This window comes from Streptomyces niphimycinicus (assembly GCF_018883605.1).
In the GTDB taxonomy this organism is placed as follows: Bacteria; Actinomycetota; Actinomycetes; order Streptomycetales; family Streptomycetaceae; genus Streptomyces; species Streptomyces niphimycinicus.
The window spans coordinates 1-53,860 of record NZ_JAHLEM010000057.1 but is presented as its reverse complement, the minus strand read 5'-3'; the positions used below and the strand labels follow the sequence as shown (position 1 = coordinate 53,860).

Sequence of the window (53,860 nt, the reverse complement as noted above, 5' to 3'; positions counted from 1 at the left end):
GATCCACTTGATACACGGGTTGCCCCGGATCAGTAGTCGTGGCGGATACGGCATCGGTTCCCGCCCGTTGGGAGCCGCTGAGAGTCTCTGGATTCGAAGGGCAGACTGGGTACGTGGCGTCGGTGACGCATGGAGTCGACAGGAGAGATCGTGCACCGCAAACTTCGCCTGCCTCTGGGGCGGCTGGCAGCCCTCGTCTGCACATCTGTCATCGCCGTCACGGGCTGTGGCGGCGATGACGGCGAATCCGGGGCCAAGAAGCCGACCTCGAAGCCGACCGCCAACGCCGGGCTCATACCTGTCGCCCAAGCCTGCGGCGGCCTGTTCGACGAGGCCATCGCGAAGGAGGCTCGGGAGCCGAACGGGCCCGGCGAGGTCTATCCGGTCGAGACCGGGAGCACCGGCCACGTGGCGAAGGCGCTGCGGGAGGAGTCGGCCAGGAGGAGCACGCCCCAGGACCTCTGTACCTTGACGGACAAGGCCGGGGGGAAGGAGCTGCTCGCCCTCACCGTGGCGTGGACTCCCCACTCACCCCCGTCGGGCCGGTCGGTGCACTACACGACCACCGTCGGTCCGGAGGACGCCGGCACACTCCTCGTCGCGTGTGACACCGGCAGCGGAGGCGGGAGGGAATCGGGAGGCAGCCGTTCCCTGGAGTTCGCCCTGCGCGACCACTTCACCATCAGCGACCACTCCCACGCCGAACTGCTCATCGCCTCGGCGAAGAAGACAACGTCGCAGCTCGACTGCCGGGAAACACCCGAATACCCGGACCCGAAGGTTGTGGCACCGCCGCCGAAGCCCGGGCTGCGGTAGCGCGGTCCTGCCACCCTGCGGCAGATGATGGCGGTTTAATCGAGTCATGATCTACCACGTCGTACCGCATGCCGAGTGGAACGCTGCTCCCGACCGCCCCTATAGCCCCGCATCCCTCACAGAGGACGGTTTCATCCACTGCTCGCCCGACGAGGCGACCACGCTGGCCGTCGTCAACGCCTTCTACCGCGATGCGCCGAGGCCGCTGCTGGCGCTGCTCCTCGACGAGGACCGGCTCACCGCGAAATGCGAATGGGAGGCCGCGAACCCCGCCCCGCCGCCCGGCGTCGCCGAGAACTGCCTGTTTCCCCATGTCTTCGGGCCGCTCAACCGCGAGGCGGTGGCGCGGATCCAGGAGATCGCATGGGACTCGGAGGGCCGGGCGGTGGGGCTGACGGATGTGAGCCGACGCTGACGACGCGGGCCGTCAGAGTGGAGCGAGGCGGGCCTTGAGCAGGCAGAACTCATTGCCTTCGGGGTCGGCGAGGACGTGCCACTGCTCCTCCCCGGTCTGGCCGATGTCGGCCCGCCGTGCACCGAGCTTCAGGAGGCGTTCGAGCTCGGCGTCCTGATCGCGGTCGGTGGCGTTGACGTCGATGTGCAGCCGGGATTTCCCGGGCTCCGGCTCGTCCCTGCGGCTGAGGATGATCGTCGGCTGCGGACCGCCGAACCCTTCGCGGGGCCCGATCTCGAGGGTTCCGTCGTCCTCGCGATCGAGCACCACGAAGTCCAGGACCTCGCACCAGAATCGCGCCAGCACCTCGGGGTCGCGGCAACCGAGCACGAGTTCACTGATACGACATGCCATTGACGAAACCTACTCTCAGCGTGGGTACTGCCGGGGTGGCCGCGCGCAGATCTCAGCGGCTCCCCGCAGTGAGGGCTCTCGGGACCGTACCGGGCGGAGCGAGCAGTGGCGAATGGATTTCAGGCCCTCGCCTGCCTGTCTCCCTCGGGACGCTCGCCGGGGCCGGAGCCGGGGCCGGGGCTGACACTGGGACGAGGACGAGGACTGGGGCGGACGGCGCCGAGATCCGGATACCAACGGCTACGGGTCTGACTCACCACAGATCCCATCCGGGACCTCCGGTTCACAGTGGCGCGACCGTGCCGGATTCCCACCGGCTTCCGTCTTACCGTCGTCGATATCGCACCGACCGTACCGCGTGTCGCGTTCATGGCCAAGACCGGCCACCTGGCAAGACGCCGCGCCGGGGCGTCCTGAGGACGGCGCGGGAGCCTGGGCCTGCCCCGGGCAGGCCCTAAGGTCGCGGCATGCGCATCGTCTCCCTGCTGCCCGCCGCGACCGACATCGTCGCCGAACTCGGACTCGCCGAGCACCTGGTCGGCCGGACACACGAATGCGACTGGCCACCGCGGACCGTGGCGTCCGTTCCCGTGGTCACCGGAGCCGACCTCGACCAGAACACCCTCACCAGCCGGGAGATCTCCGACGCGATCGGCGGATCGACACACTCCGGGTCGTCCCTCTACACCCTCGACACCGAAGCGCTCGCGGCCCTGGGCCCCGACGTGGTGCTCACCCAGGATCTGTGCGAGGTGTGCGCCGTCTCGTACGAGAAGGTCAGCCGGGCCGTCCGGCTGCTCGACGCCGACACCCGCGTCCTCAGCCTGGAGCCACGCACGCTCGACGATGTGCTGGACTGCCTGGTCACCGTCGGTGAGCTGCTCGGCGTGCGCGAGCGCGCCGAGCAGCGCCGGGCCGAGTTGCACGACCGCCTCGAGCGGATCCGCCGGTCGGTCGCGGGCCGCGCCCGGCCCCGGGTCGTGGCGATCGAATGGCTCGACCCGCTGTGGCCCGCCGGACACTGGGTCCCCGACCAGATCGCCACCGCCGGCGGCGCACCGCTGCTCGCCCTGTCCGGCGCGCACACCAAGCCGATGACCTGGGAAGCGGTGCGCGCCGCCCGCCCGGAGGTGGTGCTGGTCCTGCCGTGTGGCTTCCCGCCGGAACGGACCCTGCGCGAGACGGAACTCCTCACCCGCCTCCCGGGCTGGACGGAGCTGCCCGCCGTACGGGCCGGGCGGGTCTGGGTGCTGGACGGGCCCGCCCACTTCAACCGCCCGGGCCCCCGTGTGGTGCGCGGAGCGGAAGTACTCGCCCACGTCCTGCACGGTGTACGGGCCGGGACGGCGGTGACGGCGGACGAGGCACGCCCGTTCGGTCCTGATCCGCCGCGCCCTGACCGGCCGAGCCGCCCGGGCGGGGCCGACGCCGAAGTCTCCGCGCGAGCGCACCTGGAAGCATCTGTCTCCGCTTCTGCGGCTGCTGATCCTGACCCAACTCGCCTTCAACGTCGGCTTCTTCGCGGTCCTGCCCTTCCTCGCCGAGCACCTGGGCACCGCGATCGGCATGGCGGGGTGGATGGTCGGATTCGTCCTCGGTCTGCGGACCTTCAGCCAGCAGGGGCTGTTCGTGGTCGGCGGCTGGCTGGTGGACCGCTACGGCGTGCGCCCGGTGGTCCTGACCGGCTGTGTCGCGCGGATCGCGGGCTTCGTCTGGCTCGGCTACGCGGAGCGGACCTGGGCGGTGATCGGCGCGGTGCTGCTGATCGGCTTCGCCGCCGCGCTGTTCTCCCCCGCGGTGGAATCCGAAGTGGCCCGGCAGGCGGTGGCCTGGGAGGGGGAAGGCCACGGTTCGCGCACCCGGGTCCTGGCCCTGTTCACCGTCTCCGGCCAGGCCGGGACCTTCGTCGGTCCCCTCCTCGGCGGTTTGCTGTTGGGCGTGGATTTCCGCGCCGCGTGCCTCGCCGGAGCCGGGGTCTTCGTCCTCGTCCTCGCCGGACATGCCTGGCTGATGCCGCAGCACATCCCGGGCCGGGTCCGTAACCGGGAGCGGGGCGGCGTCCGCGCGATGGTGCGCAATCGGCGATTTCTCGCCCTGTGCTGCGCGTACGGCACCTATCTGCTCGCCTACAACCAGCTCTATCTGGCCCTGTCGGCCGAGGTGGAGCGGGCGGCGGGCTCCCAGGTGCCGCTGTCGTGGCTGTTCGCCCTGTCTTCCCTGCTGGTCGTCTTCGCCCAGCTCCCGGTCACCAACTGGGCGGGCAACCGGCTCGATCTGCGCCGCTCGATGACCATCGGGCTGCTGCTCATCGCCGCCGGTTTCGCGGTCGTGGCCGCCGCACGCCCGGCCGCCTGGACGGGCACGGTCGGTTTGCTGCCCGCCGCGGGCTACGTCGTACTGCTCACCCTCGCCAGATGCTGGTCGTCCCGGCCGCCCGCGCCTGGGTGCCCGACCTCGCCGAGGACGGTCGGCTCGGCCTCTACACCGGCGCGCTGTCCTCCGTCTCCGGCCTGATCGTCCTCATCGGCAGCTCGGCCACCGGCTCCCTGCTCGACCTGGGCCTTCCGCCCGCCGCCCGCTGGCTCGTCCTCGCCGCCGTCCCGGCCCTCGCGGTGACACTGCTGCCCCACCGCCCGGATCAGCCCAGGGTGAGCGCTCCCCGACCAGGTGGCCGACGTGCCGGCCGCCCAGCTCCCAGCCCGCCTCGGCGGCCAGCCGCTCCACCTCGTGTTCGTCGTCCGCCATGGGCCCGGCGGTAGGCTGCCGGATCGTTTTCCGGCAACCGGATGAGGCGGTCCTCAGTCGGCGCGGCCGGTCGCCGCCACCGTCACGCCCAGGCCGATCATCGCGAGGCCGCCCGCCCCGCCGACCATCGAGAGACGGCGGTCCGAGCGGGCGAACCAGGAGCGGGCCGCCGAGGCGCCCAGGCCCCACAGGGTGTCCGTGACCAGGCCGATGGTGACCGGGACCAGGCCCAGCACCATCATCTGGACGGGAACATGACCCGTCGAGTGGTCGACGAACTGCGGTAGCACCGCCGCGAAGAAGACGATGCCCTTCGGGTTGGTGACCCCCACCAAAATGCCGTCCAGGATCGAACGCAGATCACCACGCCGCTCATCGGCCGGAGCGTCCATGTTCGCCACGCGCATCTCCCTGCGGTGCCGGAACGCCTGCACACCCAGGTAGACGAGATACGCCGCTCCTGCCAGCTTCACGCCCATGAACAGCGCCACCGAGCTCTCCACCAGCGCGCCGAGGCCCCATGCCACGGCGACCACCAGGGCGTAGCAGCCGATCACATTGCCGAGGACCGTCGCGAGCGCCGTGCGGCGGCCGTGGGCGAGGGCCCTGCCGACCACGAACAGCACACTCGGCCCCGGGATCACGATCACCAAGAGCGACATCGCCGCGAACGTGAGAACACGCTCCGTGGACACCACGTGTCCGCCACCTCCTGAATCGCTCCGTCCAGGGGACATACAAGCAGATGGCGGAACGCCCGCTCCAGCCTCAGGCACCAGCGGACAGTGGCCGCACCGCTACTTGGTCACGGAGTAGGAGTGCGCTCCGGTTCCGGCGAGTGCTCCCCCGTCCGCGATCAGGTATTCGTCGCGGATGGGCCGCCCGGTGAGCCAGGACTCCAGGAGCAACTGGCCGCTGCGCAGGGCATGGTCGACGTCGTTCCGGTCCAGGATCCGGGCCCGGGCCGTGTTGATCGGTCGGTGTGGTGCAACCTGACGTCGAAGGGGGCGAGGCGGCGGATGGCGGCGGACAGCGACGGCTGGGAGACATGGCAGGCGGCCACCGCGCGGACGAAGTGGCGCTCGCGGGCGAGGGCGACCAGGTATTCCAACTGGCGCAGTTGCATGCGTGACCTCCACAACGCGTCCCGCTCTGAGGGCGCGGCGTACAGCATCGTGCCGGCTGCGGCTGTCCGCGAGGTGGCGGACGGGTGGGGAGTTCGGTGTCGCTCACCAGCACGCGGCCGGGGCCCGCGAAAAGGGCCCCGGCCGGTGAATCGGACGACCTTCGAGGCGGGTCCCGCCCAGTGACGATGACCCGAACGAAATCCGCTTACGACTGAGCGCCGGACGCGGGCGCGTTGAGGTTCTCGTGGACCGCGCGGGCGATGCCCTCGATGTTGGCGATGCCGTCGTCCATCGTGGCGTTGTCCTGCGAGAGCACCGTGATCGTGTAGTCGTGGTCGCCGCCGGTGAAGGCGCCGAGGCTGTGCACCCGCCAGCCGTTGGTGGCCCGCTCCAGCCACCCGTTCTTCACATGCACCTGGGCGTCGCTCGGCGCACCGGCCGGGGTGCCCCAGCGCTGCGAGGGGATGACCTCGCCCGTCAGCTTGAGGATGTAGGCGCGGGAGTCGTCGCTGAGCACCGGGTTGCTGTGGGTCACCAGTTGGAGGAGCTTTTCCTCGTCGTTCGCGGTGATCTGGGTGAGCCCCCAGTGGCCCTCGCTGTCGAGGGTGGTGTTGGTCATCCCCGCGGCGTGCAGGAACCCGTTGATCTTGTCCGCCCCGAGCTGCTTCCACAGCGCGGTGGTGGCGTCGTTGTCGGACTTTGTGATCATGGCGGTGGCATGATCCTTCTCCTCCTGCGTCAGGGCGCGATCGTCCTTCTGCGCGTCCCACAGCAGGGTGCTGAGCACGGTCACCTTGACCGTGCTCGCTGAGTCGAAGTGCCGGTCCGCGTCCAGAGTGCAGGTGGTGTTCGTGGTGCGGTCGTGGAGGCTGATCGCCGTGGTGGCGGCGGATCCCTCCAGTGCCGAGTTGATGTCCTCGGAGAGCTTGTCGGCGAGTTCCGGCCGGTCCGAGGTGCAGATCGCCGCCTGCGGGGTGGCCGCGTGTGCCGACCCCACCGAGGCGATCGTCGGCACGAGCACCCCTGCGGCCAGCGCCGCCTTTGTCGCCAGGGTGCTACGGGGAGGCTGGGTTATTCGTCGGTGTCGACCCATGGTGGGCTTGTCCATTCGTTCGTGGGGCAGTTGGACACGCGGTGCCTTCGCTCGGTCGCGAAGCCATCCGGGTGCTCCGACCCTGGATGACGAGCCGGAGGCAGATGAGGTTCACGAACGCGTCCGAGTCTCACAAGATCGCTCCACAATAGGCACCGCGCCCGGGCGGGCCGGGCGCGGTGCGGCGGACGAGCCGGGACCCGGTCAGCGCTTAATGGCCGTGAGGAAGTCTCCGAGGGCTCGCGCCACGGCGCCGGGGGCTTCCGCGGGGAGCAGGTGGCCGGCGTCAGGGACGGTCGTCAGGGTCGCGTGCGGAATGTGGGGCAAGAGGTGTTCGCGCAGGATGTGCGGCGGCTCCACCATGTCGTTCTCCGCGGCGAGCACCGTCACCGGCACCTCGATACGCCGTGCGGCATCGGTGATGTCCCGCGCGATTCCGTGCAGGGGCCACTCCTGCCGGGCCTCGGCGCCGGAGGCGAGGCTGTCGCGCTCCGCGGTGGCCCGCACCGCCTCGGGCAGCGGTGTGGCGGTCAGGACATGGTCGAGGGCGTGCGCCACCGTCTCGGCCGAGTCGTAGGCGTGTGACAGGCCCTGCCGGTACTCCTCGGTCACCATGGCGGGTGGCTGGGGCGGCGCGGGCGCGACGAGCACCAGACCGGCCAGACCGGCCGGTCGGCGGGCCGCGACGAGCTGGCTCGCCTTGCCACCCATCGAGTGGCCGACGAGGACGAACGGCCCCGATACCCGCTCCTCGATCACACGGACGAGATCGTCGGCGAGCTGGTCGAGGTGATAGGGCCCGGGCAGCGCCCGCGAGGTGCCCCAGCCGCGCTGGTCGAAGCGGACCGTCGCCTGCCCGGGCGGCAGGTGGCCGAGCACACCGTTCCAGGTGTCGGCGGAGCCGCCCCAGTAGTGGGCGAACACCAGCGTCGGGCCCGTATCGCCCCCGACTCGCACATCGAGCGACCCGCCCGCCACGGGAACACTCATTGTCATTTCCATCATCTTCGCGCCTTCCCTCTCGGCCACGGAAGACGACACCGTCATCCTGCCGCAGCTCTGAACCAGTAACCTGAACTGCCGATCAGGCCCGGAATCGACCGTAGGCGAGGGAGTGTCCACTCCTTGACGGAAAGGAACACGTTCATTGTGGAAAACGGACACAGTGCGGTGCGGCAACTGCGCTACCTGCCTGCCGTGGGATCGGCGTACGGGGTGGAGGTCCTGGATTTCGCCGCGCTGCGTTCGATGGACACCCAGCGCCGTCGTACCCAGCCGCAGCGCCCCGACTTCCATGTGTTCGCACTGATCGGCTCCGGAACCGGCGCCCATGAAGCGGACTTCCACAACTACCGGCTGGGGGAAGGCGGCGCCGTGTGGATCCGGCCGGGCATGGTGCACCGCTGGAGCGATATCGACGCCTGCGACGGCCCGCTGATCCTCTTCCGGCCCGGTTTCCTTTCCGGCTTCACGGCGGCAGAGGCCACCACACCGGCGAGCTGGCATCTGGACCAGCAGCGGCTGTCCCTCGCCCTGCTCGCGGCCGAACATCTCGGCCGTGAGCACAGCACGGCAGTGCACACACCACGCCTGGCCTCCCCCGCCCTGCTCTCCCACCTGCTGGCGGCACTGATCCTGCGCGCACTCCCGGGCACACCGCCCTCGGCCGAGGCGGCAAGACCCGGCAGCCGGCCTACCGAAGTGTTCCGCGTCTATCGGGCCACCGTCGAAGGGCGCTTCACCGAATGGCACCAAGTGGCCGACTACGCGAGGGCGTTGGGCTACGACGTACGCACCCTCACCCGGGCAACGCGTGCCGCCACTGGCACGGGCGCCAAGGCATTCCTCGACCAGCGCATCCTGCTGGAGGCGAAGCGGCTGCTCGCCCACACCGATCTGCCGGTCAGCGGCTGCGGCCGACGCCTCGGCTTCCGGGACGTCGGCAACTTCACCACGTTCTTCCGGCGGCAGACCGGCATGCCCCCCGCCGCGTGGCGCGCCGCGTACAGCATGGGCGGCACACGCGGCGCCTGACTCGCCCTCAGTGGCCGGGCGGGGTCTGGAGAGTCACTGTTGCGGGGGCAGATGCCGCAATCCGTCCTCCAGCAGGGCGAAGGCGTGTTCCAGCAGGGCGAAGGCGTGTTCCACGTCGGCCACGGCACCCCTACGCGAAGGCCCTGAGGGTGTCCTCGCCGTCGGTCCACCAGACGCCGAGCCGCTGGCGGACCAGGAGCCAGCCGTCCGGGCCCCGGCGGAATTCCCAGTCGTAGGGGCCGCCCATGGAGTAGGGGGAGGAGGTGTTCCCGGATTCGGTGACGGCGACGAACCACATGTAGCCGATCCCCGTCGCCCGGTCGCCCGCCACGTCGACGTGCATATTGAGGATGTGATGCTGCATGCTCGCGTAGGGTGATTCCACCTCCTCCACCTTGGCCCGGACCGCCTCTTTTCCGTGGATCTTCTCCCACGGCCCGAACTCCAGCACCGCGTCCTCGACCCAGCATTCGATCCAGGTCTGCCAGTCCTTGCGGTCCAGCGCCCGCCATCCGCGGATCATGAGGGCGTGCAGGGCTTCCTTGTCCTCCAGTGCCTGGAGTCTGCGGGCCAGGCTGTCGTAGTCGGCGGTCGCTGTCATGACGGGCCTCTTTCGTCCATGGGTGCTGATCGGTCCTGCCCGACCGAGTCTGGGCCGGTCGAGCACCGCCGACCAGGCCGAACGCCGCCTAGGAGCACCGCACCCAGGCGGCACGCCGACGGGCTCATGGAGGGGCAGTTGGGCCACGACCAGGGGGTGACCGACCCCGGGCGGTCAGGTCTCCAGCAAGTCAGGTCTCCAGCAGGTCGTGGGTGAAGATCTCCTCGATCGTCCAGCGGCGTGCGGTCAGGCCCTGTTCGTGGTGGTAGCGCAGCAGTGTGTCGAGGGCCGCGCGGTTGGCGGCCACGCCGTAGGGCCACCAGTCCTCGGTCATCAGCTCCGCGTTCTCCTCGTACAGCGCGTTCAGCCAGGGCACCATGAACGGGGCCTCGTACAGTCGCCGTCCCTGCCGGTACCGCCGGGCTCCTGCCTCCTTCGCCGCCAGAAAGCCCTCGTAGACGGCGCGGGCCAGCCAGGGATGCCGCGTGAGCAGCTCGCGCCTGACGACGACGGTGTGCATCATCGGGAAGATCCCGGTGCGCCGGTAGTAGTCCCGCTCGCGGGTTTCGAAGTCCGGAAACAGCCGTGTGACGTGCGGCGATCCATCGAGTACGGACTGCGGCACATTGGCGGTGAACAGGGCGTCGAGCTCCCCCGAGTCGAGCATCGGGCCCAGCGCCCTGCCCTCCGGTGCCGCGCTGATGTCGATGCCGTCCGGCCACACCTGCGGGACGAAGTCGAACGGTGGCGCGGGCTGGTCGAGACCGCCGATGACCCAGCGGTTCTCCTCGGGCCGGAAGCCGTATTCGTCCATCAGGATGCCCTTGGCCCACACCCCCGAGTCCTGGCCGTAGACGCCGAACTCGCCGATCGTCTTTCCCACCAGATCGGCGGGGCCGCTGATGCCACTGTCCCGGTTGACGAAGACACATGAATGCCTGAACACCCGGTTGGGGAACACCGGGAGCGCGATGACATCGGCCACACGCTCCAGCGCGCGCAGATAGAAGGTCATGCCGAACTCCGCGATATCCACCTCGCCGTCGAGGAGGAGCCGGAACACCTCCGGCAGCGTCGCCCCCGTCGCCATCTCCACGTTCGAGACCCCGGGAATCTCGGCGGTCCCGTCGAACAGCGCCTGGGTCGTGTCGTACCGGAACGTACCGATACGCAAGTCCAGCTCCGGCATGCGTGCCTCCCTCGATCGCGGCCGGCCTCGCCGCACCGGCCCTGTACAGCGCCGGTTCCCGTGCCGGTGCGAGCGGGTCGCCCCACACCGAGACCATGCGCCCGAACCACCGTAAGTCCGCAGGACGGGGCGGCGCGGCCACCGCGCACCATCGGGGCGGCCGGAGTTGCCGAAGACCCCTCATTCCCCCTGACGGCCGCTGCCGCCACCGTGGTCAGGGGGAATGAGGGGGATGTTTAGGGGACGGCCCGCTCGCCGCCGGAACAAGAATCACAACAACAGCAGCGAGCTTCCTCAAGCTCGTTGGAGCTTTCTCTCCCGGGCCTTCTTTCCCTTGGGCCGCGCAACCGGAGCGCGGCTGTCCCGCGCAAGGGGCGATCCCGCGCGGGCCGGTCGCTCCTCCCGCGCGCCCTGCTTCGAACCGAGAGGTGTGGCGGCATGCTACGGACTGACCTGATCCGGCCGGTGCCCGAACTGCTCCGGGCCAACGCGGATCGCTTCGGTGACAAGCCGGCCTGTTCCGACGGACACCGCACGGTCAGCCATGCCGAACTCGAACGCCGTACCCGGCGGCTGGCCGGTCATCTCGCTGGACTGCGGCTGCACCCCGGCGACCGCGCCATGATCTGCCTGGGCAACCGCGTCGAGACGGTGGAGAGCTATTTCGGCGTTCTGCGGGCGAACGGCGTGGCGGTGCCGGTCAACCCGCGTTCGACCGATGCGGAACTCTCCTATCTGCTCGCCGACAGCGGCGCCCGGCTGGTGCTCACCGATGTCGCCCACGCGGACCAGTTCGACCGGCTGCGGGAACGGTTCCCGGAGCTGAGGGTGGTGGTCAGCGGGGACGGACCGCTGCCGAAGGGCTTCATCGCGTTCGAGCCGCTGCCGGACACGGAGCCAGACCTGGCGGCCCGCGACGACCTGGGCCTGGACGAAGTCGCCTGGATGCTCTACACCTCGGGCACCACGGGCCTGCCGAAAGGCGTGCTGTCCACACAGCGGAACTGCCTGTGGTCCCTGGCCGCCTGCTACGTACCCGTGACGGGGCTGACCGCCGAGGACCGTGTGCTGTGGCCGCTGCCGCTGTTCCACAGCCTTTCGCACATCGTGTGTCTGCTGGCGGCCACCGCCGTCGGGGCCCGCACCCGGATCGTGGACGGGGTGTCGACCTCCGATGTGCTGGACGCGCTGCGCGAGGAGCGGTCGACCTTCATCGCCGGAGTGCCGACGCTCTACCACCATCTGATCGAGGCGGCCCGTGAGCGCGACCTCGCCACGCCCGAGCTGCGGATCGCGCTCGTGGGCGGGGCGGTGGCCACGGCCGACCTGGTCAGGTCGTTCGAGGCCACCTTCGGAGTGCCACTCGTCGACGCCTACGGATCCACCGAGACCTGCGGCGCGATCGCGGTGAACTGGCCCACCGGCCCACGGGTCGAGGGGTCGTGCGGGCTGCCGGTGCCGGGGCTGACGGTGCGGCTGGTGGACCCCGACAGCGGTGTCGACGTTCCGGCCGGGCGGGAAGGCGAGTTCTGGGTGTCCGGGCCGAACATCATGGCCGGATACCACAACCAGCCGGAGGCGACGGCCGCGGCGCTGCGCGACGGCTGGTACCGCACCGGGGACCTCGGCCGCCGTGACGAGGCCGGATTCTGCACGGTGACCGGCCGGATCAAGGAACTGGTCATCCGGGCCGGGGAGAACATCCACCCCGGTGAGGTCGAGGCCGTGCTGCGCACCGTGCCCGGTGTGGCGGACGCGGCCGTGGTGGGCAAGCCGCACGCGGTGCTCGGCGAGGTTCCGGTGGCCTTCGTGGTGCCCGGCCCGGACGGCTTCGACCCGGCGGCGCTGCTGGCCACGTGTCGTGAGCGGCTGTCGTACTTCAAGGTCCCGGAGGAGATCTACGAGATCGCGCGGGTGCCGCGCACCGCCTCGGGGAAGATCACCCGGCACGTACTGCTGGAGCTGCCCGCACGGCTGCGGGCCGCCGGGGACGGCCAGTACGACTCGCTGCTGCGGCTGGACTGGGTGCCGCAGTCCGCGCTGCCGGACGCCCCGGCCGGGACCGGCACCTGGGCGCTGGCGGACGCGGACGCGCTCGGGGTCGGGGTCGGGCTCGCGGAGGGGCTGCGGGCGGCGGGGGTGGACCTGTCCGATCCGGTGTCCGATCCGGTGGCCGGTTACGTGGCCGATGTCGCTGGAGATGACGGTGCGGCTCCGGACGTGGTCGTGGTTGCGCCTCAGGTGGTGGGCCGCCCCGAAGAAGCGGGGGTCCCCGACGAGGCCGAGGCCACGGTTGACGAGGGCGTCGACCGGCTGGCGGCCCGGCTGGGCACCTGGCTGGCCGACGACCGGCTGGCCGGGACGACGTTCGTGGTGGCCACCATGGGCGCGGTGGCCACCGGCTCCGAGGAGAACGCACCGGAGCCGCTGTCGGCCACGCTGTGGGGTGTGGTGCGCTCGCTCCAGGCCGCCTACCCCGGCCGACTGACGCTGGTGGACGTGGACGTGGACGTGGACGTGAACGGCGGCGGGGGCGGGGCCGGGGCCGGGGTCGGGGTCAGGGAGGACGGTCGGGTGGCCGCGCTGTTGCGGGCCGTCCGGGACGGGCACGACCAGGCGGCGATCCGTGGCGGAGTGCTGCTGGTCCCGCGCCTGACGCGGATCTCGGTCCCGGCGGAGCCGGGGCCCGCCCCGGCCCTGGACCCGGACGGACTGGTCGTGATCACCGGTGGCGACACCGCCCGCGGCACCGCGCTGGCCCGCCATCTGGTGACCGCGTACGGCGCCCGTAACCTGCTGCTGCTCAGCGCGAATGGCCTGCCGGAAGAGGCGGCGGCCGCGTTGCGGACCGAGTTGGCGCGGGACGGGGCCCAGGTCTCGATGGCGGTATGCGACCCGGCCGACCGGGCGGCGCTGGACTCGGTGCTGGACGCACAGGACCGGCCGGTGACCGCTGCCGTACACATCGAGGAGCCGGGTCCGGAACGGTCGCTCGCCACCTCGCTGCGCGGCATGACACACCTGGAGGAACGGACGCGGACGGCCGAGCCGACGCTGTTCGTCGTCGTCACCTCCGCCGCGGGGGTGCTGGGCTCGCCGGGTCGCCCGGACCGGGCGGCCGCCGACCAGTTCGGCGAAGCCCTGGTGCGGCGGCGCCGGGCGCTCGGTCTGAGCGGGCTGGCTCTGGCTTGGGGCCCGCTGCCGGGCGAGCAGGGCACGGCACCGGTGGCCGGTGCCGTTCCCCTGCCCGAGGCGCTGGCCCTGTTCGACGCGGCGCTGACGGCTGGTCAGGGCCCGCTGGTGCTGCTCAGGCCGAGTACGACGGGGCCGGCGGGTGGCGAGCCGGTGCCCGCGGTACTGCGTCACCTGGTGGACGCGCCGTCCGTCGTACCGGCGTCGGACGAACCCGCCGCCGCGGAGTTCCGGCGGCGGCTGGCCGCCGAGAGCGAGTCCGGCCGCCGGCGCATGGCGCTGGCGCTGGTGCGCGAGCACGCCGCGGCGGCGCTGGGGCTGGCCTCGGCCGACCCGGTCGAGGCGGACCAGGCGTTCAGCGCGTTCGGCTTCACCTCACTGACCGCGGTCGCGCTGAGGAACCGGCTGAACGCGGCCACCGGGGCACGGCTCGCCGCCACGGTGGTCTTCGACCATCCGACCCCCGCCGGGCTGGCACGCCATCTGGTGCGGGAGATCACCGGGAAACGAAGCGTGCGGGCGCCGGCGCGGGCGCGCGGGGTGTCCGACGAGCCGGTGGCGATCGTGGCGATGGGCTGCCACCTGCCGGGCGAGGTCGCGACGCCCGAGGACCTGTGGCGGCTGGTGGCCGACGGGCGGGACGCGATCGCCGGGTTCCCGGAGGACCGGGGCTGGGACCTGGCCGGGCTCTTCGACTCCGACCCGGACGCCGTGGGCAAGTCCTACGTACGCGAGGGCGGTTTCCTCACCGGCGCGGGCGGCTTCGACGCCGCCTTCTTCGGCATCTCGCCCCGTGAGGCGCTGGCCATGGACCCGCAGCAGCGGCTGCTGCTGGAGACCGCGTGGGAGACCTTCGAGAACGCCGGAATCGACCCGGGTTCGCTGCACGGCACCGACGTCGGTGTGTTCAGCGGAGTGATGTACCACGATTACGGGGCCGACGCCGGGACGGCGGCGGAGGGGCTGGAGGGGCATCTCGGCGTGGGCAGCGCGGGGAGCGTCGTCTCCGGGCGCGTGGCTTACGCGATGGGCCTGACCGGGCCCGCGGTGACAGTGGACACCGCCTGCTCGTCCTCCCTGGTGGCGCTGCACCTGGCGGTTCAGGCGGTGCGTACGGGCGAATGCTCGCTGGCGCTCGCCGGGGGTGTCGCGGTGATGAGCAGGCCGACGTCGTTCATCGAGTTCTCCCGCCAGCGCGGCCTCGCCCCCGATGGCCGCTGCAAGTCGTTCGCGGAAGGCGCCGATGGCACCAACTGGTCCGAGGGTGTCGGGTTGGTGTTGCTGGAGCGGCTGTCCGATGCCCGCCGCAATGGGCATGAGGTGCTCGCCGTGGTCCGTGGCACGGCGGTGAACCAGGACGGGGCGAGCAACGGCCTGACCGCGCCCAACGGCCCGTCCCAGGAACGGGTGATCCAGCAGGCGCTGGCGAACGCGGGGCTGACGGTGGCCGATGTGGACGCGGTGGAGGCACACGGCACGGGAACGAGTCTCGGCGACCCCATCGAGGCCCAGGCGCTCCTGGCCACCTACGGGCAGGAGCGCCCGGAGGGTCAGCCGCTGTGGCTGGGGTCGTTGAAGTCGAACATCGGGCATGCGCAGGCGGCGGCGGGCGTGGCCGGTGTCATCAAGATGGTGCTGGCCATGCGGCACAACACACTGCCGAAAACGCTGCACGCGGAGCGGCCCACTACGCAGGTGGACTGGGCGTCGGGTGCGGTGTCGCTGCTGTCCGAGGCCCGGCCCTGGCCGGAGACGGGACGCCCTCGCCGCGCTGGAATCTCCTCCTTCGGCGTCAGCGGGACGAACGCACACGTGGTCCTGGAGCAGGGGCCGCCTGAGGTGGCTGTGCCCGAGGCGGAGGCGGGCGCTCCTGGGCTGGTGGCCACAGGCGGCGTAGTGCCATGGGTGCTGTCCGCCAAGAGCCCTGCGGCGCTGCGGGCTCAGGCAGAGCGTCTGGTCAGCCACCTGGAATCCGGGGAGACTCCGCGTGCGGTGGACGTGGGCTGGTCACTGGCCACCACCCGGGCGACACTGGAACACCGCGCGGTCATCCTCGCCACGGATACCGAAGACGGCATCGCCACCGCCCGCGCTCTGGCGGAGGGACGGCCCGACCCGCTCCTGGTCACCGGACAGACCAGGACGGATGGCAAGACCGTATTCGTCTTCCCCGGCCAAGGAGCCCAGTGGGTGGGCATGGGAGCACAACTCCTCAACACCTCGCCCGTCTTCGCCACCCGGCTGCGCGAGTGCGCCGACGCGCTGGCCCCGTATACCGACTGGTCCCTGGTGGACGTCATCACCGGCGCACCCGATGCCCCTTCGCTCGACCGTGTCGACGTCGTACAGCCCGCCACCTTCGCCGTCGTCGTCTCCCTCGCCGCACTCTGGCAATCCATGGGTATCCACCCCGACGCCGTCATCGGCCACTCCCAAGGCGAAATCGCCGCAGCCTGCGTCGCCGGACACCTCACCCTCGACGCCGCAGCGAAAGTCGTGGCTCTCCGCAGCCAGATCATCGCCGACCACCTCGCCGGACACGGCGGCATGATGTCCCTCGCCACCCCCGCCGACACCATCGACCTCTCCAACTGGCACGGCAAACTCTGGATCGCCGCACACAACAGCCCCAGCGCCACTGTCGTCGCCGGTGACGCCGAGGCCCTGCACGAACTCCACGCCCGCTACACCGACCAGGGCATCCGAGCCCGCATCATCCCCGTCGACTACGCCTCCCACACCGGCCACGTCGACACCATCAAAGACCAACTACACCACGCACTCGACAACGTCACCTTCGAACCCGGAACCATCCCCTGGCTCTCCACCGTCACCGGACAGTGGATCGAACCCAACACCATTGACGGCAACTACTGGTACCGGAACCTCCGCCAAACGGTGCAGTTCCACACCGCCATCACCACCCTCGCCGACCAGAGCTACCGCACCTTCATCGAAGTCAGCCCCCACCCCGTCCTCACCACCGCCATCCAAGAAACCCTCGAAGCCAACGACACCTCCAACACCACCATCACCGGAACCCTCCGCCGCGACGACGACACCCCCACCCGCCTCCTCACCAACCTCGCCCACCTCACCACCCACGGAACACCAGTCAACTGGCCCACCCTCTTCACCGGCACACACCCCACCCGCATCCCCCTCCCCACCTACCCCTTCCAGCAGGAGACGTTCTGGCTGGACCGCAGCGGCCCCGGCGATGTCCGTGCCGTCGGCCTGGAGGACACCGGCCATCCGCTGGTCGGCGCCGTGGTGAGTGTGCCCGACACCGATGGTGTGCTGCTCACCGGGCGGCTCTCCCTGCGCACCCACCCCTGGCTGGCCGACCATGCCGTCTCCGGCACCATCTTGCTTCCCGGTACGGCGATGGTGGAGCTGGCGGTGCGGGCCGGAGACGAGGCGGAGGCCCGTGTCCTGGAGGAGTTGGTCATCAGTCGGCCGATGGCGGTGCCGGACGAGGGGACCTTGCACGTCCAGGTGCTGGTCGGTGGCGAGGAAGGCGACGAAGGCGGGCGCCGCAAGGTCGGGGTCTACTCCCGCCCCGAGGGCATACGGCAGTGGACCGAGCACGCCACCGGCACGCTGCTGACCGGGGGAACCGCCACCGCGGCGGCCACGACAGCGCATCCGTGGCCGCCCGAGGGGGCCGAACCCGTCGCCCTCGAGGGGTTCTACGAGCAACTGGCCGAGGCGGGGTACGAGTACGGCCCGGCGTTCCGGGGCCTGAGCGCGGTGTGGAAGCGGGACGACGAGGTGTTCGCCGAGGTGGCCGTGCCGGAGGACCAGACCGCGGTCGCCGGACGGTTCGGCATCCATCCGGCGTTGCTGGACGCCACTCTGCACGCCGGGAACTTCTGCTTCGAGTCCGGCGGCGACCGGCCCACGATGCTGCCGTTCGCCTGGACCGACGTGCGGCTCCATGCCGTGGGCGCCACCGCCGTACGGGTGCGGGCGACGGCGTCCGGCGCGGACGGGCTGTGTGTGCAGATCACCGATCCGCACGGACTGCCGGTCGCCACCATCGGCTCGCTCCAGCTCCGGGAGACCACGCCCGAGCAGTTGCGGGCCCTCTCCGCCGCCCCAGGCGGCAATGGCCTGTGGGCGGTCGAATGGGCCGAATGCGGGCTCGACGGCACGACGGAAGCACAGTGGGCAACGCTCGGGAAGCCGGTCGGAGAGAGCCGACTGCCGGATTCCCCGCCGCACTATGCCGATGTTTCCCAGGTCGTGGCGGCGGCCGGGGAACGGCCCGCGGCACTCGTCGCCGACGTGTCCGCATGGGCTCCCGAGAACACCGGGCCGCCCATCGACCGCGCCCACGCGCTCTGTGCCCGAGTCCTCGATCTGCTGCGGCAATGGGTGGACCGGCCCGAGCTGGCGGGCACCCGGCTGGTGATCCTGACCCGCGGCGCCATGGCGGTCCACGACACCGCCGAGGTCACGGATCCGGCCGCCGCCGCGGTCTGGGGCCTGGTCCGCTCGGCCCAGTCCGAACACCCCGGCCGGATCCAGCTCATCGACATCGACGAGCACTCCCACCACACCCTGCCGACAGCCCTCACCGCCACCGATCAACCCCAACTCGCCCTCCGCGACGCCACCGCCTACACCCCCCACCTGGCCCCCGCGGCCACCCCAACGCCCGAACCCCTCACCCTCGCCCCCGAGGGAACCGTCCTCATCACCGGCGGCACCGGCACCCTCGGCGCCCTCACCGCCCGCCACCTCATCACCCATCACAAGGCACGCAACCTCCTTCTGGTCAGCCGCCAGGGTACGGACGCCCCCGGCGCGGACCGGCTGAGCGCGGAGCTGACCCGGCTCGGTGCCCGTATCCGCATCGCCGCCTGCGATGCCGCCGACCGCGACCAGCTCGCCACCGTCCTCGCCGACATCCCCGCAGACCAGCCGCTGACCGCCGTCATCCACACCGCCGGCGCCCTCGACGACGCCCTGCTCACCGATCTCACCCCGGAACGCCTGGGCACCGTCTTCCGTCCCAAGGTCGACGCCATCACCCATCTCCACGACCTCACCCGCGACCATGACCTCGCGGCCTTCGTCATCTACTCCTCCGCCACCGGCGCGCTCGGCACCCCCGGCCAGGCCAACTACGCCGCCGCCAACACCTACGCCGACGCGCTCGCCCAGCAGCGCCACGCCGCCGGGCTCCCCGCCACCTCACTCGCCTGGGGCCTGTGGGAAACCACCAGCGCCCTCACCGCCGGGATGTCCACCACCCATCAGCAGCGCACTCGCCACAGCGGTGTCATTCCCCTGACCGACGCCGACGGCATGCGCCTCCTCGACACCGCGCTCACCACCCACCAGCCCCACCTGATCCCCCTCAAGCTCGATCGCACCGCCCTCCGGAACAGCGCCGCCTCCCACACCCTCCCGCCCCTGCTGCGCACCCTGGCGCAAAGCCACCACCGCCCCACCGCCCACACCACCCCCCGGACCGCCACCGCCCCGCCCCTCTCCGAGCAACTCGCCGCCCTCGATCCGGCCCAGCGGCTCCAGCACCTCACCGCATTCGTCCGCGCCGAAGCGGCGGCCGTGCTCGGACACGCCACTTCGGACGCGGTGGGGCCGGACGATCCGCTCTTCGAGATCGGGTTCGACTCTCTGACCGCGGTGGAACTGCGCAACCGGCTCAACGCGGCCACGGGCCTCCAGCTCCCGGCGGCGTTGCTGTTCGACCACCCCACCCCGGCGATGGCCGCCGAGCACCTCCAGGAACAGCTCGCGCCGAAAGACGCCTCCTGAGGACGCCTCCTGAGGACGCCTCCTGAGACAGACAACGACGTCCCCGGCCGCCGTGGCGGCCGGGGACGCTGCCGTAGGGGGCTCCCTCGCTCTCCTCAGCCAGGCCGCAGCCGTACGCCGTACGCCGTACGCCGTGCAACATGGCTGGTCCCTTCCCTCGCTTTCGTTGAGGGAAGGGACCAGTTTCACTGACGGGTTCTACGGCCCGGCGGCCGTTGCTCGTTACGTGTCCGAGGTGACGCTCTCCCCGGCCCGGGCCGCGCGGCGGCGCTCGTCGCCCGCCTTGATCAGGGCGTACCTGACGGCCAGCGCCGCCGCGTTGACCGCGTGCAGCGCCTCCTGGGCGGCGGTGTCCGGCTGTTGCTGTCCGGTGGCGGCGGCCGAGGTGGACTGTGCCGCCTCCAGGCAGGCGACGCACGCCTCCACGAGGGCGTCCGGCCGCCCGCCGGCCCGGCCCAGCTCCGTCAGCAGCCGGGTGATCTTCCGGTGCACTTCGCCGACCGGGTCCGCCGCCATCGGGTCCGTCACCATCGGATCAGCCACCCTCGAATCAGCCGTCCTCGGGTCCGCCGCCATCGGGTCAGCGCCCCCGCGCACCGTCGTCCGCGGGCCCGTGGCCCGTCGGGAGGTCCCCGGCCGGGGCCAGGGTGAGGAAGCGCTGCTCCCACAGGGCGAACACCTCGGTGGCCAGTGCCTCCGAGAGTCCGCCGACGGTCTTGGCCAGATCCCCGAGGGTGGTGGTGCCGTCGACCGCGCCGAGCAGTTCGTACAGCTCGGGCGAGACCTTCGCGGACGGGCCGCCGTCGTAGTCGAGGTGGATCTCGTGGGTCCTGGCTCCCGCCGAGGCGTCCGGACCGGCCGTCCTGCGCTCGACCAGCCGGGTCACCGGCCGGAACCGCGGCACCAGAACGCCCAGGTCGGGCGCGGGTTTGCCGCGTACCAGGCAGTCCTCCACCACCAGGACGTCCAGGTCGGTGGTCAGGAAGCTGGTGACCACGTCGTCGAGGCTCTGCACGATGGGTTCGGCGTTGTTGTTGAAGGAGGTGTTGAGGAGCACGGGGGTGCCGGTCAGTTCGCCGAACCGCCGCACCAGGCGGTGGAACCGCTCGCCCGATTCGGCGGAGACGACCTGCACCCGGGCGGTGCCGTCCACGTGGGTGACCGCGCCGAGTTCCGTGCGCCGCTCCGGCAGCACCGGCACCACGAAGGACATGAATTCGTGGTTGCCGTCGGCGCCGGAGAGGTCGAAGTAGTCGCGGGCGGCTTCGGCGGTGACCACCGGGGCGAACGGCCGGAAGCCCTCGCGCTTCTTCACCATCGCGTTGATGCGGGTTCGGTTCTCCTCGGGGCGGGCGTCCGCGACGATGCTGCGGTGGCCCAGGGCGCGTGGGCCGAACTCGGAGCGCCCGTACGCCCAGCCGAGCACCTGTCCCTCGGCGAGGAGTCCGGCCGCGGTCTCCACGGCGTCCTCCGGGAACTCCACATCGATCAGCGGCGCCCAGTCTGCCAGCCGGGCCCTGATCTGCTCCCGGCCGCCCATTGCCGGGCCGAGGCTCGCGCTGAGCAGCCGTTTCCTCGGCCGCTCGAGCGTGCCGAGGCTGGCCGCGGCGGCGTAGGCGGCGCCCTCGCCCGCGCCCGCGTCGTGCGAGGCGGGGTGCACGAACACCTCGTCGAAGAGCCCGGACTTGAGGATCAGCCCGTTGAGGCTGGAGTTGTGGGCGACGCCGCCGCCGAAGCACAGGCGGGACTGGCCGCTGGTCTTCGCCCAGTATTCGAGGATGTGCAGCACGATCTTCTCGACCGTCTCCTGGAGCGCGGCGGCGAAGTCGCGGTGGGCTTGGGTGAACGGTTCGCCCTTGCGGCGCGGCCGGAAGCCTTCGGCGTAGAAGAGCGGGCTGACCAGGTTCGGCACCATGATGTTGCCGTGCAGCTCGTACTCGCCGTTGTCCTGGAGGGTGTAGAGCTTGGCGAAGGTGTCGCGGTAGGTCTCGGGGTTGCCCCAGGGGGCCAGGCCCATCACCTTGTACTCGTCGCCGAAGCCGTAGCCGAGCAGATAGGTGGCGTTCAGATAGAGCCCGCCGAGCGACTTGGGCACCGGGTAGTCGGCCAGCTTCTCCAGGTGTGTGCCCTCGGCGCGGTAGACGGTGCCGGAGTGCAGTTCGCCGCGGCCGTCCAGCACCAGGACCAGCGCGGAATCCATGCCGGAGTGCAGATACGAGGAGTACGCGTGCGCCTCGTGGTGCGGCACGTACACCAGCTTCTCGTCCGGCAGGTCCCAGCCCAGGCCCTCCTTCAGCCGCTGCCGGATCAGCTCCCGGGAGTAGCGCAGGGGGGCCCGCGGATATTCGGTGTAGAGGTGGTTGAGGACGGTGTCGATGTGGTTCTCGGGGAAGTAGTAGCCCACCGCGTCGACGTCCTCGGGCCGCGCACCGGCCAGGGCCAGGCACTCACGGACCGCGTTGAGGGGAAATTTGGTTGTCTTCTTGATCCGGTTGAGCCGCTCCTCCTCCACGGCGGCCACGAGTTCGCCGTCGCGGATCAAGGAAGCCGCCGAGTCGTGAAAGAACACCTCGCCGAGCTGCGGCACCACATCGGTGTCCGCGGCGGAGAAGTTGCCGTTGAGCCCGAGCACAAGCACAGTGATCACCCAAACCAGTCGGAGGCGAACGCGAGGATGCGGGGCGGAAGACGCCCGCCGGTCACCGGGAGCGCGGCAGCGCCGGGTCGGCCAGCTCGGGCGCCGTCAGCCGCGGCGTCGTCGGGGCCGGCTGGAACGCGGGGGTGAGGTGGAGGCGTTCGACCCCCTCCTCGTCGGGGACCGCGAGGGCGGCGGTGCAGGCGCAGGTGGTGTCGGCGAACCCGGCGAAGCGGTAGGCGACCTCCATCATCCGGTTGCGATCGGTGCGCCGGAAGTCGGCGGCCAGGTGCACCCCGGCCTGTGCCGCCTGGTCGGCCAGCCAGTTCAGCAGGGTGGACCCGGCGCCGAAGGACACCACCCGGCAGGAGGTGGCGAGCAGTTTCAGATGCCACACCGCGGGGTGCCGTTCCAGCAGCACGATGCCGACGGCGCCGTGCGGGCCGAACCGGTCGGCCATCGTGATGACCAGCACCTCGTGCGCGGGGTCGGTGAGCAGTCCGCGCAGTACGGAGTCGGGGTAGTGGACGCCGGTGGCGTTCATCTGGCTGGTGCGCAGGGTCAGTTCCTCGACCCGGGACAGCTCCCGGTCCGTGGCGCGGGAGATGCCCATCCGTATGTCGAGCGTGCGCAGGAAGTCCTCGTCGGGGCCGCTGAACTCGGCCCGCTCGGCGTCACGGCGGAATCCGGACTGGTACATGTTCCGGCGCTGCCGGGAGTCCACGGTGACCACGGCGGGGCTGAACTCGGGCAGCCCGGTGAGCCCGGCCAGGTCCTCGGCCGGGTAGCAGCGCACCTCGGGGAGCCGGTAGGCGACCTCGGCCCGTTCGGCGGGCTGGTCGTCGACGAACGCCATGGCGCGGTCGGCGAAGTTCAGCCGGTCCGCGATGGCGCGTACGGATGCGGACTTGGGGCCCCAGCCGATATGCGGCAGTACGAAGTACTCGGCGAGGCCGAGGGCCTCCAGGCGCTCCCAGGCGTGGTCGTGGTCGTTCTTGCTGGCGATGGACTGGAGAATGCCGCGTTCGTCGAGGGTGGTGATGACATCGCGCACCCACTCGAAGGGCAGCACCTCGCCGTCTTCGAGCAGGGTGCCGCACCACAGTGTGTTGTCCAGGTCCCAGACGAGACATTTGACGGCCGTCGGCGGCTCGCTCACGGGCTTCCCCTCCGTCATGCTTGCACCTTCTTCCGCATGTGCTGGGCGAGGACGAGCTGGCAGATCTCGCTGGTGCCCTCGATGACTTCCATCAGCTTCGCGTCGCGGTACGCCCGGGCCACCACATGGCCGTCGGATGCGGCGGCCGACGCCAGGAGCTGTACGGCGCGTGCCGCGCCCTCGGCCGCCTCGCGGGACGCGACGTACTTCGCGTGCACCGCGTGGACCGCCATCTCGGGCGAGCCGGTGTCCCAGGAGGCGCTGGCGTGTTCGCAGGCCCGGGTGGCGTGCCGTTCCGCGACGTACAGCTCGGCCAGGTGCCGGGCCACCAACTGGTGCTCGGCGAGTTTGCGGCCGGACTGTTCCCGGGTGGCGGTGTGCGTGGCGGCGGCGTCCAGGCAGGCGCGCAGGATGCCGACGCACCCCCAGGCCACGGACATGCGCCCGTAGGTGAGGGCCGCGGTGGTCGCCAGGGGCAGCGGCAGTCCGGTGCCACCGAGTACATGGCCGGTGGGCACCCGGACGGCGTCCAGGGTGATGTCCGCGTGTCCGGCGGCGCGGCAGCCCAGCGGGTCCGGCACCCGCGTGACGCTGACTCCGGGGGCCTGGGCGGGCACGACCACGGCCGCGGCGCCGCCACGGTATTTCCCGAACACCACGAGCAGATCGGCGTAGTGGGCGGCGGTGATCCACACCTTGCGCCCGGTGACGACCACGTGTGTGCCGTCGTCGGCGATCTCGGTCTCCATCGCGGCCAGGTCGCTGCCCGCCCCGGGCTCGCTGAATCCGACCGCCGCCAGCTCACCGGAGGTCAGCCGGGGCAGAAAGGTGGACCACTGTTCCGCGCCGCCCAGCCGCCGTACGGTCCACGCCGCCATGCCCTGGGATGTCATCACGCTGCGCAGCGAGCTGCACCGGGCGCCGACCGCCGCGGTGAGCTCCCCGCCCGCACGGCTGTCCAGTCCGGCGCCGCCGTGCTCGGCGCCGACCTGCGCGCACAGCACACCGGAGGCGCCGAGTTCGACCAGGAGGTCGCGGGGCAGCTCCCCGGCCAGGTCCCAGGCGTCCGCCCGGTCCCCGATCAACCCGCTGACCAGCTCCGTATGGCTGGTGGCGGCGTCGGTCACGGCTGTGCCCCGCGCAGCCGCAGGACCATCGCGGTCATCGCGTTGACCGTGCGGAAGTTGTCCAGCGCCAGGTCGGGGCCGGTGATCACCACGTCGAAGGTCGACTCCAGGTGTACGACCAGCTCCATGGCGAACATCGAGGACACGGCGCCGGAGCTGAACAGGTCGGTGTCCGGGTCCCAGGTCTGCTTGGTGCGCCGTTCGAGGAACTGCTGCACCTCCTGCGCCACCGTCTCGGCGGTGTGGCTGCCCGGCTCGGATGAGATGGTCACGCCAGTTCCTTCCCGTATGCGTAGAACCCGCGGCCCGACTTGCGGCCCAGGTGGCCGTCGCGGACCTTCTTCAGCAGCAGTTCGCTCGGCGCGCACCGGGAGTCGCCGGTGCGCTCGTGCAGCACGCGCAGCGAGTCGGCGAGGTTGTCCAGGCCGATCAGGTCCGCGGTGCGCAGCGGCCCGGTGCGGTGGCCCAGGCAGTCCCGCATGAGGACGTCCACGGCCTCCACCGTGGCCGTGCCCTCCTGCACCACCCGGATCGCGTCGTTGATCATCGGGTGCAGCACCCGGCTGGTGACGAACCCCGGCCCGTCGCCGACGACGACCGGCTTGCGCTCCAGCGCACGCAGCAGATCCGTCACGGCGGTCATCACCGCTTCCCCGGTCCGGGGGCCGCGGATCACCTCCACCGTGGGGATCAGATAGGGCGGGTTCATGAAGTGGGTGCCCACCAGCCGTGCCGGATCGGCGATATGACCGGCCAGTTCGTCGATCGGGATGGAGGAGGTGTTCGAGATCAGCGGCACCCGCGCTCCGGTGAGCCCGGCGACCGCTTCGAGCACCTTGGCCTTGGTGGGGGTGTCCTCGGTCACGGCCTCCACCACGGCGGTGGCGTTCCGGCCGTCGGCCAGGGACGCGGTGACCGTCAGCTCGCCCTGCGGGCGGCCGGCCGGCAGGGCTCCCATGAGCTGCGCCATGCGGAGCCGTTCGGTGACCGCGGCCCGGGTTCGGCCGGCCTTGGCCTCGTCCACCTCGACGACCGTCACCGGGATTCCGTGCCCGACGGCGAGAGAGGTGATTCCCAGTCCCATCGTTCCTGCGCCCAGCACCGTGAGCCGCGGCGCTTCCGCATCTCCGCTCATCAATCGCCTCCGCAGCGCGTTTGTGAACAACGTGCCGACCATGACACGCGCTTCCGCGTTCACGGTATTGTCCGGGCGGTCACCCAAATCCCCTAAGGATCCCCCCTATACCCCCCTCAGCCGGAATATGAGTTCCAGCATTCCGGAAGACGCCATTGCGCGGCGTGTCGACGGATTCTTAGCATGGGCCGCATTGCCTTTCCCTGGTCCTTCCCTTTTCAGCTTTGCGGGGTGCGGAAATCCGATGGCTCAGCAAGTCGATGTGACCGAAGAAATTCTCGGATATGTCCGGGAACTGTCCCTGCGCGATGACGAGATCCTGGCCGGGCTGCGGGCGGAGACCGCGGGTCTGCCCGCCGCCCAGGCCATGCAGGTGATGCCCGAGGAGGGCCAGCTTCTCGGGCTGCTGGTGCGGCTCGTCGGCGCCCGTTCGGTGTTGGAGATCGGCACCTTCACCGGTTACAGCACGCTGTGCATGGCGCGGGCCCTGCCGGCCGGCGGCACGCTGGTGACCTGCGATATCACGGCGAAGTGGCCGGGGCTCGGCCGCCCGTTCTGGGAGCGCGCCGAGGTGGCGGACCGCATCGACGTGCGCATCGGTGACGCCAAGGAGACACTGGCCGGACTGCGGCGGGAGGGCCGGGAGTTCGACCTGGTCTTCATCGACGCGGACAAGGCCGGATACGCGCACTATTACGAGGAGTCGCTGGCGCTGCTCCGGCGCGGCGGGCTCATCGTCCTGGACAACACCCTCTTCTTCGGCCGGGTGACCGACCCCGCCGCGCAGGACGCCGACACCGCCGCCCTGCGCGAGGTGAACAAGCTGCTCCGGGAGGACGGACGCGTCGAGATCAGCATGCTCACCGTGGGTGATGGCATCACGCTCGCGGTCAAACGCTGACCAGGTGGCTGGGGTCCGAACGTCCGACGGCCATGTTCCGGGGCTCTGCCGGGACATGGCCGTCCGCGCGGCTCCGCGGTCAGGCGCGCGACGCCGCGGTCACGCCAACTCCATCCGGTCGGCGTACAGTTCGGTCGGCAGTTGCTCCCGGTGCTTGATGTCCAGCTTGCGGAACACCCGGGTCAGATGCTGCTCCACCGTGCTGGCCGTGACGTACAGCTTCCCGGCGATCTCCCGGTTGGTGTAGCCCATGGCGGCCAGCGACGCGACCCGCCGTTCGGAGTGTGTCAGCCGCTCGATCGCGGTGTCCGACTTCGGCGTCGGCCCGGTGGCATGGCCCTGGTCGTCGGCCGGCAGCCACTCCTCGTACAGCGACGCCGCGTCGCACATCTTCGCCACATGCCAGGCCCGGCGCATGGTCCGGCGGGCCTGCTTCTTCTCGCCGAGCGCGTGGTACGCCTGGCTGAGGTCCCATAGCGTGCGGGCCAGCTCGTACTTGTCCTCCTGCTCGGTGAACAGGCCCACCGCCTCGCCCAGCAACTGCGGCCGCCGCTTGGCCGAACTGGTGGCCGCCAGAAGGCGTAACGACTGTCCGCGGGCCCGGGCGCCGTCCGTGTGCGGACGGCTGAGCTGCTGGTACACCAGGATTCGGGCCTGGTCGTGGTTGCCCTGCGCCAGCCATGCCTCCGCCGCCCCGATCCGCCACGGCACCGGGTCGCAGCCGCTGCTCAGCCCCCAGTCGGTGAGCAGTTCGCCGCAGAGCAGGAAGTCCGCGAGCGCGGCCTGGTGGCGGCCCGCCGCCAGGAAGTAGTGGCCGCGCGCGTACAGGTAGTGCAGTCCGTAGGAGCTTTTGAACATGGCGTTGGGCACGGTCTGCGCGACGTGGAACCCCGCCTCCTCGTGCCGCCCCATCCGCGTACACGCCAGGATGAGGGCGCCGAGCGGCAGCCCGATGGCGACACCCCAGGCGCCGGGGGAGGCGTGGGTGAGGGCGGCGCGGGACCGCTCCGCGGCCTCGGCGAGGTCACCGCGGCGCAGTGCGATCTCCGACCTGGCGGCCGACAGCACCGCCTGCCGCATCGGGACGTGCGGTCCGCCACCGGTCTCGCCGAGCGCACCCTCGCACCAGGCGGACGCCAGGTCGTTCCGGCCGCCGTAGACCAGGGCGAGCAGGGCGAACAGTCCCGCCTGCTCATGGCATGCCGGGTCGTGTCCGAGCTGGAGTTCGCGCAGCACCTCCTCGGCCCGCCGGACGGTGTCATGGCTCTGCCCTCCGGTGAGCACATCGGCCAGGACCGTACCGGCCCGGGGCCACACCGCCGCCCGTGTCGCCGCGGCGCCACCGTGGTGTGGCGGTGCCGCCCGCCGCTCGGCCAGCCAGGGATAGGTGCAGGTGAGTGCCGCCTCGATGGCATGGAGCTGGTCGGTGGCCGCGGGGTCCGCGCGCAGATGGGCGAGCAGCCCCTCCACCTCGCTCAGTCCCCCCTTCCACAGGAGTTGCATGAGCAGGGTGACGCTGTCGGGGAGGCCGAGCCGGCCGGCCCGGACGGCGCCGTACAGCGGTGCGTGGTGCCGCGTGGCGGTGGACGGATTGATCTTCCACTCCGCCTCGGCGAGCTTCGCCCGCAGGGCGGCGCGGCGCTCCTCGTGCGGGCATTGCTCGAAGGACTGCTCCAGCAAGTCGACGGCGATGGACGCCTCTTCGCCCACCGCCACCTGCTCGGCCACTTCCAGAAGCACCTCGGCCGACCACGAGTCGGGGATCTGCCCGGCCCGCACCAGGTGACGGGCGATGGTGGTGGCGGGCCTGCCCTGGTCGTGCAGCAGCCGCGCGGCTCGCTGATGCAGGGTCCTGCGGGCCTGCGCGGGCATGTCGTTGAGCACGCTCAGCCGGGCCGTCTCCTGCCGGAACGCGCCCTCGTCCATCAGCCCGGCGCCGGTCAGCGCCGCGAGCACCTGGCTGATGGGCTCGGGTTCGTGTCCGGTCAGCCAGGCGAGGTCGGCGGCGGGCAGGGCGGAGTCCACCACGGCCAGCGCGCGCACCACGTCCAGGAAGATCGGCTCATTGCGGTGCAGACAGCTCAGGAAGGACTGGCCGTAGCCGGTCTGGCGGGCCTCGCCGTGCTCACGGTAGTCGGAGAGCAAGGTGTGCAGCAGCAGCCGGTTGCCACCGGTGGCGGCGCGGATGTCGCCGACGTGGCGGCGCGCGGCCTCCCCCAGCTCCGCCACGACCACTTCGGCCACCTGGCCCGGGGAAAGGGGGCCCAGGCCGATGCGGCGCAGGTGCTGGGCGCGCAGCAGTTCGTAGCGGAGCGGCAGGGACGAGGGCAGGCTCAGGTCGTCGGTGAATACGGCCGCGATGCGTGCCGAGTCCAGGCGCCGCACCAGTTGCAGAAGGAAGTGTGCGGAGGCCGGGTCGCTGTGCCGGACATCGTCCACGGCCAGGAGCAGTGGTGTGTCTTCCGCGTGGTCGATCAGCGAGGTGCACAGCCGGTGGCACAGCCGGGCGATCCCGGCCTGGTCCACCGGATCGCCGGCCCCGCGGAGGATGTCCGGCAGCCCCGGTACCTCGGGGGGCCCGCCCGGTGACTTCCAGGCGCCACGGGCCAATTGCGAGACGACACCGAAGGGAAGGTCCCGCTCACTGGGGGAGCATGTGGCGGTGATGGTGAGATAGCCGGATTCCGAGGCCCGTTCGGCGAACGACCGGAGCAGGGTCGTCTTCCCGCATGCCAGCGGTCCGTCCACGAGAAGAGCCTGCCCGGGCCGCACCAAAGAGTCACCGAATTGATGTCCGAGGTGCACCGCGGTATTCAATACCCCGCCCAGCGGACGGGAATTCCGCTCGGTATTCACCGGCATGGCATAGCTGTAGGGCATGGTGATGGTCCCCGATCGAGGTCGACGGAATGCGGACTCGCGGCCCTTGAGTCAGACCAAATTGTTGATCGGGACACGATTCCATCAGCACGCCCCTGCCTGCCTCAACCCCTACCGGAAGCTCCGCCCCCTAACCGGCCCCAGCACATCTCGTTCTCGTCATCGGGCTGTTCAGTTATCGGTGGCGGGCGCCGCACGGTCAACCCCCTATCGAGTCCGTGCGCCCCTAAAACGCATGTGGAGAAAGGTCTCGGTGGTCCGGATACCGTGCGGCATCACCATGCGGGCGCGCGGGGCATCGCCGCGAGGGTGGTACTGACGGTGTCCTCGGGGATCCCGCGCACCAGTCCGGGTCCCTCGGGGCCGTCCAGGACGAACGTCAGCCCATCGGTGGCCTTCTTGTCCAGGCGCATCAGCTCCACCAGCTCGGACACCGAGACATCCGGCGGCAGCCCGGTCGGCAGGCCGTAGCGGGATACGACGTCATGGTGCTCGGCGACCCGCTCCGGGCCGATGCGCCCCAGCGCGCCGGCGAGCCGGCCGGCGAAGACCGTGCCGATGGCCACGCCCTCGCCGTGGCGCAGTGCGAACCCGGTGGCACGTTCCAGCGCATGCCCCAAGGTGTGTCCGTAGTTGAGGAGGTGGCGCGGGCCACAGTCGCGTTCGTCCGCGGCGACGATGCCCGCCTTGAGCGTCACACTGGCCGAGATCTGGTCGAGCAGCGGCAGCCCGTCGAGGTCGGGCGCGCCGATGAAGTGGCAGCGGGCGATCTCACCGAGGCCATTGCGCCATTCCCGGTCGGGCAGGGTTTTCAGATGCTCGAGGTCGCAGAGCACGGCCGCGGGCTGCCAGTAGGCGCCGACCAGGTTCTTGCCCTCGGGCAGGTTCACCGCGGTCTTCCCGCCGACGCTCGCGTCCACCTGGGCGAGCAGCGAGGTCGGCACATGTACGACCGGGGTGCCCCGGTGGTAGAGGGCGGCGGCCAGGCCCACCGTGTCGGTCGTGGTGCCGCCGCCACAGGACACCACCACATCCGAGCGGGTCAGTCCGAATCCGACGAACCGGCGGCACAGGTCCGTCACGGCGGCCAGGTCCTTGGCCTCCTCCCCGTCGCGGGCGGGCACGACGAGCGAGGGCACTCCCGGGTCGGGGGTCTGCCCGGCGGGCCGCGCGGTGACCACCACCGCCCTGCGCGCGCCCAGGGCGGCCACCACCTGTGGCAGCAGCCGCTGCACACCGTGGCCGATGTGAACGGTGTAGGAGCGTTCGGCCAGCCCGACGGTGACCTGCCGGGCAGGGGACGCGGAGCCGGCGGCCGAAGTGGAAGTCGACGTGGTCAAGACTGCCTTCCCTTCGCTGACGCGGCCCCGGCGAGAAGCCGTCTCGCCGGGGCCCGAATCGGGTGCGGAGCCGTTTTCAGTCCTCGACCGCGATCGCGGCGGCCGGGCAGAGGAACGACGCCTCGGCGACGCTGTCGCGCAGTGCGAGCGGCGGCCGCGCATCCAGCAGGACCACGGTCCCGTCCTCCTCCCGCTGGTCGAAAACCTCCGGCGCCGCCAGCGCGCAATGCCCGGCCGCGCAGCACTTGTCCTGATCCACCGAGACCTTCACCATCGTGTTCCCCTCATCATCCTTCTGTCATCCGTTCCGCGGTCACCAGGCGACGGGCACACGGGCGACGCCGAAGTTCATCGACTCGTACAGAAACGCCAGGTCGTCGAGCGGGACCTCCAGGCGCAGCGTGGGCAGCCGGCGCAGCAGGGTCTCCAGAGCGATCTGGAGCTCGACCCGGGCGAGGGTCTGCCCCAGGCACTGGTGCACGCCGAAGCCGAACGCGACATGCTCGCGGGCGTTGGGCCGGCTCAGGTCCAGTTCGTGGGCGTCCGCGAAGTGGGGGTCGCGGTTGGCGCTGGGCAGGTTGATGATCACCCCTTCACCGGCCGGGATGAGTACGCCGCCCACCTCGACGTCCTCGACGGCCACCCGTCCGGTGCCTTCCTGGACGATCGTGATGTACCGGAGCAGTTCGTCCACCGCGTTGCCCATCAGCCCGGCATCGGCCCGCAGCCGGGCGAGCTGGTCGGGGTGGCTCAGCAGCAGGACGGTGGACAGGGCGATCATGTTGGCGGTGGTCTCGTGCCCGGCCAGCAGCAGCACCAGGGCGGTGGCGACCACCTGCTGCTGGGTGAGCCCGCCCGTCGGCTCCTGGTCGACGATGAGCCGGCTGAGGAGGTCGTCGCCCGGGTCGGCGCGCTTGGCCGCGCACATCCGGGAGACGTAGTCCACCATGACGCCGAGCGCGGCGCCCATCTCCTCGGCCGACGCGGTGAAGTCCATGACGCCCTGCGACGCCTGCTGGAACTCCGCGAAGTCGGCGTCCGAGACCCCCAGCATCACGCCGATCACCTGGGACGGGAGGGGAAAGGCGAAGTCGGCCACCAGGTCGGCCGGCGGGCCCTGGGCGATCAGCCGGTCCAGGAGGCCGTCGACGATGCCCTGGATCATCGGCCGCATCGCCTCGGTGCGCCGGATGGTGAAGTTCGCGGTGAGCATGCGGCGGATCCGGGCGTGCTCCGGATCGTCCATCCTGCCGAGGTTGAACACCTCGGCCGGCACCTCGAACTTCACAAAGCGGGGCATCGCCTTGTGTGTGCCGTCGGCGCTGAACCTGCTGTCGCCGAGCGCGGCCCGTGCCTCGTGATAGCCGGTGACGAGAAACGGGGTGCTGCCGTCCCACATCCGCACTCGCGTGACGGCGGACCGCTCGCGCAGCTCCTCGTATCCCGGCGGGGGTGAGAACGGGCATGCAGCAGCCCGCAATTCGGGGTAGTCGCGTATCTCGTCCATGCCTGTCCGTCCCGTCAGTCGCTTCGTCGCCACCACTGCGCCGCCACCACTGCGCCGCCCTACGGATGGACAAGTCTGGTCCGCGCACCCGCTCCCCACTCCCCTAACCACTCCCCTATGCCCCCTTGGCTTGGGCGCGGGTATCCCGCCGTGCCCCGGCGGCAGGACGCTCAGCAGGAGGACGATCCGGTGGCGCCGATGAGCTGCCACAGTCGACGCGAAAGCTCCTGCCGATTTCCGACCGAGAGCTTGCGGTAGATGCGGGTCAGATGCTGCTCCACGGTGCTGACCGTGATGTAGAGGCTCTTGGCGATCTGCCGGTTGGACATCCCCGACGCGGCCAGGGTCGCCACGCGCCACTCGGCCTCCGAGAGAACGGGCTGCTCCGCGCCTTCTGCCGAGGCGGCGGGTTCCGACTCCTCGGGCTCCCCGGTATCCCCGGCGGCTTCCGGCAGTCGCGCGTCCGCGGGGCTCTCGGCGCCGTCCACCACGAGGTCCCGGCGGCTCTCGTGCTGGGCGCTGATCCCGCACTCGTCCATCAGCTTCTGCGCCTCATGCCAGGTGGCGCGGGCCTGCTGGGTTTCCCCGGTGCTGAGGAAGTCCTGGCTGAGCTCGGCGAGCGTACGGGCGAGTTCGAAACGGTCGCCGTGCTCGCGCAGACACTTGGCGGACTGATACAGGAGCAGCCTGCGCTTGTCCGGGTCTTCGGCCATGGCCAGAACGCGCAGCGCCCGGCCACGGGTGCTCAAGGGGCGGTCGGGCGACAGCTCGAGTTCCTCCAGGGCGAGTCTTTTGGCCTCCGCAGGCTCCTGGACATGCAGATACGCCTCGGCGACGTCGATGCGCCAGGGCGCCAGGGCGCCGAAGTCCACGGGCCACTGGTCCATCAGCATCCCGCTCACCATGAAGTCGTTCAGCGCCGCGTAGGGGCGGTTGGTGGCCAGGCAGTACTGCCCACGGGCCCGGAGGTACTCCAATCCCACAACGCTGTCGAACATTTCCTTCGGCACCCAGTAATGCAGATATCGCTGGGCCTCATCGAGTCTGCCGATGGCGGTGTGGGCCGCCACCAGAACGGAGAGCGGCAATCCGATGGCGACGCCCCAGCCGCGCGGCGGGATGGACTTCAGCGCGGTGCCGGCGAGATCGATGGCCGAGGTGAAGTCCCCATGGCGGCATCTGATGTAGGCACGCATGGACAGGGCGACGGCGCCGGGCGTCTTCATGTTCAGGTTGTCGGCCGCGGTGAAAAGCGCGCCGCACAGCCGGTCCGCCGTTTCCGCTTCTCCTCTCGCGGCCAGTGCCCAGACCATCCGGCAGGCGTATGCGTAGGCGAACCAGAAGTGGTTGGAGGGCGACAGCAGATGCATGGTGTCGGGAGAGAAGTCGGCTACCTGCCGGGGATCCTGGAAATGCCCGATCTCCATGCCCAGTTCGTCGGCGGAGAGCTGAAGACCGTGCTCCAGGTTGGCCGCCCACAGTCCGTCGACTTCCCCGTCCGAGGAAGCCTGGTCGGGGAAGTCATGGATCAGGGTCGGTTTGAGGAAGGCGGCCCACTGCCGGGTCACCCGCAGAGCGGCCATGCTGGACGCGTTATCGGTGCCACCACCGCCCGACAGCCACTTGAAGGCTTCTTCCCCGTCGCTGAACCGGCCGAACCAGAGCACCATGAAGAGCAGGAAGCACAGATACTGTTCCGGGATGTCCGCGGGGAATTCCTCCCGTATCGCGGCCATCAGGCGGTCCAGTTCGGGTTCGGCGGTCGCCGGATTGCTGGACCATAACGCGCCGACCAGCGCCATGAGAATGTCCATGTGCTCCCGCCGGCCGAGGTCCGCGCGGGCGGCGAGCCGCAGGCCGGCGATCGCCTCCTCCGTACGGCCGTGGTCGAGATTCTTCTGGGCCGCGTGCCAGAGCACTGTGACGCCCTTTTGGTCGGGCGTTCTGTCGGCGGTGACCAGGAGTTCCGCCACCGCGATCGGATCGGCCCCGTCGGCATACAGAAGTTCGGCCGCTTTCGCGCTGAGCCGGGCCCGGTCCTCCGCCGACAGCGTCTCCAGCGTGATGAATCGCGCCGCGGGGTGCCGGAAACGCTCGTCCTCCAGCAGTCCCGCGGAGTTCATGACGGTGATGGCCCGGGTCGCGCGTTCCCGGCCGCAGGCGAGCAGACTGGCCACCCGCCACGGGCTGCCGTACCGGTCCAGCGCCGCGAGGGCCTGTGCCACCTGGAGCAACGCCGGATGGGACAACAGGCACCCGCGATAGGTCTCCTGGAACTCCGCGCCGACGGTCACATCCGTCTCCGACCCGCCCGCAGCGGCCTGGAGATGGTCCCGCAGCAGGGCCTTGACCAGCCGTGGGTTGCCACCGCTGACGGCGTGACAGGAGGCGCGGATCCGGTCGGCCAGGTCGGCGTCGCCGTGCCGCTCCAGCAGGTGTCCGACCCCGGATTCCGGGAGTGTATCGATCTTGATCTTGTAGAGCTCATGGAAGCCGTGAGTCCCGGCGCTCAACTGATGGCTCTGCCCACAGGTCATCACGACGAGCGTACGGGTGCCGGAGGCACGCCTGGCGATATGCAGCAGGCACATGAGGGAGGGGTAGTCGGCATGCTCGGCATCGTCAACCGCGATGATCAGTTGCTTGCCGCCCGCGATACGGTGCAGCACATCGGATATCTCTCGGACCAGGCTTCTCAGTATGCCGGGTTCGGCTTCCGAATACCGCTCTCCGGCGGTCCTCCAGCGCGCCACGACATCCAATTCGCCCGTGAACGCGGACGACCAGATGAGCTGTTCCACTATATTGAACGGGATCGCGGTGTCGTCCGCGAATCCCGAGGCCATAAGACAGACCGCGCCCGATTCGGCCGCCTGTTCCTTCAGACTGCCCAATAAGGAGGTCTTTCCGACACCGGGTCCCCCGGTCACTTGGAGAAGCCCGCCGTTTCCTCGTACTGCCATGTCGAGGACGTCGCGAAGCCCTAATTGATAATCTGTCAGTCCCATACTCATCAGTCCTCGCTGTGGGGGTGGGCGTCTGAGCGATGAGTTGATCTCCGCGGTCATCCCACCCTGCGGAGGAAGCCTTCTCTGACGAGACAGATAACCGCTGCGCCGACGGCGGCTGATTCCCTGATCTGGATCACCTCCGGTGGGAGCCCATGTCCTTGACGTTCATACAAGCAGAGTCACAACCGGAGCGAAACCGTCCACCGGCCATGATCAGCCACGGTTTCCGCCCCCGTGCGAACGTGCCCGGCTGAGCGGGCGGCCCCGTCCTCGCACCCCCGAAAAGGGCGGGATGCCGCCGGTGCGGGCGCGCAGGACAAATGCGATGTGCGGCATGCCGACGCGAATGCACCTCAGCCTCTGAACCGGTTATGGACCCGGCAGTATTCCTTACCCTGTGCAAAGCTGGTAGTTTACCAGCAGCCGCCCCGGCAGGCCGCCGCTCCACGCCCGTCCCAGCGGGCTCCGGAGCGGCAAGCGTCCCACCTGCGGCCATCCCCCGGTTGCCTCAAAGTCATGTCGCGCACCATTCCCGGCAACCTTCTCGCCCCTCAGCAGATAATGCCTGCCCCCGACTCGTCGCGGAGATACGGGGATTGACCCCTATAGGATCACCGCGCCGGCGCGACCATAAACGGCCGCCACCCCATGATTCCCCTAAATTCTGCGCCATGATTTGGCCGGGATTTATCTGCCTGCAAAACGGCCGAAAGGGGTGTGCCATGGACCGAACCCGGGACCGGCCCCGCGGCATACGATGCCGGAAGTCCTGACTGTTGGCCACATCAGAGACGAGGGAGCGTGAACTGTGACCGTCAAGGGCGCGTTGTTCGACTTCTCCGGGACGCTGTTCCGAATCGAGTCCACCGAGTCCTGGCTCCGTACGGTGCTGGAGCGGAGCGGGACCGCGGTCCCGGACGAGGAGGCCGTACGGTACGCACGGGGCCTGGAGGAGGCCGGAGCGCTGCCCGGCGGTGCCCCGCCGCGCGCGGTGCCGCCGCACCTGGCGGAGGTGTGGGCCGTACGGGACCGCAGCACCGAGCTGCACCGGGCCGCCTTCACCGGTATGGCCCGCGAGGTTCCGCTGCCCCGCCCCGAGCTGTACGACGCCCTCTATGACCGCCATATGGAGCCCGCGGCCTGGCGGCCCTACCCGGACGCCGCCGGGGTGCTGGCCGAGCTGCGCCGGCGCGGGGTGCGGATCGCGGTGGTCAGCAACATCGGCTGGGATCTGCGCCCGGTCTTCCGCGCCCACGGGCTGGACCCGCTGGTGGACGCCTATGCGCTGTCGTACGAGCACGGGGTCCAGAAGCCGGACCCAAGGCTGTTCCGGGCCGCCTGCGACGCGCTGGGCGTGGCCCCGGGCGATGCGCTGATGGTGGGCGACGACCGCCGGGCGGACGCGGGAGCGGCGGCCCTGGGGTGCCGGATCCACCTGGTGGACCATCTCCCGGTGGACCGGCGTCCGGACGCCCTGCGCGCGGTTCTCGGACTGCTGCCGGACGCCGCCGCGGCCCCCTAGGTCCCGCGGAACGGAGCCCGAAAAGGGATCCCGTGGGGCGAACCCACCGGTTCGGGCGATCCCCCCGTGTCGCCCGAACCGGCGGAGACATGCGGCGGCCCTGGCCGGATCGGCGGACAACCGAACGTCGCCTGAGTATATTGGCTGACAGCCAGCCAACGCAGGAGTTACAGCATGGTCCCCCGAAGCCCGTCGGTCAATGAGGAGTTGCGCCGCCGATCCCAGGTCCGTCTGCTGGAGGCGACGGTCGAGCTGGTCGACGAGCACGGCTACGAGGCGACCACCCTCGGCGATATCGCCGACCGGGCCGGAGCGGCCCGCGGCCTGGTCTCGTACTACTTCCCGGGCAAGCGGCAGTTGCTGCAAACGGCCGTCCACCGGCTGATGCATATGGAGCTGGCCCGGGGGCTCGAGCGGGAGCCGCGTCCGGAGGGCGCGGAGACCGGGCGGGAGCTGATGGCGCGGGCGATCGACGCGATCCTGGGGCTGGCCCGGGACCGGCCGCGGCTGATGCGCACGCATATGGCGGGGATCCTCACGGCCGAGGGCTTCATCCAGTGCCCCGAGCAGCAGCGGCTGGCCACTCTGCTGCGGGACACCGTCACCCGGTACGGCTCCGAGGACCCCGAGACCGACTACCGGCTGCTGCGCGCTCTGCTGATGGGCGCCGTGGTCGCGGTGCTGCTGCCGGGGGCGCCGATGCCGCCCGAGCGGCTGCGGGCGGAGCTGTTCCACCGCTACGGACTGGACTGGGAGCTCGGGCTCCCGCCGGGCGAGGAGCCGCCCGACGGGAGCCGGATGAGCACGCTGGAGTGAACGGACGTGCGCTCAGCGGTAGTCGGGCTGCGTCTGCGTGTTCAGCTCGCCCAGCCGGACCGACGCGGCGCTGTCGGTGCGCCGGTCGTGGATCTTCAGGACGTCGAAGCCCTTCTCGATGTCGTTGGAGTAGATGTAGCCGTTGTAGTAGTACGCGGACCAGGAGCCGCCGGTGATGAGCGAGTCGCTGGAGAGCGGCCCGCGCTCGAAGTATCCGATCTCCTTGGGCTTGTCGGAGTCGGTGAAGTCCCAGACGGAGACGCCGCCCTGATACCACGCCTGGACCATGATGTCGCGGCCCTTGGCCGGGATCAGCGAGCCGTTGTGGGCGACGCAGTTCTCGGTGTCGGCCTGGTGGCGCGGGATCTTGTAGTAGCTGCGGAAGACGAGCTTGCGCTTGTCGCCCTTGCCGACGATGTCGTAGATGCCGTCGGCGCCGCGGTCCTGGCCCACCTCGGTGTTGCAGGTCGCGGCGACGCCGCCGCCCAGCTCATCGGTGAACACGACCTTGGTGCCGCGCTCGTTGAAGGTCGCCGAGTGCCAGAAGGCGAAGTTGACGTTGTCCTCGACCCGGTCGATGACCCTCGGCTTCGCGGGGTCGGCGATATCGAGCAGGACACCGTCGCCCATGCACGCGCCCGCCGCCAGCTTCAGCTTGGGGAACGTGGTGAGGTCATGGCAGCCGGTGGTCTGCGAGACGCCCGGGTTGGTGGGCCCGCCGGGGTTTCCGCCGTCCGGGAAGAGCACGGGAAAGTCGATCACCGCGGCCTTCTCGGGCGTCTTACGGGGCACCTTGATGACGGAGATGCCGTCATGCGGGGGCTGGCAGTCCGGGAAGGTGGCGCTGGGCGCGTACGAGGAGACGTAGATGTACACGTCCTTGCGCTCGGGCACCAGGGTGTGGGTGTGCGAACCGCAGGAGGTCTCGACGGCGGCGACGTACTGCGGGTTCCGCTTGTCGCTGATGTCGAAGACCTTCATGCCCTCCCAGGAGGACTTCTCGGTCGCGGGCTGGGTGGTGCTGGTGCAGGAGTTGTCGCTGCGCGAGGAGTCGGTGGAGAGGAAGAGCAGGTCTCCTGAGACCGACACATCGTTCTGCGAGCCCGGGCAGAGCACCTGGCTCACGATCTTCGGGCTCTTCGGCCGGCTGATGTCGTAGATGACGAAGCCGTCGTAGTTGCCCGCGAAGGCGTACTTGCCCTGGAAGGCCAGGTCGGTGTTGATGCCCTTGAGGCCCTGCTTGGGGATGTTGATGAGGTGGCTGACATTGTCGCTGTGGACCACCTGGTCCACCCCGGGGATGTCGCCGTTCTCGATGGCGGCCCTGGCTTCCGACTGCTGACCCTTTGTCACCCGCTCCTTGTGCGGGGCGTCACCGGGGTCGGGCGTCGCGGCCGCCGGGCCCGCGGCCAGCAAGGTGGCCACCAGACCGAAGGCGGCCGCGGCCGCGCCGAGATATCTGCGCCGCTGCGGAGGTCTTTCCCACGGCTTCACTGCGTCCTCCCTTTGTCGCCGTCCCCGTTCGGAGTTGAGCGGTTGACGGACCGGAGGAAGTATCGCTCTATCCATGTACACCACAACAGGTAGCAACAAGTTCGTAAAGAGAATTTCCCAACGCGTCCGGCCCGGACGCGCCGCTGACGTGCTAAGACGGTCTGCGGATCCCAAACGCCCCAGGAGGCCACGGTGTTGAACCGCCGTACGACGCTCCACACCGCATCCCTCGCGACCGCCGTGGCAGCGGCCCTGGCACTCGTCCTGACCGGCTGTGACACGGAGAGCGGCGGCAAGGCCGACGCCGGAGCGGGCAAGGACGGGAAGCCCGCGGTGATCGCGCCGGGCAAGCCCGGCGAGGCGGCGAAGAAGCTGTCGGCCGAGGAGGCGGCGAAGGCGGGAGACGACGACTCCCCCAACACGGCCGACCGCTCCTACGTCCGCATGATGATCGAGCACCATGCGCAGGCCCTGGTGATGACCGACCTGGCCACCGACCGGGCCAAATCGGCGAAGGTCAAGCGGCTCGCGGAGCGCATCGCGGCCGGGCAGAAGCCGGAGATCGAGGCGATGCGCGGCTGGCAGAAGACCAACGGCGGCGCGCCGAAGGGCGACGACAGCGCCCATGAGGGCCATGACGCGAGAATGCCGGGGATGGCCACCGCGGCCGAGCTCAAGCGGCTGCGCGACGCCCGGGGCGCCGACTTCGACGCGCTCTTCCTCAAGCTGATGATCGCCCATCACCGGGGCGCGGTCTCCATGGCCACGGATGTGCTGGCCCAGGGGAACAACGTCCGGGTGGAGGAGATGGCGGGCGATGTGATCGCGCAGCAGAGCAGCGAGATCCGGCGGATGCTGCAAATGTCGTAGGCGGATATTCGTAGGCGGATCTCGCAGAGGGGCGTACGGGGGCGTACGGGCCGTTGCGCCGGTCTCGTCGAGCCGGGCTCGCGGCGCGGTCGCGGGCCCGTGGACCGGTGGCCGGGAGGCGTCATCCGGGCCGGTCCCCCGGCGCGTAGTACCGGACACGGCGCCCCGCCGGGTGGGATGCTGGAGACATCCTGCGGAAGGGGCTCCTTCGTGCTTCGCGTCGCGGTCGTCGGATCCGGGCCGAGCGGGGTGTACGCCGCCCAAGCGCTCGTCCAGCAGCAGGCTGCCCCGGAGGTGTCGGTGCATGTGCTGGACCGGCTGCCCTGTCCGTACGGGCTGGTGCGCTACGGTGTCGCGCCCGACCACGAGAAGATCAAGTCGTTGCAGCACACCCTGCGCGCGGTCCTGGAGCACCCCCGGGTCAGCTTTCTCGGCCATGTGCATGTGGGCCCGCCCCCGCTGGTGCCCGAGCGGCTGCTGGAGCTCTACCACGCGGTGGTCTACTGCGTGGGGGCGGCGACCGACCGGCGGCTCGGCGTTCCGGGCGAGGAGCTGCCGGGCAGCTTCTCCGCGACCGACTTCGTCTCCTGGTACAGCGCCCATCCCGACGCGACCGGCGACGCCTTCGCGCTCGGGGCGGGCTCCGCCGTCGTCGTCGGGGTGGGCAATGTCGCGGTGGACGTGGCGCGCATCCTGGCCCGCGGGGCGGAGGAGTTGCGGCCCACCGATGTGCCGCACGCCGCCCTCGGCGCACTGTCCCAGAGCCGGGTCTCGGACATCCATATGGTCGGCAGGCGCGGGCCGTCGCAGGCGAAGTTCACCACCAAGGAGCTGCGTGAGCTCGGCTCACTGACCGGCGCCGAGGTGCTGGTGCACCCCGAGGAGCTGGCGCTGGACCCGGGGTACGAGGACCCGTCGGGGCTGCCGGGGGTCAACCGGCGCAATGTCGAGGTGCTGCGCGACTGGGCGCGGCGCGCGCCCGTGGGCCGCCCGCGCCGGATCCATCTGCGGTTCTTCCTGCGGCCGGTGGCGCTGCTTGGCGAGGGCGCGGTGCGCGCGGTGCGCTTCGAGCGGACCGCGCCGGACGGGCACGGCGGGGTCGCGGGCACCGGGGTCTTCGAGGACATCGAGGCACCGCTGGTGCTGCGGTCGGTGGGCTATCGGGGGGTGCCGCTGCCGGGGCTGCCGTTCGACGAGGAGCGCGGCACGGTGCCCAACGCGGCGGGGCGGGTGCTGCGCGGCGGCCGGCCCTCGCCCGGGGAGTACGTGGCGGGGTGGATCAAGCGCGGGCCCACCGGGGTGATCGGCACCAACCGGCCGTGTGCGAAGGAGACCGTGGCCTCGCTGCTGGCCGACGCGGAGGCGCTCGCCGCCCGCCCGGTGGTGGCGGATCCGCTGCGGGCGCTGCGCGAGGCGGGGGTGGAGCCTGTGGAGTGGACCGGCTGGCTGCGGATCGAGGCGGCCGAGGAGGCGCTCGGGGCGGCGCTGGGGCGTACGAAGGTGAAGATTCCGGACTGGACGGGGCTGCTGGGCGCGGCGCGCGAGCAGGAGTGAACCGGGCGGGGCGCCGGTCGGGCTCCACCGGCGGTCCCCGGGTCCGCGCTGTCAGAGGGGTTGACACATGACGGCAACGCCCCTGAAATCAACAGATTGTTGAAGCCTTCTACGGTTGCGTCACCCTGACCCGTCACCCTGACCCGTCGCCCATCCCGCCGTCCATCCCGTCGCCGTGCGAGGAGCCGCCATGACGTCCGTACGCCCTCCCGTGTCCATACGCCATCCCGTGGACGAGGTGCCGCCGCCCGGCCGGCTCGCCGCCTTCGGACTTCAGCATGTGCTGGCCATGTACGCGGGCGCGGTGGCCGTGCCGCTGATCGTCGGCGGCGCGATGAAGCTGTCCCCCGCCGATCTGGCGTATCTCATCAACGCCGATCTGCTGCTGTGCGGTATCGCCACGGTCCTCCAGTGCGTGGGGCTGTGGCGGTTCGGCGTCCGGCTGCCGATCATGCAGGGCTGCACCTTCGCGGCGGTCACCCCGATGGTGCTGATCGGCACCGAGGGCGGCGGGCTGCGCGCGATCTACGGTTCGGTGATCGTGGCCGGGGTGGCGATGATCCTGCTGGCGCCGGTCTTCGGGCGGCTGCTGCGGTTCTTCCCGCCGCTGGTGACCGGCACGGTGATACTGATCATCGGCCTGTCGCTGCTGCCGGTCGCGGGCAACTGGGCGGCGGGCGGCCAGGGCGCGGCGGACTTCGGCGCGCCGAAGAACCTGGGCCTGGCCGCGGGGGTGCTGGTCGTGGTCCTGACCGTCCAGCGCTTCGCGCCCGGCTTCCTGAGCCGGGTCGCGGTGCTGGTGGGCATCGTGGCCGGAACGGCGGCCGCGATACCGCTGGGCTTCACCGACTTCTCCGGGGTGGGCGATGCCGACTGGGTCGGCGTCTCCACCCCGTTCCATTTCGGCTCCCCCACGTTCGAGACCCCGGCCGTGGTGTCGATGCTGGTCGTCGCGGTGGTGACGATGACCGAGACCACCGGCGACTTCATCGCGGTGGGCGAGATGACCGGGCGCCCGGTCGACCGGCGGCGGCTGGCGGACGGACTGCGCGCGGACGGCACCGCGACCGTGCTCGGCGGGGTTTTCAACACCTTCCCGTACACCGCCTTCGCGCAGAACGTCGGCCTGGTGGGGATGACCCGGGTGCGCAGCCGCTGGGTGGTGGCGGTCGCGGGCGGCATGCTGGTGCTGCTCGGGCTGGCCCCGAAGCTGGGCGCGGTGGTGGCGGCGATCCCGGCCCCGGTGCTGGGCGGGGCGGGTCTGGTGATGTTCGGTACGGTCGCGGCGAGCGGGCTGCGCACACTGGCCGGGGTGGATTTCCGGGACAACCACAACCTCACCGTGGTCGCGGTGTCGGTCGCCGTGGGGCTGCTGCCGGTCGGCGTACCGGGGATCTACAAGGAGTTCCCGAACTGGTTCCAGACGGTGATGGACAGCGGGATCAGCGCCGGATGCGTCACCGCGATCGCGCTCAATCTGCTCTTCAACCACCTGCCGGGCGGGCGGACTTCAGCCCCGGTCGCCGCCGAGGCGCCCCTCCTGGAGAGCCGCGGCGGCGAGGACGCTGTCGAGCAGACCGGGGAACAGCGCCTCTAGGTCCTCCCGGCGCAGCGCGTTCATCTTGGCGGTGCCCCGGTAGATCTGGTGGATCACCCCGGATTCGCGCAGCACCCGGAAGTGGTGGGTGGTGGTGGACTTGCTGACCGGCAGGTCGATGACCGAGCAGGTCAGCTCGGCGGACTCCTCGGCGAGCGTCCGCACCACCCGCATCCGCATCGGGTCGGAGAGCGCGTGCAGCACATCCTCGAGGCGGATCGCCTCACGCCGTGGGTGCTCCAGCGAGCGCCCCGTCGCCTGTGGCTGGGGCCCGGTCGGCGTGGTCTGCGTCTGCACGGCTGCTCCTCATCGCCTCGGTCCGTGACCTCCAGTATAGTTTGACGATCGGCGTACTATTTCGGGCCGGAGGGAACGGCGGCGGTCCGGGCTACCGGACCGCGCGGTGGTACTGGTCCGGGTTGCGCACCTGGCCGCCCAGTTCGCCCGCCGCGCGGCGGGCGAAGTAGGGGTCCCGGAGCAGCTCGCGGCCGAGCAGGACGGCGTCCGCCTCACCATTGGTGACGATCTTCTCGGCCTGCTCAGCCTCGGTGATCAGCCCGACCGCGGCCACCGGCAGCCCGGTCTCCCGGCGCACCCGCTCGGCGAACCGCACCTGGTAGCCCGGCCCCGTCGGAATGCGCACACCGGCGGCGTTGCCACCGCTGGAGACGTCGAGAAGGTCCACTCCATGGTCCTTCAGCAGGGCGGCGAGCCGGACGGTGTCCTCCGGGGTCCAGCCGTTCTCCTCCAGCCAGTCGGTGGCCGAGATACGGAAGAACAGCGGCAGGTCCTCCGGCCAGACCGCGCGGACCGCGTCGACGACCTCCAGGGCGAAGCGGACGCGGTTCTCGAAGGAGCCGCCGTAGCCGTCGGTGCGGTGGTTGCTGTGCGGGGAGAGGAACTCGCCGATGAGGTAGCCATGGGCGCCATGGACCTCGGCCACCTCGAAACCGGCCGCGAGCGCGCGCCGGGCGGCGTCCGCGAACTGGCGGGTGATCTCGCCGATCCGCTCCACGGACAGCTCGTCCGGCGCCGGGTGGCCCTCGTCGAACGAAATCGGGCTCGGCGCCAGCGTCTGCCAGCCTCCCTGGTCGGCGTCGAGCGGCGCACCGCCCCTCCAGGGAGCGTCGGTGGACGCCTTACGGCCGGCATGGGCGAGCTGGATGCCCGGGACGGTGCCCTGCCCCTTGAGGAATCCGACGAGCTTACGGAACGCCTCGACCTGGGTGTCGTTCCAGATGCCGAGGTCTCCGGGAGTGATGCGGCCCTCGGGGGAGACGGCCGTCGACTCGACCAGGATCAGCCCGGTGCCACCGGTGGCACGGGCGCCGTAGTGGACGAAGTGCCAGTCGTGCGGCACCCCGGGGCCCGCGTCCCCATCCGCGCTGTACTGGCACATGGGCGACATCCAGAGGCGGTTGGGGATGGTCAGCGACCGCAGGGTGAAGGGCTCGAAGAGGGCACTCATCAACGTCTCCGTTTCTCCTCGCGGGGCCCGGCCGGACCTCGCATTAGTACGGTAACCATCGTAGTACGACGATCGCCAAATTACGAAGCCCTTCGAATAAATGCGGACGCGCTCCCTCCGGTTGTCGGTGGCCGGGTGCAGACTCTGTGATGACGGACACACCCGCCTTCCCGCACCCGCACCCACACCCGCACCCGCACCCCAAGGAGTGAGCCGTCATGAACGATGTCCTGCTCGCCGTCGGCACCCGCAAGGGCCTCTTCCTCGGCCGCCCCGGCGGTCGCGGGGGCTGGGACTTCACCGGCCCCCACTTCCCCATGCAGGCGGTGTACTCCGTCGGCATCGACACCCGGGGCGACCGCCCCCGACTGCTGGCCGGAGCGGACAGCTCGCACTGGGGCCCCTCGGTCTTCCGCTCCGACGACCTCGGGGATAGTTGGCACGAGCCCGCCAAGCCCGCGGTGAAGTTCCCCGAGGGCACCGACACCTCGCTGGAGCGGGTGTGGCAGCTCCAGCCCGCCGGGCCCGACGAGCCGGGGGTGGTCTACGCGGGCACCCAGCCGGGTGCGCTCTTCCGCTCCGCGGACGGCGGGGAGACCTTCGCGTTCGTCCGCGGCCTGTGGGACCACCCGCAACGGCCGGAGTGGGGCGAGGGGTTCGGCGGGCAGGCCGTGCACACGGTCGTCCCCGATCCGAGGGACCCGCGGGCGCTCCTGGTCGCCGTGTCCTCCGGCGGGGTGTACCGCTCCGCGGACGGCGGGGAGAGCTGGGCACCGTCCAACAGCGGACTCAAGGCGGATTTCCTGCCGGATCAGTACCCGGAGTTCGGGCAGTGCGTCCACAAGGTCGCCCGGGACCCGGTCGACCTCGACCGGCTCTATCTACAGAACCACGGCGGGGTGTACCGCAGCGACGACGGCGGGGCGCACTGGGCCGAGATCGGCAAGGACCTCCCGGCGGACTTCGGCTTCGCGATCGCCGTCCATCCGCGCCGCGGCGGCGTCGCGTATGTCTTCCCGGTCAACGACGGCTCGGACCGCTACCCCCCGGGCTACCGCTGCCGGGTCTTCCGCACCGAGGACGCGGGCGCCACCTGGGAGGAGCGCTCCGCCGGGATGCCGGACGAGCTGCACTACGGGGTGGTGCTGAGGGACGCGCTGCGCACCGATGACGCCGACCCGGCCGGGGTCTACCTCGGCAATCGCAACGGCGAGGTGTACGCGAGCGCCGACGAGGGCGAGAGCTGGCGGCAGATCGCCCGCCATCTCCCGGATGTGCTGTGCGTCCGGGCCGCCGTGATCGGCTGAGCTTGATCGTGAGCGGGATCGGCCGAGAGTGATCGGCTGGGAGTGATCGGCCGAGAGTGATCGCGAGGCGGCACACGGCCACCCGCTGAGCCACTAGAGTGACGCGGTGTGGCAGCACGACCCTTGAATGAAATTGTGGAAGCGGGCTGGGCCAAGGCACTTGAGCCCGTCGGGGAACGCATCGCGGCGATGGGCGACTTCCTGCGGGCCGAGATCGCGGCAGGCCGTACCTATCTGCCCGCCGGGCCGAATGTGCTGCGCGCCTTCCAGCAGCCCTTCGACGAGGTGAAGGTGCTGATCGTCGGTCAGGATCCGTATCCGACGCCCGGACACGCGGTGGGGCTCAGCTTCTCGGTGGCGCCCGAGGTCCGGCCGCTTCCCGGCAGCCTGGAGAACATCTACCGCGAACTGCACACCGACCTCGGTCTGCCGCGCCCGTCCAACGGCGATCTGACGCCCTGGACCCAGCAGGGCGTCCTGCTGCTCAACAAGGCGCTCACCACGGCCCCGCGCCGGCCCGCCGCCCACCGCGGCAAGGGCTGGGAGGACGTCACCGAACAGGCCATCCGGGCGCTGGCCGGGCGCGGCCGCCCGCTGGTGTCCATCCTGTGGGGCCGCGACGCCCGCAACGTACGGCCGCTGCTCGGCAGCCTTCCGGCGGTCGAGTCCGCGCACCCCTCCCCCATGTCCGCCGATCGGGGGTTCTTCGGCTCACGTCCGTTCAGCCGCGCCAACGACCTGCTCGTACAGCAGGGGGCCCAACCCGTCGACTGGCGCCTTCGCTGACCCCATCGTTCCAGGTGGGCGAGAGGTAGTCTGCCCGCCATGACATCACATCCGAACACCCCTGCGGGGTGGTACGCGGACCCCCAGGGGACGCCGAACCAGTTGCGCTGGTGGGACGGTGCCCAGTGGACCGCGCATACGCACCAGGGCCAGCCCGGCCAGGCCGTTCCGACGCAGGCCGCCCCGCCCAACCCCAACCCCGCCAGGGTCCAGCACCAGGTGCGGCAGCAGGCGCATGTGGGGCCCACGATGGGTGGCGGCGGCACGCTGTTCACCGAACCGGTGCTGGTGGTGAACCAGAAGGCCAAGCTGATCGAGCTCACCAATGAGTACAGCGTCTTCGACCAGCAGGGGCGCACTCTCGGTTCGGTGGTCCAGGTCGGCCAGAGCGCGCTGAAGAAGGTCGCGCGGTTCGTCTCGAGCCTCGACCAGTTCATGACGCACAAGCTGGAGATCCGCGACGCCAACGGGCAGCCGCATCTGGTGCTCACCCGGCCCGCGAAGTTCATCAAGTCCAAGGTCGTGGTGACCCGCCCGGACGGACAGCCGGTGGGCGAGATCGTCCAGCAGAACGTCATCGGCAAGATCAATTTCGGTATGCACGTCAACGGCCAGCAGGTCGGCGCCATCAAGGCGGAGAACTGGCGGGCCTGGAACTTCGCCATCGTCGACCACGCGGACAGCGAGGTCGCCCGGATCACCAAGACCTGGGAGGGCCTGGCGAAGACGATGTTCACGACGGCGGACAACTATGTGCTGCAAATCCACCGCCAGTTGCCCGATCCGCTGCTGAGCCTGGTGATCGCCACGGCCCTGACCGTGGACACCGCGCTCAAGCAGGACTCGCGCGGATTCGGCTGAGCCGGTGGGCGACACGGTGCCCGACGATGCCATGCCCGACGATGCGGTGACGCATGTGCTCGGGATCGATTCGGGCGGTTCCGGCGTACGGGTGGCGGTGGCACGCGCCGATCCCCCCGGCTGCTCCGCGGAGCAGCCACCGGCCTGGTCCTCGTCACCGACTTGGTCCCCGCCACTGACCTGGTCCTCGGCCACGCCCGCCACCGTCGGCGACCGGGGCATCGACGCGGAGAGCCTGCTGGCGCGGGTCCTGCCCGCGGCCCGGGAGCTGCTGCGCGAGGCCGGTGCCCGGCGCCTCGGCGCGGTCTGTGTCGGCGCGGCGGGCATGGCCACACTCGGCGACGATCTGCGCGCCAAGCTTCCGGACGCGCTGGCAGACGCCTTCGGCGTACGGCGACTCGCCCTGGCGGCCGACGCGGTGACCGCCTACGCCGGAGCGCTGGGACAGCGTCCAGGCGCGGTGGTCGCGGCGGGGACGGGCCTGATCGCGCTGGGCGCGGTGCCCGAGGGCTTTGTCGGCGGGCTGGGCGGTACGTATGGCGAATCCGAAACGGGCGGTGCATCCGGCACGGGCGGCACATCCGGTACTGACGCGGCGGCTACGGACGCGACGGCCACAGGCACCACGGCCACGGGCGGCGACACTCGCTGGGCCACCGGCGGCTGGCGGCGCGCCGACGGCTGGGGCCATCTGCTGGGCGACTGCGGCGGCGGTGCGTGGATCGGCCGGGCGGGCCTGGAGGCGGCCATGCGCGCGTACGACGGGCGCGCGGGCGGCTCGAAGCCGCTGCTGGCCCGTCTGGAGGCCGTGTTCGGCCCCGCGACCGAGCTGCCGGGGCAGTTGTACCCGCGCCCCGACCGCCCCGCCGCCCTGGCCTCGTTCGCTCCCGAAGTGGGCCGGTGCGCCGGGGAGGATCCGGTCGCGGAGGCGATTCTGCGGGCGGCCGCCCGCCATATCGCCGAGGCCGCGGAGGCGGTCTGCCCCCGGCTTGAGCCGAGCGAGGTGGCGCTCACCGGCGGGCTGTTCCGCATGGGCGCGCCGCTGCTGACGCCCGTACGCGAGGAGCTGGCGGCGCGGCTGCCCGGGGTCCGGGTCACGGAGGCGGCCGGGGATCCGCTGGACGGGGCGCTGTGTGTCGCGGCGGCGCTGGCGGCGGACGGACTGCGGCTGCCCCGGGACCCTGCGCTGCTCAGCATCGTCTGAGCGCCGCCCAGTGCGGGCACGACGATCGTCTGAGCGCCGCCCCGTGCGGCCGCGACGAAGGGCTTCCAGCATGGGTATCCCATATGCGCGCCCAGTATGGGATCCCATGACCGGCAATTCCGGACACATGGTCGATTCTTCGAGCAAGTATGGCCGCTGAGCGCACATCACCACACAACACCAGTCGACAAAATGGGGCAGATGCCCCCAGTCCCACCCTCCCGAACAGCCGAGCCCATCGAGCGACTAACATGCGGCGCCATGAGCTCCCCCACAGGGCCCGCGTCCGGCCTGCCTGTACGAATGCCGCGTCCCCGCCAGCCCGGACGGCACCGCCGACCGGAGGCCGCCGCCGCGCCTCTCGGCGCGCCTCCGCTGGTGCTGGCCGTCCCGGGTGCCCCGAGCGACGGTGCCCGGCGCCTTGCCGAGGACCTGGTGAGCATCGCCCGCTCCGAGATGCCGGGGCTCGACGCTCAGATCGGTTTCCTGGACGGGGACGGACAGGAGTACCCGCAGCTCGAGGCCGTGCTCACGCGCGCCGCCCAGGAGAACCCCGAGCGTCTGCGGCAGGCGGCCGAGGCCGCCAAGGCCCTCGCCGACGAGGCGGCGGAGGCGATCGCCGCGGCCGAGGCCGCGGGCGAGGTCGTCGACGAGGTCCCGCTCGTCCCCACGGTCCCCACGGACGGTCCCGCGGCCGTCGTGGTCCCGCTGCTCGCGGGCCCGGACAGCGCACAGTTGCGCCGGATACGCCAGGCCGTGATGAGCAGCGGCTCGGCGGCCGAACTCACCGACGTCCTCGGCCCCCATCCGCTGCTCGCCGAGGCCCTGCACGTGCGGCTGTCGGAGGCGGGCCTGGCCCGCGCCGACCGCGCCCGTCTCTTCACGGTCGCGACGGCCGCGGACGGCATCATCCTGGCCACGGTCGGCGGTGAGGAGGCGGCCCAGGCCGGTGGCATCACCGGCATGCTGCTCTCCGCGCGCCTCGCGGTGCCGGTGATGGCGGCCGCGCTGGACGTGGACGGGGCCGTCCTCCGCGTCGCCGAGCAGTTGCGCTCGGCAGGCTCCGCCCGGCTCGCCCTCGCGCCGTATCTCATCGGCCCGGAGGTATCCGCCGAGCTGATCACGGCGGCCGCCGAGGAGGCGGGCTGCGCGGCGGCCGAGGCGCTGGGCGACTACCCGGCCGTGGGCAAGCTGGTGCTGTCGAAGTACGCGGCGGCGCTGGGCATCACGCTTCAGCAGGTGTCGCCGGCGATGCGCTGACACAACGCACGACGGAGCGACGCACGAGAAAGCGGGGGGCGGTGACCGTCGAGGTCACCGCCCCGCTCGTATCCAAGGGGCCCCTGTCCGCCCGGCGACGTCAGCCGAAGACCACGCAGGACGCCGCCGGGGCCGGGACCGAACCACCACGACGCGGCACCCCCGTCGAGGGGTCGACGTCGAACCAGGTGACATCGCCCGAGCGCTCATTGGACACATAGAGCCGACGGCCCGACGGGTCGAGCGTCAGATCGCGGGGCCAGTGGCCGCCACAGGACGTGGTGGTGACCAGCTCCATCCGGTCGCCGGGTGCGTCGAGGGCGAGCGTGGCGATGCTGTCGTGGCCGCGGGTGGCGGCCCATACGAAGCGGCCGTCCCCGGAGACCACGGCCTCGGCGGGATAGCACTCGACATCCGTACCCTCGGGGACCAGCGGCGTCTCGCCCAGCGGTTCGAGCACGCCGGACGCCGCGTCCCAGCGGCAGGCCGTGATCGTCGGATCGAGTTCGTTGATGACGTACACGCGGTCGCCACGCGGATGGAACGCGAGATGGCGCGGGCCGCTCCCCGGGCGCAGCCGGACCTCGTGGTGCGGACGCGGCCCGGGCAGCGCGTACACCTGGACCGCGTCGATCCCCAGGTCGACGGCGAGCAGCCAGCCCCCCGACGGATCGGGCGCCACCGCATGGGCATGCGGCCCCTCCTGCCGCTCCGGATCCGGTCCACTGCCCTCGTGCCGCGACACGGCCACCGGCTCCCCGAGCCGGCCGTCCGCCAGCACCGCCAGCGCGCTGACGCTGCCGGAACCGTAGTTGGCAGTCAGCAGCCGCCCGCCCGCGAGCGCGAGATGGGTGGGCCCCGCACCCCGCACCGGCACGGGCTCCCCGAGCAGCGCGGGCGGATCCTGTGTGACATCCAGCGCGGCGGCCGCCCCGTCCTCGGTCTCGCTCACCGCGTACAGCACGCGCCCGCCGGGGGCGAGCACCAGATAGGACGGGTTGACGACCGCATCCGTGGAGTTCCGGATCCGCAGCGCGCCGGTCCCGTCGTCGACATCCGCGACGGTGATCCCGGCCCCGCCCGCCAAAGTGAACGACCCGATATACGCCCGCAGCCCGCTCCCACTCGCGCCCACCGCACTGCCCTTCCGCCGACTCCGGTTCCGTTATCCGCTCGGCGCCGACGGTAACAGAGCGGTCTAGACCAACACGCCGTCATCTCCCTCCCACGCCGGGCACCGGAGGCTCCCCCGCGAGCACCGGGCCGAACTCTTGGCATGCTGTCCCCATGAACACCATGCCCGCCGTGATCTTCGATCTGGACGGCACTCTCGTGGACAGCGAGCCCCTCTACTACGAGGCGGGGCGGCGGACCCTCGAGCGGTACGGGGTCAGCGGCTTCACGTGGGAGGAGCACGCTCAGTTCATCGGGATCGGCACCCGGGAGACCCTGGAGACGCTGCGGGACCGGTATCGCATCGGGGCGCCCGTGGAGGAGTTGCTCGCCGTCAAGAACCGGCACTATCTGGAGCTGGCCGCGGCGACCGAGGCGTTTCCCGCGATGCGGGCGTTCGTGGAGCGGCTGAGGGCCGGCGGGCATCCGTTGGCCGTCGCCTCCGGTTCGTCGCGTTCGGCGATCGAGACGGCGCTCAAGGCCACCGGGCTGGACGCGCTGCTGCCGGTGTATGTGTCCGCGGAGGATGTCGGCCGGGGCAAGCCGGAGCCGGATGTGTTTCTGGCCGCCGCGCGGCTGCTGTCCGTCGGTCCGGGGCGGTGTGTGGTGGTCGAGGACGCCGGTCCGGGGGTGGAGGCGGCGCGGCGGGCCGGGATGGACTGTATCGCCGTGCCGTATGTGGCCGGGCCGTCGCCGGACGGTGAGCCGTTCGCCTCCGCCGGGCTGCTCTTCCGGGGCGGGCAGCCGGAGTTCGACGCCGAGCGGGCCTACGAGTGGGTCGCGGCGCAGGGTTGAGGCCGTGAGACCATGCGTCGCATGCCCGGATATTCATGGGCATGTCGTAGGAGAGACGGAGGGCGTATGGAAAGACGTGGGGGTAAGGCGATGCGCCGCCTGGGGACGGCGGTCATCGCCTCGGCGGCGGCCTTGACGGTCGCCGTACCGGCGAACGCGGCCCAGGCCACCGAGGCCAGGAGCGGCCCGTCGGGGGTCAGCGCCAAGGGCGCGTATCTGCTGGACAACAACACCAACAAGCAGCTCTGGGCCAAGGCGGCCGACACCAAGCGGCCGATGGCGAGCACCACCAAGCTCATGACGGCCGTCGTGGTGCTCGACACCCGGGGGCTCGATCTCGGCAAGAAGGTCACCGTCAAGCAGTCGTACATCGACTACACCGCCCGCGTGGGCGGCAGCAAGGCGGACCTGAAGAAGGGGGACAAGCTCACCGTCAAACAGTTGCTGTACGGCCTGCTGCTGCCGTCCGGCTGTGACGCGGCCATGGCGCTCGCGGACACGTTCGGCACCGGTGACACCACCGCCAAGCGCACCAAGTCGTTCATCGCGCAGATGAACAAGAAGGCGTCCGCGCTGGGGATGACCAAATCCCACTACGACACCTTCGACGGCATCTCGCAGGGCGGACAGAACTACACCACGCCCCGCGACATGGCCAAGCTGGCCAGGCACGCGCTGGGCAACGCCACCCTCGGCACGGTGGTCAAGTCGGTCGACACCATCCAGAAGGCCCCGGCCGCCAACGGCAGGACCAGGTCGTACTACTGGAACAACACCAACCGGCTGCTGGGCTCGTACAGCGGCGCGATCGGCATCAAGACGGGCACCGGCACCGCGCCCGGCAGGTGTCTCGTCTTCGCCGCGAAGCGTGACGGACGCACCGTCGTGGGCGTGATCCTCAACGCTCCCAAGCGGTATCCGGACGCGAAGAAGATGCTCGACTGGGCCTTCCGGTCCCACACCAAGGTGACCTGGCGTCAGTTGCCCAAGGGCACACCGCAGGACTGATCACATCGCATTGCTGATCCACGGCCCGCTTTTCCCGCGGGTGGTGCCCCGGCCGGATGGCCATCCGGCCGGGGCACCGGCCGTAGGGGCGGCGGTCAGCCGCACTTACGGCCGGTGTTGATGCACTTCACTGCCTTCTTCATCAGCGAGTTGGACATCACGTTGATGAAGTCGCCGTGGTCGGTCACCGGCTTGTGCAACTGCTCGGGGAAGCTGTCGACGGCGAAGAGCGAGCCGGGCGCGACCTTGTAGGTGATCCGCTGGACGAGCTGCGGGATGGCCTTGAACCCCTTGGCGCACGCGCCCTTGGCGTCCGCGAAGGCCACATGGGTGCGGTGGTTCGCGCTGTCGGCGTTCTTGCCGTCCCAGCAGCTCTGGAACTTGAACGTACGAACCACCTTGCTGCCCTTCGGGCAGAGCGGGTACTTGTCCTTGAGCTGCCGGTTCTCGAATCCGGTGCAGCTCCAGGAGGCGTTGGCGTTGGCCGTGCCGTTGGTGAACGCCTTGGCGTCGCCGGTGATGATGCGCAGGAACTTGGGCATCTCGACGACCTTGGCCACCGCGCTGCCACGGAAGCTGATGGACGCGGTCTCCGGGCGCAGGATCCGCCCCACATTGCCCTCGGTGCCGCCGCCGGGCTGGTCGGCGTCGGCCTCCTTCGTCCCGTCCTGCTGTCGCAGCACCGGCCAGTAGTGGGTGGAGCGGTCACCGTTGGTGCAGGTGGTCCCGGCGGCGGCGAGGCCGTCGTTGGTGGAGAAGGCGTCGGTGTCGCGGTTGCCGACGTAGTCGTGCATATGGTGGGCGCCGTTGCTCACGCCGGGGGCGACGATCACGTTGTCCGAGTTGAAGTGCTTGTTCTGGTTGCGGCCACAGCGCGATGAGAAGGTGCCGCGGGAGGCGTTGGCCCGCGTACGGGGGTTCTTGACGTTCGGCCGCACCCTGCGGATGTCCACGAAGTCCGCCTTCACCGGGCCGGACTGCGCCTGGCCACCCGCGGGCGGAGCGGCGGAGGCGGCGGGGGCGGCCGTTCCCGCGGCGGGGGTGGCGCCCGCCGG

The 53,860-nt window shown here is 70.8% G+C and carries 39 protein-coding genes, 3 pseudogenes and 1 riboswitch; of the genes and pseudogenes, 19 read left to right on the top strand and 23 right to left on the bottom strand.

Translation table 11 applies throughout. The features are described from left to right. The first annotated feature begins 150 nt into the window (after positions 1–150). Positions 151–816 carry a hypothetical protein gene (locus KN815_RS07515; protein WP_216340959.1) on the top strand — a complete coding sequence of 222 codons (666 nt, stop codon included), beginning with the start codon at positions 151–153 and terminating at the stop codon, positions 814–816. Positions 817–862: 46 nt separating this feature from the next. Next, positions 863–1,231, top strand: coding sequence for a DUF952 domain-containing protein (locus KN815_RS07510; RefSeq protein ID WP_216340958.1), 369 nt, complete (start codon positions 863–865; stop codon positions 1,229–1,231). Between the two features lie 12 nt (positions 1,232–1,243). Here the strand turns inward: KN815_RS07510 and KN815_RS07505 are convergent, their stop codons facing one another. Beyond that, entirely contained in the window at positions 1,244–1,624 is a 381-nt protein-coding gene (locus tag KN815_RS07505) for a VOC family protein (RefSeq protein ID WP_137964481.1), read from the bottom strand. A gap of 221 nt (positions 1,625–1,845) precedes the next feature. Continuing rightward, positions 1,846–1,989, bottom strand: a riboswitch (cobalamin riboswitch). Between the two features lie 102 nt (positions 1,990–2,091). Between KN815_RS07505 and KN815_RS07500 the strand changes: the two are divergent. Together KN815_RS07500 and KN815_RS07495 are read left to right on the top strand one after the other, a co-directional pair. After that, positions 2,092–2,871, top strand: a pseudogene (locus KN815_RS07500) (cobalamin-binding protein); the annotation flags it as partial. Positions 2,872–3,007: 136 nt separating this feature from the next. Further along, positions 3,008–4,383: pseudogene (locus KN815_RS07495) on the top strand (MDR family MFS transporter). A gap of 39 nt (positions 4,384–4,422) precedes the next feature. Here KN815_RS07495 and KN815_RS07490 read toward each other — a convergent pair. The 4 genes and pseudogenes from KN815_RS07490 to KN815_RS07475 form a co-directional block, all read right to left on the bottom strand. After that, a complete protein-coding gene (locus tag KN815_RS07490; protein WP_216340957.1) occupies positions 4,423–5,067 on the bottom strand; it encodes a LysE family translocator in 645 nt (214 codons plus the stop codon). 311 nt (positions 5,068–5,378) lie between these two features. Then, positions 5,379–5,495: pseudogene (locus KN815_RS07485) on the bottom strand (LysR family transcriptional regulator); the annotation flags it as partial. 206 nt (positions 5,496–5,701) lie between these two features. After that, the gene (locus KN815_RS07480) at positions 5,702–6,589 is read right to left on the bottom strand and encodes a serine hydrolase (protein WP_216340961.1); all 888 of its coding nucleotides are present in this window, start codon (positions 6,587–6,589) and stop codon (positions 5,702–5,704) included. A gap of 204 nt (positions 6,590–6,793) precedes the next feature. Continuing rightward, the gene (locus KN815_RS07475) at positions 6,794–7,579 is read right to left on the bottom strand and encodes an alpha/beta fold hydrolase (protein WP_216340956.1); all 786 of its coding nucleotides are present in this window, start codon (positions 7,577–7,579) and stop codon (positions 6,794–6,796) included. A gap of 159 nt (positions 7,580–7,738) precedes the next feature. On the opposite strand from KN815_RS07475, the gene KN815_RS07470 reads away from it, so the two are divergent. After that, on the top strand, positions 7,739–8,623 hold the full coding sequence (locus KN815_RS07470) for a helix-turn-helix domain-containing protein (protein ID WP_216340955.1): 885 nt from the start codon (positions 7,739–7,741) through the stop codon (positions 8,621–8,623). Positions 8,624–8,753: 130 nt separating this feature from the next. Here KN815_RS07470 and KN815_RS07465 read toward each other — a convergent pair whose 3' ends face one another. Continuing rightward, positions 8,754–9,224 (bottom strand): nuclear transport factor 2 family protein, encoded by a 471-nt coding sequence (locus tag KN815_RS07465; protein ID WP_216340954.1) that lies wholly within the window; start codon positions 9,222–9,224, stop codon positions 8,754–8,756. Positions 9,225–9,414: 190 nt separating this feature from the next. After that, positions 9,415–10,413, bottom strand: a complete 999-nt coding sequence (locus tag KN815_RS07460; RefSeq protein ID WP_216340953.1) for a PhnD/SsuA/transferrin family substrate-binding protein — start codon at positions 10,411–10,413, stop codon at positions 9,415–9,417. A 438-nt stretch (positions 10,414–10,851) separates the two neighbouring features. On the opposite strand from KN815_RS07460, the gene KN815_RS07455 reads away from it, so the two are divergent. Then, on the top strand, positions 10,852–19,395 hold the full coding sequence (locus KN815_RS07455; protein ID WP_216340952.1) for a type I polyketide synthase: 8,544 nt from the start codon (positions 10,852–10,854) through the stop codon (positions 19,393–19,395). 222 nt (positions 19,396–19,617) lie between these two features. On the opposite strand, the gene KN815_RS07450 is transcribed toward KN815_RS07455, so the two are convergent. The 6 genes from KN815_RS07450 to KN815_RS07425 are packed head-to-tail and all read right to left on the bottom strand — an operon-like array spanning position 19,618 to position 25,451. Beyond that, the gene (locus KN815_RS07450) at positions 19,618–19,926 is read right to left on the bottom strand and encodes an O-linked N-acetylglucosamine transferase (RefSeq protein ID WP_253208815.1); all 309 of its coding nucleotides are present in this window, start codon (positions 19,924–19,926) and stop codon (positions 19,618–19,620) included. A gap of 49 nt (positions 19,927–19,975) precedes the next feature. Next, entirely contained in the window at positions 19,976–22,042 is a 2,067-nt protein-coding gene (locus tag KN815_RS07445) for a carbamoyltransferase family protein (protein ID WP_216340950.1), read from the bottom strand. Between the two features lie 52 nt (positions 22,043–22,094). Beyond that, positions 22,095–23,207, bottom strand: coding sequence for an HAD-IIIC family phosphatase (locus KN815_RS07440; protein WP_216340949.1), 1,113 nt, complete (start codon positions 23,205–23,207; stop codon positions 22,095–22,097). Continuing rightward, complete coding sequence (locus KN815_RS07435; RefSeq protein WP_216340948.1) at positions 23,204–24,316, bottom strand: acyl-CoA dehydrogenase family protein; 1,113 nt, start codon at positions 24,314–24,316, stop codon at positions 23,204–23,206. Before KN815_RS07435 ends, KN815_RS07440 begins: the two co-directional genes overlap by 4 nt. After that, positions 24,313–24,588: an acyl carrier protein gene (locus tag KN815_RS07430; RefSeq protein WP_216340947.1), complete on the bottom strand. Its 276-nt coding sequence runs from the start codon at positions 24,586–24,588 to the stop codon at positions 24,313–24,315. The genes KN815_RS07435 and KN815_RS07430 overlap by 4 nt, the downstream gene beginning before the upstream one ends. After that, the gene (locus KN815_RS07425; protein WP_216340946.1) at positions 24,585–25,451 is read right to left on the bottom strand and encodes a 3-hydroxyacyl-CoA dehydrogenase family protein; all 867 of its coding nucleotides are present in this window, start codon (positions 25,449–25,451) and stop codon (positions 24,585–24,587) included. Before KN815_RS07425 ends, KN815_RS07430 begins: the two co-directional genes overlap by 4 nt. 244 nt (positions 25,452–25,695) lie before the next feature. On the opposite strand from KN815_RS07425, the gene KN815_RS07420 reads away from it, so the two are divergent. After that, positions 25,696–26,352 carry an O-methyltransferase gene (locus tag KN815_RS07420; protein ID WP_216340945.1) on the top strand — a complete coding sequence of 219 codons (657 nt, stop codon included), beginning with the start codon at positions 25,696–25,698 and terminating at the stop codon, positions 26,350–26,352. Between the two features lie 99 nt (positions 26,353–26,451). Here KN815_RS07420 and KN815_RS07415 read toward each other — a convergent pair whose 3' ends face one another. The 5 genes from KN815_RS07415 to KN815_RS07395 form a co-directional block, all read right to left on the bottom strand. Further along, positions 26,452–29,214 (bottom strand): helix-turn-helix transcriptional regulator, encoded by a 2,763-nt coding sequence (locus tag KN815_RS07415; RefSeq protein ID WP_372458285.1) that lies wholly within the window; start codon positions 29,212–29,214, stop codon positions 26,452–26,454. Positions 29,215–29,507: 293 nt separating this feature from the next. Continuing rightward, positions 29,508–30,572: a 3-dehydroquinate synthase family protein gene (locus KN815_RS07410; protein ID WP_216340943.1), complete on the bottom strand. Its 1,065-nt coding sequence runs from the start codon at positions 30,570–30,572 to the stop codon at positions 29,508–29,510. A 76-nt stretch (positions 30,573–30,648) separates the two neighbouring features. Beyond that, positions 30,649–30,843: a ferredoxin gene (locus KN815_RS07405; RefSeq protein WP_208517530.1), complete on the bottom strand. Its 195-nt coding sequence runs from the start codon at positions 30,841–30,843 to the stop codon at positions 30,649–30,651. A gap of 42 nt (positions 30,844–30,885) precedes the next feature. Continuing rightward, entirely contained in the window at positions 30,886–32,079 is a 1,194-nt protein-coding gene (locus tag KN815_RS07400; RefSeq protein ID WP_216340942.1) for a cytochrome P450, read from the bottom strand. Between the two features lie 170 nt (positions 32,080–32,249). Beyond that, complete coding sequence (locus KN815_RS07395) at positions 32,250–35,087, bottom strand: helix-turn-helix transcriptional regulator (RefSeq protein WP_216340941.1); 2,838 nt, start codon at positions 35,085–35,087, stop codon at positions 32,250–32,252. Positions 35,088–35,898: 811 nt separating this feature from the next. On the opposite strand from KN815_RS07395, the gene KN815_RS07390 reads away from it, so the two are divergent. Next, positions 35,899–36,612, top strand: coding sequence for an HAD family hydrolase (locus KN815_RS07390; RefSeq protein ID WP_216340940.1), 714 nt, complete (start codon positions 35,899–35,901; stop codon positions 36,610–36,612). A 174-nt stretch (positions 36,613–36,786) separates the two neighbouring features. Beyond that, positions 36,787–37,428: a TetR/AcrR family transcriptional regulator gene (locus tag KN815_RS07385; protein WP_216340939.1), complete on the top strand. Its 642-nt coding sequence runs from the start codon at positions 36,787–36,789 to the stop codon at positions 37,426–37,428. A 12-nt stretch (positions 37,429–37,440) separates the two neighbouring features. Here KN815_RS07385 and KN815_RS07380 read toward each other — a convergent pair whose 3' ends face one another. After that, entirely contained in the window at positions 37,441–38,922 is a 1,482-nt protein-coding gene (locus KN815_RS07380; RefSeq protein ID WP_216340938.1) for an LVIVD repeat-containing protein, read from the bottom strand. Between the two features lie 192 nt (positions 38,923–39,114). Between KN815_RS07380 and KN815_RS07375 the strand changes: the two genes are divergently transcribed. The 3 genes from KN815_RS07375 to KN815_RS07365 all read left to right on the top strand — a co-directional run bounded on the left by KN815_RS07375 (position 39,115) and on the right by KN815_RS07365 (position 42,943). Beyond that, a complete protein-coding gene (locus tag KN815_RS07375) occupies positions 39,115–39,792 on the top strand; it encodes a DUF305 domain-containing protein (protein ID WP_216340937.1) in 678 nt (225 codons plus the stop codon). A 210-nt stretch (positions 39,793–40,002) separates the two neighbouring features. Further along, a complete protein-coding gene (locus tag KN815_RS07370; RefSeq protein ID WP_216340936.1) occupies positions 40,003–41,346 on the top strand; it encodes an FAD-dependent oxidoreductase in 1,344 nt (447 codons plus the stop codon). A 190-nt stretch (positions 41,347–41,536) separates the two neighbouring features. After that, positions 41,537–42,943, top strand: a complete 1,407-nt coding sequence (locus tag KN815_RS07365; protein WP_216340935.1) for a nucleobase:cation symporter-2 family protein — start codon at positions 41,537–41,539, stop codon at positions 42,941–42,943. Here KN815_RS07365 and KN815_RS07360 read toward each other — a convergent pair. Next, on the bottom strand, positions 42,857–43,240 hold the full coding sequence (locus KN815_RS07360) for an ArsR/SmtB family transcription factor (protein WP_216340934.1): 384 nt from the start codon (positions 43,238–43,240) through the stop codon (positions 42,857–42,859). The genes KN815_RS07365 and KN815_RS07360 overlap by 87 nt on opposite strands. Before the next feature lie 91 nt (positions 43,241–43,331). After that, a complete protein-coding gene (locus KN815_RS07355) occupies positions 43,332–44,411 on the bottom strand; it encodes an NADH:flavin oxidoreductase/NADH oxidase (RefSeq protein ID WP_216340933.1) in 1,080 nt (359 codons plus the stop codon). 218 nt (positions 44,412–44,629) lie between these two features. Here KN815_RS07355 and KN815_RS07350 point away from each other — a divergent pair, with 218 nt between their 5' ends. The 5 genes from KN815_RS07350 to KN815_RS07330 all read left to right on the top strand — a co-directional run bounded on the left by KN815_RS07350 (position 44,630) and on the right by KN815_RS07330 (position 49,829). Continuing rightward, positions 44,630–45,718 carry a WD40/YVTN/BNR-like repeat-containing protein gene (locus KN815_RS07350; protein ID WP_216340932.1) on the top strand — a complete coding sequence of 363 codons (1,089 nt, stop codon included), beginning with the start codon at positions 44,630–44,632 and terminating at the stop codon, positions 45,716–45,718. A 108-nt stretch (positions 45,719–45,826) separates the two neighbouring features. Further along, the gene (locus KN815_RS07345) at positions 45,827–46,504 is read left to right on the top strand and encodes a uracil-DNA glycosylase (protein WP_216340931.1); all 678 of its coding nucleotides are present in this window, start codon (positions 45,827–45,829) and stop codon (positions 46,502–46,504) included. 39 nt (positions 46,505–46,543) lie between these two features. Further along, positions 46,544–47,365, top strand: coding sequence for an LURP-one-related family protein (locus KN815_RS07340; RefSeq protein WP_216340930.1), 822 nt, complete (start codon positions 46,544–46,546; stop codon positions 47,363–47,365). Between the two features lie 31 nt (positions 47,366–47,396). Next, the gene (locus KN815_RS07335) at positions 47,397–48,569 is read left to right on the top strand and encodes an N-acetylglucosamine kinase (protein ID WP_216340960.1); all 1,173 of its coding nucleotides are present in this window, start codon (positions 47,397–47,399) and stop codon (positions 48,567–48,569) included. Positions 48,570–48,830: 261 nt separating this feature from the next. Beyond that, positions 48,831–49,829 (top strand): sirohydrochlorin chelatase family protein, encoded by a 999-nt coding sequence (locus KN815_RS07330; RefSeq protein WP_216340929.1) that lies wholly within the window; start codon positions 48,831–48,833, stop codon positions 49,827–49,829. A 100-nt stretch (positions 49,830–49,929) separates the two neighbouring features. Here the strand turns inward: KN815_RS07330 and KN815_RS07325 are convergent, their stop codons facing one another. Further along, positions 49,930–50,964: a lactonase family protein gene (locus tag KN815_RS07325; protein ID WP_216340928.1), complete on the bottom strand. Its 1,035-nt coding sequence runs from the start codon at positions 50,962–50,964 to the stop codon at positions 49,930–49,932. 152 nt (positions 50,965–51,116) lie between these two features. Between KN815_RS07325 and KN815_RS07320 the strand changes: the two genes are divergently transcribed. Both KN815_RS07320 and KN815_RS07315 read left to right on the top strand, forming a co-directional pair. Further along, entirely contained in the window at positions 51,117–51,797 is a 681-nt protein-coding gene (locus KN815_RS07320) for an HAD family hydrolase (protein ID WP_216340927.1), read from the top strand. Between the two features lie 66 nt (positions 51,798–51,863). After that, positions 51,864–52,805 (top strand): D-alanyl-D-alanine carboxypeptidase family protein, encoded by a 942-nt coding sequence (locus KN815_RS07315; protein ID WP_216340926.1) that lies wholly within the window; start codon positions 51,864–51,866, stop codon positions 52,803–52,805. Between the two features lie 95 nt (positions 52,806–52,900). Here the strand turns inward: KN815_RS07315 and KN815_RS07310 are convergent. Continuing rightward, positions 52,901–53,860: DUF1996 domain-containing protein (locus KN815_RS07310; RefSeq protein ID WP_216340925.1), on the bottom strand; the 960-nt coding region annotated here is incomplete at its 5' end.

Coding starts and splice junctions, on each gene's coding strand:
- KN815_RS07510 (WP_216340958.1), top strand. CDS start 863: ATGATCTACCACGTCGTACCGCATGCCGAGTGGAACGCTGCTCCCGAC.
- KN815_RS07505 (WP_137964481.1), bottom strand. CDS start 1,624: ATGGCATGTCGTATCAGTGAACTCGTGCTCGGTTGCCGCGACCCCGAG.
- KN815_RS07480 (WP_216340961.1), bottom strand. CDS start 6,589: ATGGGTCGACACCGACGAATAACCCAGCCTCCCCGTAGCACCCTGGCG.
- KN815_RS07475 (WP_216340956.1), bottom strand. CDS start 7,579: ATGAGTGTTCCCGTGGCGGGCGGGTCGCTCGATGTGCGAGTCGGGGGC.
- KN815_RS07465 (WP_216340954.1), bottom strand. CDS start 9,224: ATGACAGCGACCGCCGACTACGACAGCCTGGCCCGCAGACTCCAGGCA.
- KN815_RS07460 (WP_216340953.1), bottom strand. CDS start 10,413: ATGCCGGAGCTGGACTTGCGTATCGGTACGTTCCGGTACGACACGACC.
- KN815_RS07455 (WP_216340952.1), top strand. CDS start 10,852: ATGCTACGGACTGACCTGATCCGGCCGGTGCCCGAACTGCTCCGGGCC.
- KN815_RS07450 (WP_253208815.1), bottom strand. CDS start 19,926: ATGGTGACGGACCCGATGGCGGCGGACCCGGTCGGCGAAGTGCACCGG.
- KN815_RS07440 (WP_216340949.1), bottom strand. CDS start 23,207: ATGACGGAGGGGAAGCCCGTGAGCGAGCCGCCGACGGCCGTCAAATGT.
- KN815_RS07425 (WP_216340946.1), bottom strand. CDS start 25,451: ATGAGCGGAGATGCGGAAGCGCCGCGGCTCACGGTGCTGGGCGCAGGA.
- KN815_RS07420 (WP_216340945.1), top strand. CDS start 25,696: ATGGCTCAGCAAGTCGATGTGACCGAAGAAATTCTCGGATATGTCCGG.
- KN815_RS07415 (WP_372458285.1), bottom strand. CDS start 29,214: ATGCCGGTGAATACCGAGCGGAATTCCCGTCCGCTGGGCGGGGTATTG.
- KN815_RS07400 (WP_216340942.1), bottom strand. CDS start 32,079: ATGGACGAGATACGCGACTACCCCGAATTGCGGGCTGCTGCATGCCCG.
- KN815_RS07395 (WP_216340941.1), bottom strand. CDS start 35,087: ATGGGACTGACAGATTATCAATTAGGGCTTCGCGACGTCCTCGACATG.
- KN815_RS07385 (WP_216340939.1), top strand. CDS start 36,787: ATGGTCCCCCGAAGCCCGTCGGTCAATGAGGAGTTGCGCCGCCGATCC.
- KN815_RS07365 (WP_216340935.1), top strand. CDS start 41,537: ATGACGTCCGTACGCCCTCCCGTGTCCATACGCCATCCCGTGGACGAG.
- KN815_RS07355 (WP_216340933.1), bottom strand. CDS start 44,411: ATGAGTGCCCTCTTCGAGCCCTTCACCCTGCGGTCGCTGACCATCCCC.
- KN815_RS07350 (WP_216340932.1), top strand. CDS start 44,630: ATGAACGATGTCCTGCTCGCCGTCGGCACCCGCAAGGGCCTCTTCCTC.
- KN815_RS07340 (WP_216340930.1), top strand. CDS start 46,544: ATGACATCACATCCGAACACCCCTGCGGGGTGGTACGCGGACCCCCAG.
- KN815_RS07335 (WP_216340960.1), top strand. CDS start 47,397: ATGCCCGACGATGCGGTGACGCATGTGCTCGGGATCGATTCGGGCGGT.
- KN815_RS07330 (WP_216340929.1), top strand. CDS start 48,831: ATGAGCTCCCCCACAGGGCCCGCGTCCGGCCTGCCTGTACGAATGCCG.
- KN815_RS07320 (WP_216340927.1), top strand. CDS start 51,117: ATGAACACCATGCCCGCCGTGATCTTCGATCTGGACGGCACTCTCGTG.
- KN815_RS07315 (WP_216340926.1), top strand. CDS start 51,864: ATGGAAAGACGTGGGGGTAAGGCGATGCGCCGCCTGGGGACGGCGGTC.